Origin of the sequence: Halobacterium salinarum DSM 3754, from assembly GCF_008124605.1 — an archaeon.
In the GTDB taxonomy this organism is placed as follows: domain Archaea; phylum Halobacteriota; class Halobacteria; order Halobacteriales; family Halobacteriaceae; genus Halobacterium; species Halobacterium salinarum.
In genome coordinates this window covers 160,120-204,419 of record NZ_VRYN01000003.1, presented here as the reverse complement: position 1 = coordinate 204,419, position 44,300 = coordinate 160,120, and the positions used below count along the sequence as shown (strand labels likewise).

Sequence of the window (44,300 nt, the reverse complement as noted above, 5' to 3'; positions counted from 1 at the left end):
AGCTTAGAAAGTCGTGCACTTGGTGCACGGTATGTTGAGATGCTTAGAGAGTGCCCTTTCGTTTCCGAATTATGATCTCTCTCACTCGCTCAGCGTGGTTTGACTCAGATTGAACGAACGCTGTGAGGATGGCCTCGACGATCTCGGAGCGGCTGGCTCCGAGATCGTCACACTCAGCGACCAGTTCGTCCACTTCTCGCACAATTTCCTCGTCAACAGCGACTCCGAATTTCTCTTTTGCCATAGCTACGACAAGCTAAAAATAGCGTGCACCAAGTGTACGGCGCTTTCAATTCGTTAGAGCTGATTCAGCAAACCATGAGAACTCTTCTATGACACCCTCACGCGGACAGCAAACGCCCGAGCATGCCGATCACGCTGCTCGGGCCGCGGCTCGCCGACCCCGGCACCGAGTTCGTCTACCACGGGCCGGCCGACGACTGCGAGGGGTGCCCGTACCGCCAGCAGTGTCTCAACCTCACCGAGGGGGTGCGATACGAGGTCACGGACGTCCGCGAGGGCGGCCAAGTGCTTGACTGTGCGGTCCACGACGAGGGCGCGGTCGCGGTCGACGTCGAGCCGACGACGATCCCCGCAACCGTGCCGTCGAAGGGCGCGTACGCCGGCAGCAAGGGCAAGCTCGCGGGCCCATGCCCCCACACGGAGTGTCCCAGCCACGAGTTCTGCGAGCCCGCTGGCGCGTCGTTCGACACCGAATACCAGATCGCGGAGATCGACGGCGAGCCACCCCACGATCACTGCGCGCTGGATCGGGACCTCACGCTCGTCGAGTTCGCGCCGGCCGAGCGCTGACCACGCCGACGGGATTACGTGTCCGGCCGCAGTACGCGCCGGTATGGACGACCACACCCGTGCGCCGGGTGTCGCGCCGCCGCTCGGCGATCCCACCGGCTGGTTGACCGACCGTCGGGTTTGGGAGCACGCCACACTCCGGCGCGCTGTCGAGCACGGCGTTCGGCTGTTCAACAGCGGCGACTACCACGAGGCCCACGACTGCTTCGAAGTCGAGTGGTACAACTACGGCAGCGGCACCGACGAGTCGGCGTTCCTCCACGGGATGGTCCAGGTGGCCGCGGGCGCGTACAAACACGTGGACTTCGAGAACGACGACGGCATGCGGAGCCTGTTCCGCACCGCCGTGCAGTATCTCGGTGACATCCCCGCGGATTACTACGGCGTCGATGTCGGCGAGATCCGGCGGGTCATCCAGGCGGCGCGCGCGGACCCGTCGGCGCTCTCGGGGTGGGGGATCACCCTCGACGACGCGACCCCGACGGCGTATCCGGCCGACTACGAGTACGCCGAGGCCCTGGAGTGACGACGATGGCCGTGCTGGATTGCAGCGACCAGTAGGCGTTTGGGCGTCGCGGTGGTGGCGTGTGGTATGCGCGTCATCCGGGCGACAACCACCGAGGAGTACGAGGACGCCTTGCGCGTTCGGTTCGCGGTGTTCGTCGACGAGCAGGGCGTGCCGGCGGACATGGAGGTCGACGACCACGACGACACGGCGACGCATTTCGTGGCCTACGACACGATGACCGGCAGCCAGGACGCCACGCGGGCGGTGGCGGCCGCGCGCCTCCGGGCGTACGAGGGGTCCGTGGGGAAAGTCGAGCGGGTCGCCGTTCGGGCGTCACGGCGCGGCAATGGTGTCGGCGCGACGGTCATGGACGCCGTCGAGGACGCCGCCCGCGAGCGCTTCGCGGAACTGTATCTGCACGCGCAGTCGCGGGTCGCGGAGTTCTACGCGACGCGTGGCTACCACCGCGAGGGCGAGCCGTTCATGGAAGCCGGCATCGAGCACGTCGCGATGCGGAAACGCCTGTAGTCGGGGCCACCCGCCGGTTCCAGAACTATTTACGCGTTCGAACTGATAGCTCGGGTCAGCATGGACGTGGGTTCGCCGGAGGCATTCTCGGAGTCGGGCACGCTGGGCGTCGAAGAGGAGTTCTTCGTGGTCGACGAGCACGGCGTGCCCACTGCGGGCAGCGACGAACTAGTCTACGAGGGGGAGCCGCCGGAACCGATCGCGGGCCGCCTCGACCACGAGCTGTTCAAGTTCGTGGTGGAGACCCAGACGCCGACGCTCAACGGGGTTGCCGAGGCCCCGGCGGCGATCCGTGAGGTGCGGGCCGCGCTGGTCGCGTACGCCAGCGAGCACGGGCTCCGGATCGCCGGCGCTGGCCTCCACCCGGGCGCGCGGTGGCGCGAACACGAGCACGCCGAGAAACCACGGTATCGGTCTCAGCTCGATCGCATCCAGTACCCACAACACCGGAACACGACGGCCGGGCTGCACATCCACGTGGGCGTCGACGACCCCGATAAGGCTGTGTGGGTGTCCAACCGGATGCGGTGGCATATGCCCGTGCTGTTGGCGCTGTCGGCGAACTCGCCGTACTGGAACGGCTTCGACACGGGGCTGGCGTCGGCGCGCGCGAAGATCTTCGAGGGGCTGCCGAACACGGGGCTGCCGACTGCCTTCGAGTCGTACGCGGCGTTCCAGGCGTTCGAGCGTCGGATGGTCGAACACGGCGGCATCGAGGACCGCGGGGAGCTGTGGTACGACGTGCGCCCGCATTCGGGCCACGGCACGGTGGAGGTGCGTGCGCCGGACGCGCAGGCCGACCCGGCGGTGGTCGACGCGTTCGTGGAGTACGCCCACGCGCTGGTGACCGAGTACGCCCAGCGGTACGACGACCACCCTGATCCGTTCAGTGTCACTGGCCTGCGCCGCGAGCTGCTCGACGCGAACAAGTGGCGGGCGATGCGTGACGGCCACGACGCGTCGTTCGTGGCGCGCGAGACGCAGGGCGCTGTTGACCTGGGGACTGTCGTCGATCGCGAGTGCGACCGGCTCGGCGTCTCGGGCATCCGAGACGTGTACGATGATGTATCAGGCGCACAACAGCAGCGCCGGATACTCGACACACACGGCGAAAAACGACTGTATAACCACCTTTCCCTGTAGTCCTCGGGAGCGACCGCGCGTTCGTGAGTAGCATAAATGTATATGATGGTGTAGCCCGTACCCATCTGCATGTCTAAAAACAAACATGAACTGGGGTCGCCGTTTACTGTTCCTCTGCTACTCAACACGCTCGACGTCCCCGCGTTCGCTGTCGACGCCGACGGTGCCGTTGTCGCGTGGGACGACCAGATCGCGGCGCTGCTGGAGACCGCCCCCGAAGACGCCATCGGCGTCACCGACATCGGGGAACGACTCAACGACGACGGCTCGCGCGCGCTCGCCAACAAGGTCGCCGACACGCCCATCGACGCACACCACGAATACGACGGGGTCGGCCTCGCGGACGAATCGTACGCGCTGCTCACCGGCGACTACGTCTACGAGGACACCACCGTCGCCGGCAACACCGACCTCTGGTTCATCGCGACCCCGGTCTACCACACCGGCGAGTTCCGTGGCGTGATCGAGATCGTTCAGGACCGCTCCAGCTCCGCCCGCTACCAGAGCGAACTGCAGGCGCTGTTCGGTGAACTCGTGGACACGCTGGACGCGTACGACGCCGGCCGCTTCGACGCGACAGTCGACATCGCGGCCGAGGACACGCTCCTCGACGACGAATACATCCAGATCGGGCGGAACCTCACCGAGTTCGGGGACACCCTCGCCGCCCACATCACGGAAGTGCACAACGACGTGGAACGACTCGAAGCCGCGAGCCAGGCCGTCTCGGAGTCCTCCGCCGAGATCGACGAGCTGTCCACCGCCCAATCGACGAACGTGAGCACCGTCGCCACGGAGGTCGAGACGCTGAGCGCGACCGTCCAGGAGATCGCGTCCACCGCCGACGAGGTCGTCGACACCAGCGCCACGGCCGAACGGCTTGCCGACGACGGTAGCGCCGCGGCGAGCGACGCCGCGGACATGATGGCCGACGTTGCGACCGCCGCCGACAGCGTCACCAGCGACGTCGAAGCCCTCCAGAACCGCATCGAAGACATCGACGAGGTCGTCGACGTCATCACGGGCATCGCCGAGCAGACGAACATGCTGGCGTTGAACGCGTCCATCGAGGCCGCCCGCGCCGGCGAGGAGGGCGAGGGGTTCGCGGTGGTCGCCGAAGAAGTCAAAGCCCTCGCCGAGGACGCACAGTCGAACGCGGGCCACATCGAGTCGCTGGTGAGCGAGATCCAACGCGACACCGCAGACACGGTGACCGATCTCGTGACCACCACCGACCGGATCGAGGACGCCGTCGCGCAGGTCGAGGACGCGATGGCGAGCTTCGAGGAGATCGTCACGGCGGTCGAGGCCACCGCCGAGGGCATCGAACAGGTGTCCGACGCCACCAACGAGCAAGCCGCAAGCGCCGAGGAGATCGCCGCGATGGTCGACGAGACCGCCGACTTGGCTGACGACATCACGACGGCCGTCGCGGACATCGTCAGCCAGACCGAAGCGCAATCCGCAATGCTGCACGATCTCGACGAGTCAGTGTCCGAGCTCCACGACCAGTGAGCGGCGGCGCGGACGAAGTCCTTTTCACCAGTTCAGCCATGCGTTTGAACTGAACGCACGCATGCCTGAGGATTCACGCGACACCAACACGGCCGCCCGCGAGCACCTCGAAGACGGCACGGACCGCGCCGTCGCCGGCTTCGACGACGGCGTCGTTGACGTGCTTGCCTGGCTGCTGGACACCGACACCCGTGCCCGCATCTTCGTGTACCTCCGCCAGCACCCGTACAGCACCAGCGACGAAGTCGCTGACGGGACCGGACTGTACCCCTCGACCGTGCGGGAAGCAGTTGCCGAACTCGCCGCCGACAGCATCGTCGACCGGCGCAAGCGCCACGCAGAGGGCGCGGGCAACAACCCATACGAGTACACCGCCATCCCCCCGAGTGACCTGGTCGCTGACACCGTCGGACGCGTCCAGCGCGGTCTCAACTCGGTGTTCAATCTCGACGCGCGACTCGGCGACAGCGACGACGACACCGCCAGCCACGACACGCCGGTCCGCATCGAAGTCGAGGACGCCTCGCCGGAGGCTGACACTGCGGCCGACGACACCTGAACCCAAACGGCTAAACGCGCACAGGCCGACCGCCGGCATATGAATGTCGCCCTCGGTGGCACATTCGACCCGATTCACGACGGCCACCGAAAGCTCTTCGAGCGCGCGTTCGACCGCGGCGACGTGACCGTCGGCCTCACCAGCGACGACCTGGCCGCCGACACCCGCCACGTGGACCGTCACGTCCGCTCGTTCGACGCGCGCCATGCCGACCTCGACGACGAACTCGCCGCGCTCGCCGAGACGCACGACCGCGAGTACACGATCCGAACGCTCGACTCCCCGACGGGGATCGCGACTGAACCCCACTTCGACGTGCTCGTGGTCTCCCCGGAAACCGCCGCCGGCGGCGAACGCATCAACGAGTTACGCGCCCAGGACGGCACCGACCCCCTCGAAATCGAGGTCGTCGACCACGTCGACGCCGCCGACGGGGACATCATCTCCTCGACGCGCATCGTCCGCGGCGAGATCGACGAACACGGCGCGCTCACGCCCGGCCGCGAGGGCCGGGATCCACGCCAGTAGCCTACCACGTCGGCGGGTCGAAGCCGGCGCGCGCCAGCAGCTGCTTCCAGCGCTCTTGGATCACGAGCCGCGAGACGCCGGCGGCGTCCGCGACCGCCGTCTGGCTGCGCTGGTCGCCCGCGATGAGCGCGCCGGCGTACACGCTCGCGGCCAGCACCGCGGGCTCGGAGCGCGGTGCGGCTCCGTCGACCGTCGACAGGAAGAGGTCTTTGGCGGTCGACTCGGCTTCGGCGGTCAGTTCCAGGTCGGCGGCGATCCCGGCAAGCTCGGTGAGGCGGTCGTCGTGTGCTCGTTCGTCGCCCGCACGGTACATACCCACCAGTTGATCCGCCTGCGGTATAGGTTCATGGGCGTGGCCGGCGGATAGCGCAACGCATTTTTACGGGTGCGCAGTAGAGTGCGGGTGCGGCGCGCGGGTAGCCAAGCCAGGAAACGGCGTAGCGCTTAGGACGCTATCCCGTAGGGGTCCGCCGGTTCAAATCCGGTCCCGCGCATACCACTCGATTCGAGCGATTCGGCGGCCCGGTGTGGCGCGCAGACCGCGTGCAAGCGGCGTGTGTCTGACGCGTGGCTGCCAGGTCCCGGGAAGCTTTTTGCGCGTGCGGTGGTTCCATCCAGGAAATGACTCGGCCACCGGATCTTCTCGCCGACGTGCTCGATGGGATCGACGCCCTGCTCGTGTTCTCGCCGAGCGGGTCGTACTACGACCGCGTTGACGACGTCGAGGGGGTTGACGTCGTCGTGGTGGCCACCGAGAACGCCGTCGGCGCCGAGACGTTCGTCGAGTTACCCCTGGCGTTCGACGACGTGCGAGAGCAGATCCGGTTCGGGATCGAGGGCGCGCTCAGCGAGGGTGTCGTGGCCGACGGCGACGAGCTCGGCTGCGTCGCGCCGTTCCTGAGCGAGGAGGTCGACATGGTGACGCGGACGCGCGCCAACGCCGGCACCCAATCCAGCGTCTACGAGTTGTTCGCAAGCACGCGCGCGGAGCCCGGGGTCATCCGGGACGTCTTCGACGTGGCGATCGAGCTCGGGCGGAAAGGTCAGAAGGGCAAGCCCGTGGGGGCGCTGTTCGTCGTCGGGGACGCCGGCAAGGTCATGACGAAAAGCCGGCCGCTATCGTACAACCCCTTCGAGAAGAGCCACGTTCACGTCGGGGATCCGATCGTGAACGTGATGCTCAAGGAGTTCTCGCGCCTCGACGGCGCGTTCGTGATCTCCGACTCCGGGAAGATCGTGTCGTCGTACCGCTACCTGGAGCCCGGCGCCGAGGGCACGGACATCCCGAAGGGATTGGGGGCGCGGCATATGGCAGCGGGGGCGATAACCCGGGATACGAACGCGGTCGCGATCGTGCTCTCGGAGTCCGACGGCCTGGTGCGGGCGTTCAGGAACGGCGAGCTGGTGTTGGAGCTCGACCCCGAGGATAACTAGCATGACAGACGTGTTGCGGACGCTTGTCGGCCCGCATTTCGAGTACGGGCTTGCGACGCTCGTGTTGCTTTGCGGGGCCGTCGCGGGCTACCTCGTCGGGTGGATCCACCGGCGCGTGATGTTGGCCGCCGGGGTCGATGAAATCGTCGAGGGAACCACCGTCGAGCGGTTGGCGCGGCGATCCGGGACCACAACCGTCGATCTGACCGCGCGGTTCGTGTCGACGGTCGTCTACATCGTGGCCGTGCTGGTGGCGCTGGACGCCGCCCAGTTCTCCATCCAGAAGCCACTGTGGCGGCTGCTCGGCTCGATCCTGCCGTCGGTGCTGGCTGCCGTGGTCGTGGTGGTGGTCGGGGTGCTCGTCGGCGACAAAGTCGAGGTGTTCGTGACCGAGCGGCTGCGGTCGGTGAAGTTCCCGGAGGCGTCGGTCGTGGCCGTGGCCGCGCGCTACACGGTGGTGTTGGCTGCGGGGCTCGTGGCGTTGTCCCAGCTCGGCGTGGCTGTGGCGGCGCTGCTCGTGGTGTTCGGTGTCTACCTCGCGTCCGTGGTGGTGTTCGCGCTCGTCGCGACGCGGCAGCTGTTGGCGTCGGCGGCGGCGGGCGTCTACCTGCTGTTGCGCCAGCCCTACGGGATCGGTGATCAGGTCGCCATCGGGAGCCGCGAGGGCGTCGTCCAGGAGGTGGACGTGTTCGTGACGCGGATCGAAGCCGACAGCCGGGAGTACGTCATCCCGAACCATCTCGTGTTCCGGGACGGGATCGTCATCGTCCACCACCAATGAACGGACTCGCCACCATCCTCGGTGCCATCGCTGTGGGGGCGTTCGGGTACGGGATCGGCCGGCACGACCGCGTGCAGTCGTGGGCAGCGACCCGACCGGGCCGCCACTGGGCGCGCCGCGTGTGGATCGCCAGTGGGCTGTGCCTGTGCGTCGCAAGCGGCGTGTTTCCGGTGTCCCAGCCCGCGGGCATCGCGGTGTTCCTCCTCACCGGCGTGGTCGGCGTGGCGGCGGCGGGCATCGCCGCTGCGGGGGCCGCCGTCGACGCCCGGCAGGCGGCGCGCTCCCAGTCGCTGGGCCGCAGGCTCCGCACGTTCTGGGGCATCGCAGCCGCAGCCCATCGCGTCACGCGGTACGGGCTCGTGGTCGGTGGCGCGGGGTTCCTGTTGGCCGCGCTGACCGGCGGCATCGCGGTCACGCCGCCGCTGTCGGTTGTCGGCGGGTTCGCGTTCGGCGGCCTGTTGGCGGTGCTCGGCGGGTTGACCGCGGTCGGCGCGCTCGTGCCCGGGGCGCACGCGCACCGAGTGAGCGCCCGGGCACGGAGCGAGACGGAGGACACCGACGATTCGGCGCGTTAGTCGCCAGTGGGCGCGGCGGGGACGCCGGCGACCGTTTCGCCGGGCGGCACGTCGGCGGTGACAAGCGAGTTCGCCGCGACCTGTGCGCCGGCACCGATGGTGACCCCGGGCAGCACGACCGCGCCGGCCCCGATCATCGCGCGATCCTCGACGACGACCGCGCCCGTGCGGTATTCGTCGTGGAGGAACTCGTGGCACAGCAGCGTGGCGTCGTAGCCGATGATGGCGTCGTCGCCGACCGTGACGAGCTCCGGCCAGAAGACGTCGGGTGTCGACTCCAACCCCCACGCGACGCCGTCGCCGACCGTGACACCGATGCGCGCCAGCAGCCAGTTTTTCGCGTGGAGGCTCGGGGAGATGCGTGCAAGCACGATCACGACGTAGTTCAGCGCGACCCGGAGCGGGTGTTTGGCGTCGGTCCACCGCCACAGGGAGTTGCGCGCGTTCGGCGTGGGGTGGCGCTGGAGGCGGTCGTGGCGGCTGGACGCCCCGCTGGAGTCCGGGCGCGCGGTCATGCCGACCCGTCGGTGGCCGGCGTGTCATTGCCAACGACGGGAAACGACGCCGTGATGTCCCACGCGTGGATGCAGTGGACGCGCCCGGCGTCGTCGCCGATCCGCCAGTGGTGGGCGTCCTCGGACCAGTGCTCGTGGCGACCACAGCGCGTGCAGACGCGCTCCGATGGCGTTCGGAGGTCGGTCATCAGTACAGTGATGTCGGCCAACCGGCTTGAGGACTGCGGTCAGTCCGACTCCGAGCGGAACGTGTCCAGCTGGCTCCCGAGGAACGACGGCGTGAGCGTCGTGAACTCGGCGCGCTCACCCGGGCCGAGATACTCGAAGACGGAGTGGCGTGCGTCCTCGACGTACCGGCCGCCGGCGAACACGCGCACCCCGACCTCCTCGGGGCCGCGGATCACGCGCCCGATGGCTTGTCTGGCGCGCCGAACCGCGGGCACCGTCAGGGCGTACTCGAAGGCGTGGTCGTCGCCGAAGGCGTCGGCGTACGCGCGCCTGACCGCCCGAATCCGTGGCGACCCGACGTTCACCAGCGGCACGCCGACGACGAGACACGCCCCGAGTTTCGCGCCGTCGTAGTCGACGCCCTCCGTGAGCGTGCCCCGTGTGCTCGTCACCAGCACCTTGCCGTCGCCAGCGAAAAACGTCGCTTTGAGGTCGTCAGTCGCGGCGTTCGACGACGATTCGTCGACGAGCACGTCCTTCTCGACGACGCCGTCGCTGAGATAGGCGGCCGCCCACGCCGCCTCCCGGTAGTTCGGCATGCAGACCAGAACGTTGCCGGGCTGGCGGGCGACCGTCCGCAGCACGTAGCGGTATTCGTCGCGCGTCGGGTTGTCGGTGCCCGGCTCGGGGTCGCCGCGGTTGTGCGCCGTGAACGGCGTGGCGTCGACGAGGAAGCTCGCGCGGTTCGATTCGGGGAACCGCAGATCGTAGCGGCGCTCCACGACGGGGCGGGGGTCGCTGTCGCCCGCGCCCGCCGCCAGGCGGTCTAGGCCGGCGACCTCCCGGAACACGTCCAGTGGTTCCAGGGTGGCGCTCATCAACACGCCGCCGCCGACCTCCGACAGCGTCTCCCGGAGCGCGCGGGCGGGCATGCAGTTGAACATCACGAGCGCGGGGGTGTAGGATTCGGCCCACGCCGCGCCGGCCCGCCCCGACTCCTTGGGCACGTGCTCTAGCTCCACCTCCCGGAAGTACGTCGCGTGGTCGCGTTCCCACCACCGCTGGAGCGTGACGCCCACGGGGCCTGCCACCGCCGATCGGTCGCCGTCGTCGTCGAGGATCGCCTGCACCGCGGTGCCGGTTGCCGCCAGCGACCGCCACGCGTCCCCGGTGTGGCCGTGCTGTTCGGCCCACTGCGTGAGCGCGTCGGGCTGCTCGCTTTCGGGGTCCCGCAGCGGGATCTCGTGGTCGCGTTCGGGCAGCGACCCCGGGCGGTCGGGGTCGAACCCCTCCGCGGCGAGGTATCGCGCCACGCGGTCGTCGAGCCACTCCAGCACGTCGTCGAGGAACCCGACCATCGCCTCGACGGCGTCGAGCGAGCAGTCGTGGCTGGCGAGGTGGTCGGTGACCTGCTGGCGGTTCTCCCGGCTCTGGTTGGCCCGCGTGAGCAGCGTCCGGCAGTCGTTGCGGGCGCGAGTGAGCGTGTGCCGCCCCAGGCGGTCCGAGAGCAGGTCTCGAACGCGCTCCTCTAGACGGTGGGCTTCGTCGACCACGACGAACGTCGAGTCGTCGATGAGGTGGTCAGTGAGCCCCCGGGTCTGGGGGTCGAAGAGGTGGTTGTAGTTCCCGACGACGACCTCCGCGTGATCCAACAGCACCTGCTGGACGCGGTGGGGGCACGTTCCGTGGTCGACGCCCGCGGGCAACACGTCCGCGCTCGTGACGACGTTGTGCCGGCCGGCCTCGAAGCCGACCGGCGAGCCCTTGTCGCGGCCGTACCAGTCGGCCTCGAACGGACACATCAGCGGCGGGTCGCCGTCGGCCATGTCCTCGGGGGCGGTCGGCTGGTGGGGGACGTATGGTGCGTCCGTGCCAGCCGTCCGCAGCGGGGTCTGCGAGAGCGTCTGGCTGGCGTCGGCGCGCGCCGACCGCGCCAGCGCCCGACCCGCTGCGGGATCCCACCACGGCTCGTCGGGGGTCTCCGCCGCCGGCAGTGCGGTGAGGTCGCGTGCGTCCTGCCCGTCGAACTCGCCGCCGTCGTCGCCCTCCACGAGGCCGGCAGTCGACTCCCGGAGGTCCTCGCAGCGCTCGTGGACGCCGGCGTCGTCGGGGAACTTGTCCTCGCGCTCGTACGGGCAGAGATCCCGCTTTCCGACGAGCGCCACGCCGTCCAAGGGGTCATCGAGGCCCGCGTTCATCGTTCGGAGGTCCGCGACGAACTGCTCCAGTTGCTGTTTGACCGGCGTCACCACCAACACGCGCTCGTAGCTGTCGGTGTTGCGCACGAGGTGCGCGCCCGCGGTCAGCGCCGCCATCGTCTTGCCCGTCCCGCAAGGCCCCTCCATCGCGAGGAAGCCGTCGCTGTCACCGGCTTCGATGGCCGCCCCGATGGCGTCGGCCTGCTGGTCGTACGGTGCCTCGAACCCGAAGAACTCGCGCCACGGCTCGTCGGCGTCGCCCATTCGGTCAGTGGTGGGGCGGCCTCGGGTAAGAACCCTCGGAAGCCCGGCGGGTCAGTGGCCGTGCGCGTCGTCGTCAGTCACGTGGGTGCGCTCGCGGTCCCGGACGTACAGTGCAGCGACGCAGAACGAGAGCGCGACGATGCCGAGCCTGACAGCCGTGTTCACCGGCGGGTCCGACGGCAGCCCCCCGTCGACCGCAGCGAGCAGTCCGACGGTGACGAACACCGCGACGGCGATCCACGTGAGAACGGCGGCCACCGCGAAGTCAGTGAGCTTCGCCAGCGGCCAGTCACCCGCAACAAACGGGTACGCGCCGCCGAGAGCAACGACGAACGCCACCGATTTGACGACCCAAGTGGACAGCGGACTGCCCAGAAGGTGGTTCACGATGGAAAGCGGGAGCCCAACGACGACTGTGATGGAGAGGAACGCGGACAGCACGTCACCGGTCGCAGCGAGCACGCCACCGGAGCGACGGCGGGACATATCCAGCGCTGTGACCGCCAGCGACAAAACGGCTCGGGTGGGTCAGTCGAACTGCGGAAGCGAAAGCGGCACCGACCCCTTGGTGTACCCCTCGACGCGGCCGCTGGGCCGCAGCCGGAACACGACCGCCGGCCGGTGGCGGACCTCGGGCCGCTCGCCGCGAATCCGACGCCACTCGTCGTCCGGGAACGACGAACAGTCCACGACCAGCACCGCACCGCCGCCGTGCTCGCTGAGCTGGCCGTCGGTCTTCGTCGCCGCCGTCTCCCGGACGGCGGCGATGGGGGTGCCGGCCGCACGATCGCTGGTTGGCACCGGCCGTGTGACCTCCACGAGCACGCCCTGCTCGCCCTCCCGGTCGGCGCGGAAATCAAGGCTGTGACCCGTCGTCACCTCGATCTCCGGGGTGACCTCGTAGCCCGCCTCCCCCAGCAGCCACGCGGCGTGGAACTCGCTCATCGCCGCGCTGGCGCGGGGCACGTCGAGTGTCTCCGAGGTCCCGAGTTTGCCCGCCATCTCGTGGCGGTGGTCGTCGAAGACACCCGTCCGCAGGAACGACTCGTAGAACGCCAGCGCGTCCTGGAAGTCGGCGTCCGGAAACCCGGCGGCGTGCTCGCGGAAGAACGCCCGCGTGGTCCGGCGGCCGTCCTTCGAGCACAACACGGACAGGAAGAACCACGACACGTACGGGTACGCCGCCAGCCAGGGGGCGTGCTGGTGGAGCTCCGCAGTGAACTCGCGTTGGGCCCACCGACTCACCGCGAACGGCGCGTCGGCAAACGACCGCTTGTCGGTGCGCCACAGCGGCGACGGTGTTTCCGTGTTCCCCAGCCACCAGCCGCCGGGCGTGTCGTCGGCCGGCCACGCGAACAGTGCGGTGTCGCCCGTGTCGACATCGAAGCGCCGTGCCTCGTAGCCCGACGGCTGCGCGAACCAGGGCGTGTCCGCTGACGCACCGAGGTTGGCGTCGAGCTCTCGGTGGAGCGCGTCGGTAACACGGTCGGTACTCCAGCGCTCCCGGGACCGCCGGAACCGGAGTGGCTTCGCCACGGTCGTCGTATGCTGTCCCGTGTGTTAGCGGTTTCGACGGTTACTCGACGCGTTGCTGGAAGGCGTTGCCCTTCCAGCGGAACACGGCACCGTACTCCTCCCACTCCTCGCGCTCTTCGAGCCGGTACTGGGCGAACGACGGGTTCCGGATGAGTTCGAGCTCGGAGACGTGGAGTCGAACCGGCTTCAACAGCGCGCCGAACGGCGCCGTCGTGCGCTCGGTCTGGATGTCGTTGTCGTCGGGTTCGAACGTCGGCCCCTCGATCGGGTCGACGGTGACGCTCCCGAACTGGTAGCGCTGCCAAACGTCGTAGTCGCCGTACGGGACGGTGTCGGCCGGCGGGCTGTCGCGGACGACTTGGAGTTTGAATCGGCGACACTGTGCGGGCTCTTCGGTGACCCAGATCAAGCCCCGTGCGTGCAGCTTCAGCGCGTGATCGCCCATCACACCGCCGTTGACAACGTACTCGCCGGAGGTGTATTCGATGCCATCCAGGCGCACGTCCGAGAGCGTTCCGTCGAAGTACCGCTGCTCGCGGTACTGGAACGGCAGCCCGGTCTCAGCCGCGCGTTCGATCGTCGGCCGAGCGCGGTCCGGAAGCGTGTCGTCTTGGTCTTGCCCCCAGTTCGACCGCGTTTCGTTGGGATCGATCCAGGCTGTCACTGGACGGTCACAGTAGACCATTGTCATCGTCCATGATAAATCCTTCACCCGAACCGACCAGATTCGCAACGACTAAACAACTACCTCGCCGAAAGCTGAATGCGTGCGAGGGTAGCCAAGCTCGGCCAACGGCGACGGACTCAAGATCCGTTCTCGTAGGAGTTCGAGGGTTCGAATCCCTTCCCTCGCATCGCCGGCGCACACTGTGCGCCGCGGGATGCGGGAAGTCCACGGGACGGACTTCCCTCGCAAAACACACTGTTACACGCCACCAGCGACAGCCGGAGTCGCTGACCCAGACCGACGGCTCTTTGCACCGGGCCACCCGTGCTGGTGGCATGCACGACACCGACCGCGTTTCGGTCGCCGAGCGGGCGGCACGCACGGGCGGCGCGGTTGCGCTCGACGCGTTCCGAACCGGCATCGACGTCGAAACGAAATCCGGGAAGACGGACGTCGTCACGGAGGCCGACCGCACCGCCCAGCGCCGCGTCGTCGACGTGATCGACGCCGTCTACGACGAGGACACCATCGTCGGCGAGGAAGCCGACGCGCTGAAGACGGTGCCCGACGCCGGCGCCGCCTGGGTGATCGATCCGATCGACGGCACGAACAACTTCGTGCGTGACACCCAGCTGTGGGCGACCGCGGTCGCCGCGGTCGTGGACGGCACCCCGGTCGCGGCGTGTAATCGGTTCCCGGCGCTCGAAGACACCTACATTGCGGGCGCTGACGGGGCCACGCTGAACGGCACGCCGATCTCGGTCAGTGAGAAAACCGACCCCGAGACGTTCGTGGTCGCGCCCACGATCTGGTGGGATTTCGACCGCCGCGACGAGTACGCCGCCGCCTGCGCCGCGATCGTCGAGCGGTTCGGCGACATGCGCCGGTACGGCTGCGCGCAGGCCGTGTTGTCGATGGTCGCGAGCGGCCAACTGGAGGCCACGATCACGAACGTCGTCGCCAACCCGTGGGACAGCGTCGCCGGCGTCCATCTGGTTCGGCAGGCGGGCGGCGTCGTGACCGACATCGACGGAACGCGTTGGACGCCGGGCGCGACCGGGCTCGTCGCGTCGAACGGGACCGCACACGACGCCGTGTTGGCCGCCGCCCAGGAGATCCGCGCTGCGGCCGAGTAGTAAGGTATTGGCGTTGGCACCGTCTACCGCGGACACATGGATGTAGACGACACGGACCGCGAGATCCTGCGCGCGCTGCAGGCCGACGCCCGGAAGCCGTTCAGCGAGATCGCCCGCGAGATAGACATGTCCTCGGCGACGGTGCATGACCGCGTCAGCCGCCTGGAGGAGGCGGGCGTGATCCGCGGCTATCACGCCGACGTCGACCCGAAGGCGGTCGGGCTCGGAACCACCGCGTTCGTGGGGCTGCGCGTCGAACAGGGCCGGGAGGACGAAACCCTCGACCGGCTCACCGGCATCGAGGGTGTTCGAGAGGTCAACCTCACGACCGGCGAGTGGGACGTGATCCTGCGTCTCGTCGCCGAGGACACCGACCATTTGCGCGCACTCATGTTCGAGGAGATCGCTGACATGGACGGGTTCGCGCGCTCCCAGACGATGGTCGTGTTGGGGACCGAGTACGAATCGCCGGAACTGCCGCTGTGAACGCACGCCCGGCGGCAACCGCTTGTCGGGCGACGTACCGGCCGCGCGTTCGGACCAGCGCCTGCCCCACGGCGGGCGTCGAGCGTGCGCGATCACCCCTACGGCTGGGGTGTCGTCTACGCCGTTGACGGCGGGTTCGATTTCGCGTCGCCTAGAGCAAATTCCGATACGTATATGACATGTTGTTTCTGACCGTACAGTATGGTCGAATTGTGCGATGGGTGTATCGATCACCTCGAAGCCGCACTCCAAGCCACTGACCACACGAAGAAGAACTACCACATCCGGGAGGTGTTACAGGCCTGCGAGACCGCGGAGTTACCGCCCGATCAGACGGTGGAACTGGCACGACTGAACGACACCTAGGGCGTCCGATGGTGCGTGCCGGATCGCCCGCGGTGGCGACCCCAGCGGGCGCGGTCACGCGGTGTCGTCGCGCGCCGGCAGCCTGATCGTGACGACGGACCCCCGGGGCGTGTTGTCCTCGAAGTCAAGGTCGCCGTCGGAGTGGGTGACCGCCCAGTAGACCAGCCAGAGCCCCAGCCCCTGGCTGTGGTGCAGCGCGTCGATGGCGTCGTCGCCGTTGAGCACGCGACGTTCCATGCGTGGGATGCCCGGGCCGTGGTCGGAGACGGTGATCCGGACGTGATCCATGCCCTCGGTGGCCGTGGGCTCGGAGACGGAGACGCTGACCTGCGGGGCCGTGCAGTCGGCGTGCTGGATCGCGTTCGTGACGACTTCCTGGATCGCCGTGCCGATCTGGGGGACGGCGGCGGCGACGGCGGTCGGGGGCGTGTCGACTGTGAGGTCGGCGTTCGGGGCGTCGGCCTGCGCGCGCTCGACGACGGTCTCCGTGATGCGCGCCACGTCCAGGGGCTCGGGCGTGGTGTCCGTGTCCAACACGTCACTGATCGCACGCTCCTTGTCGGCGGTTTCAACCAGGGAGTCACACCGCGAGATGATGTGCGCGGCGTGGGCGGCCGCCTCGCCGGTGGCGTGGCTGGCGACGAGTTCCGCGCGGCCACGAACCACGTTCAGTTCGTTGCGCAGCGTGTGCCGCAGCACGCGATCGAGGACGTGCAGTTGGCGGGCGCGTTCGCGGTTCTCGGCCACCGACTGGTCGATGGTGTCGCTCATCTCGTTGAACCCGGTGCCGATGCGCTCCCATTCGTCGGCCCCGCCGACGTCGACGTGGGTGCCGTACGCGCCGTCGCGGAGCGCGCGGAACCCGTCGATCAGGGCCTCGACTTGCGCGAGGTTGCGGCGGTAGTTCCACCAGCCGAACACCGCGATGACCGCGAACACGCTGATCACGCTCCCCGTCTGGAGGAGCGTGAGCCGTTGGATCGTCGGCCCGATGACCGCGCGGGACTCGGAGACGGAGACCACCCAGTCGGCCTCCGAGAGGGGGACCGTGTGGGCGGTCACCGACCGGTTCGGCGACGGCGGACGGTGGTAGATGTCCGCGCCGCCGTCGGTGGTGACCGTGACACCCGACGAATCCGGGAGGTCCGACCGCAGCAGATCGAACGCGCCGGTCTCCGAGAGGTACACCGCGCCGTTCAGCGTGGCGACGATGTCGCCGTCGCGGCGGACCGGCGTGCTCACGACGACGACGTTGGTGCCGGTCTCCGCGGGAACCGGGTTGCTGATGTAGGTGGTGCCGGCGAGCGCGCGCTGCACGTACCTGCGGTCCCCGAAGTCGGAGCCGACGACGCTGGCGGCGTCCGACTGCGGCGCGGCGAGCGCGGTCATCGTGCCGTTCGCTGCGATCACGGATGCGCCGGCGAACGCGGAGTTGTTGACGAGCGCCCGGAGGGCGGATCGCTGTCTGGCGGTGCCGTGTGCGCGAACGCCGGGGCGCGTGGCCCACAGTTCGACGGACTGCTCGTGGGTTTTGAGTTGGGCATCCAGTTCGGTCCTGACGAGCGCCGTGTTCCGTTCGACAGTGGTCGTGTGCTTGTCGACGACGGCGTTCTGGTAGGCCTGGAACCCCGCGTAGGTCGCGCCGCCGAGGACGAGCGCCGTCACCACGAGGATGACCGCGAAGAGGGTCTGAGAGCGCACGGTTACGGCCCCGTGCGGAGCGTCACCGAGAACACCGCGCCGGTGGGGTCGTTGTCCGACACCGTGACACGGCCGCCCACGGAGTCCACGAGCGTGTCGACCAGATACAACCCCATGCCGGTGCCGTCGCTGTCCAGTCCGGTTTCGCCCTTGCCGAAGATGGCGTCCTTCTGCGCGTCGGGCACGCCGGGGCCGTTGTCCGCGACGTGGATCGTGGCCGTGTTGTCGTCGGTGCAGTCCGCCGACACAGTGACTTCGGGGCTGTCCTGGTCGTTGTGTTGAATGGCGTTTTTCAGGAGGTTGCGGAACACCGAGTCGAGCATGTTGTTGCCGTGGACCGTGACGTCCGGGATCGAGCCGTCGACGGTCACGGCCGCACTGGGGAACGACGACCGTACTTCGGCCAACTCGGCCTTCAGCGTCGCGCGCAGTGACATGACGTGGTCGGCGTCGGGGTCGGTGAGCATCACGTCCGCGATGTCGCGGGCGGTCTTCGTCAGCTCGACGGCGTGGTCGGCGCTCTCCAGGACGCGTTCGATGTAGTCGGCGTGTTCGCCGTCGAGTTCCCCGGCCAGCATGTCGGCGTACGCGAGCACGAGCTGGAGGTCGTTGCGGATGTCGTGGCGAAGCACCTGATTGAGGACGTCGAGGTTGTCGCGTTGCGTCTCCAGGCGGGCCTCGTAGTCGGCGCGCTCGGTGACATCGACCACGATCGAGAACAGCACGGTGTCGGTGTCGAGTTCGATCGGCGAGGAGTGGATCTCGACGGTTCTGCGCTCGCCGTCGGCCAGCTCGTGTTCGAAGACGAAGTGGTTGCGGTCCCCCTCCTCGGCTTGGCCGCGGTGGGTGTCGAGGGCGCCATTGGGCAGCGTGTTGAGGTCGCTCACGGTCATGCCCGTGAGTTCGCTGACCGAGTAGCCGTAGAACGCCGCGGCGGCGTCGTTGGCGTTCTGGATGCCCCCCGAGTCCGGGTCGATCAGCAGCATCGGCGCGGAGTGGTGTTTGAACATGCGGCGGAACCGCCGCGCGCGCTGGCGAAGCTCGGTTTCGAGTTGGCGGCGCTCGGTCACGTCCCGGATGGCGCCATCGACCACGGTGGTGCCGTCGTGCGTGACCGTGACCGCCGTGAGCGTCCCCCAGACGGTGTTGCCGGCCAGCGTTTCGAGTTCGAGTTCGGTCTCCGTGACGACGCCGTCGGCGCGCAGCGTGGCGACGATCTCCTCGCGCGCCGCCGGGGTTGCGTAGAACTCCGTGGCCGGGCGGCCGCGGAGCGCGGCCTTCGATGGGGCGTCGGCGAACGCCACCAGCTCGTCGTTGACGCCGAGGAGCACTCCGTCCCCGAGGCGGGTGCGAAACGAGCCCACCGGGAGGGCGTCGAGGATGCGCTCGTGGTGCGCCCATTCCATGCCGGATTCGGGCGCAGCGACCACCACGAGCGCCGTCGCGGGCGCGTCCTGGTGGGCAGCGTTGAGGCGTGTGGCGTCGACGGTGACCAGCCGGCGGTCGGTGTCCGCGCCAGCGAGCACGACCCGGGCGTGCGTCCGGGTGGCGTTGCCGGCCGCCACCGCGTCACAGAAGCGATCGAGGTCCGAGGCGGTGTCCTGTGGGGCGAACGATCTGATGGGCGCTCCGACCGGGTCGGCAACGCCGGTGAGCTCGCTGAACGCCGGGTTCGCGAACGTGACGGTTCCATGCTGGACGACAACCACGGGGTCCGTGACGGCGGCGAGCACGTCGGCGTACGAGTGTGGTGGGGTGTGTGTCATCGGTGGGCACCTCGCCGGGCAGCTGTGTCGTGTTCGACTGTGGAGGTCGGGTGTCATAAACGGCGTGCGTTCGTTTCGCGGGGCGGGAAGTGGCGCCGGCGCCGACGACCACGCGTGACCGGCGGGGGTGTACGGTCATCGATGGTGGGCCGTGGCTGTCGTGGTGGCTGCCGGAGCGAGCGCGCCGTTCAACGGCGGGAGCGGGCCGCGAGCGGGCTGGCCGATGGGTGTCGATCCGGCGGGCGAGTCCAGTGGGGCGGGGCGAGCGGTCGGGGGCCACATCGACGGGGCCGTCGGGGATGTCGTGTCCCGCTTCGTGGCCGCCGCGGCGTCGTCGTCGCCGGCTGCCGCCACGGCAGCCACCACGTCCGCGTTCGACACCGGCTGTTCGCGGTCGTTCAGCCGCCGGAGGACTGCTTGCCCGTCCGCCGTCCGGTCCGTGGCACCGCGGACACGGCGGTCGAGCGCGCCCCAGACGAGCGCGCCCTTCCGGTAGTTCGCGCCGACAGCCCACGTCTCCGGGGTGGACAGCACGGCGCTGCGCCACGGCTCGTCGGCGCCTTTCGCGATCGTTCGCCGGAACGCGTCGTTGGTCGTGGCGTTGAGCCGCAGCGACAGCAACGCGGCGTAGTACTGGGCGGTGGCCTCGATGGTCCACCTGGCGGAGGCGGTCGTGTCGTACGCCTGGCGCGTGTGGACGTATTCGTGCAGCCAGACGTTCGTGGCGGTGTTGAGCCGTTCGTCGGCTCCCACCCAGGCGTCACTGCCGCCGTACTCGACGCCCCGCGGCCCGAGGAGCGGCGCTCGTGGGGCTGCCAGGAGCCAGACGTGATCGTCGCGCCCGCCGACCTGGAGGCGGCCTGCGGCCGCGGTGACGGTGTCCAGGATCGCCGCCGGCGGTTCCACGAGGCCGGCGCGCTCGGGGGTGACGAGCGTGATGGTCTGTCCGTGAGCGGTGCGCGTGCGCTCGATGACCGGCCCGAGGTAGGCGATTTCGCCGCCAGTCGCGCCGGGGCCGTCGACGGAGACCGATTCCGACACCGAGACGGACACGTCGTCGGCGTCCGACCACCGCCAGCTGGTCCGCACCGTGGGCACCGTGACGAGCGCCCAGTCGCCGGCGTCCACGAACGAGTACTCGCCGGCCTGGTGGCGCTCGTCGCTGGGCGGCGCGGCGGCGCTCTGGTTGGCGGTGACCGTTATGCGAAGCGTTGGTGCGTCCTGCCGGCCGGTCCACTCGTAGCCGTCGGTGCTCGGGTCGAATCCACTGGCTGACACGCGTGTCGTGCGGTTCGGCGGGGACACCGAGAGTTCGGTCACGGAGTCGGGGATGTCGTAGGTGACTGTGGCGTCGATGCGGCCGGGTTCGTCCGGCGTCTTGGAGAGCACGACGGATTTGTGGATCGTCTCCGAGTGGGGTGTTGGGGCGCCGTTGGCCGTCGCGGGCGGCGTTCTGTCTGCACCCCGGTCGGCCGTGTGCTCGAACACTGCCGGCTGACTGGCGACCACTGCGGCCGTCACCACGACGGTGATGCCGGCCAGCCTGATGGCTGCCGTGCGATCCATGTCCACGTAATACGTTCCCAATACGCATAGCTTGTCCGGCCGTGACCGCCTACACGCCGTCCGACGGTGTGTCGGCAAGTGCACCGACTGCGGACACGACAGCGTCGCAGGCCACGAGCCTGTCGGCCCACTCCGGAGCACCCGCCGCGTCGCCGACGGCAAGCGTCGGGACGGCGTCGGTCAGCAGGCCCCGAACGCCGGGCCGGGCCGCGGCGGCAACCGGCACCGCGACACCGTCGGCGGCCGCGATGTCGGCGCGGGTCGCCGACGCGGCGGTCGTGTCTTCGAGGCGAGTGAACGGCGCAACGCTGGTACACGGACAGCCAACGCGGCGTGCGGTTTCGTGGTCGGTGTCCCCCTCGACGACGGGGCCGACGCTCACGGAAGCGCCGGCGGAGACGAGGCGGCGGACGACCGGTGTGGCGCTGTCGCCGCCGCCGACGACGTGCACGCTGGTGTCGGCGGCCGCGGACGTGCGGTCGGGAAGCGGGGTCACCGTCACTGCGCCCGTCGCGGGGTCCGTGCCGACGGCAACCCTGGCGTCGAAGGCCGCCCGGATGGTGTCGGGCGTGAGCACGCTGCGGGGCGCGCCGGCGTCGTGCACGCGCCCGTCAGCCACCACCACCAGCTCATCGCAGTATCGCGCCGCCAGATCGAGGTCGTGGATCGCGGCGACCACAGCGCGGTCCTCGCTGTCGGCGAGGTCACGAACCACCTCCAGCGTCCGGATCTGGTGGTTGACGTCCAGGCTTGCGGTTGGTTCGTCCAGCAGAAGGACGGGTGCCGCTTGGGCGAGCGCGCGCGCCAGCAACACGCGTTGGCGCTCGCCGCCGGACAGCGAGGTCACGTCGCGGGCGGCGAACTGCGCGACGCCCGTCCGCGCCATCGCGCGGTCGACGACCGCCGTGTCGGTGTCGGTCCCGAACCGCGTCGTGTGGGGGTGGCGTCCCATCTCGACGACCTGTCGCACGGTGAACTCGAACGAGACGCTGGCGTCCTGGGGGACGGTCGCGATGCGGCGGCTGGCGGCCGCCGAGGACAGCGCGTGGACGTCGTCGCCCGCGACCAGCACCGTCCCGGCGGTCGGCGTGATGAGGCCGTTCATGGCGCGCAGCAGCGTCGACTTGCCCGCGCCGTTGGGCCCCACGACGCCGACCAGGTGGCCGTCCCGGATGGACGCGTGGACGTCGTCGAGGATGCGGGTGCCGGCCAACTCCACGTCGAGGCCGGTGACGTCGAGGGTCACAGCGCGCGCACCTCACGGTCGCGCAGCAGGTACAGGAAGAACGGCGCGCCGATCAGGGCGGTGATGATGCCCACCGGTGGTTCGGTGGCGGTTGCGCGCGCCACGGTGTCGGCGGCAACGAGGAACGCCCCCCCGGTGAGCGCGCTCACGGGCAGCAACACGCGGTGATCGGGGCCGACAACGAGGCGGACCGCGTGGGGGACGATGAGGCCCACGAACCCGATCGCGCCGGCGAACGAGACGGCGGCCGCGGTGACCACGCTGGCGACCGCGAGCAACAGGCGTTTCGTTCGGTCCACGTCGACGCCCAGCGTGTGGGCGTCCTCCTCGCCGGCCAGCAACACGTTCATCTCCCTGGCGTACGCCAGCAGGACGGCGCTGCCCACCACCACGACGGGGAGCGCGGCCTCGACGTCGTGCCAGCGGCTGCCGTGGAGGGTGCCCATCAGCCAGTACATCGCGGGCCGGATCTCGCGGCCGGAGTTGACGACCAGAAAGGAGGTGACCGCGCCCAGGAGGGTCTGGACGGCGACGCCGGACAGCAGGAGGGTGGCGGTCGGCGTGTGGCCGTTCTTGGTGGCGATGGCGTACACGGTGAACGCCGCGATCAGCGCGCCCGCGAAGGCCGCGGGCTGCACGCCGATGACGACGACCGACGGGAGGGTGATGGCGGCGACAGCACCCACGGCGGCCCCGCTGGAGACGCCGACGATCGACGGGTCGGCCATGGGGTTCCGGAAGAACCCCTGTAGCACTGCGCCCGAGATCGCGAGCGACGCCCCGACGGTTGCCCCGAGCACGATCCGCGGCAGCCGGATCGTGCCGACGATCACCTGGGCGGTCTCCGGAACGCCGAACTGCAGCGGGGCGGCGTAGGCGATGGTGAGCGCCGGCCACGGCAGCCCACCGCTGACGACGGGCACGGCGTGCGTGTGCATCGTGACGGACGCGCCAACCGGCACCGCAAGCTCGGTGAGTGCGGCCATCGCAACGGTGCGCAGCGTGATCGGTTCCGGGCCGATCGTGGCGCTCACGAGCAGCACCGCGACGAGCAACACCCCGGCAGCCGCCGACCACGCCACCGCTCTCGCGGACGCCTCACGCATTGAGCCCAAGCGTACTTTCGGTAGTCAAATATTTATTGTGGTCGCGAGACCGGTGGTGTATGCATCGGGGCCGCTTCGCCACCCTCGTGATCGTGGCGCTCGCCGTGACGATGACCGCTCCGGCGGGCGCGCTCGCGCCACAGCCGCCAGCACAGCACGCCGACGCCGACCGGGCGTGCTCGTTTCCGGTCACCGAACCCGACGCCAGCAACACCGCGATCACACTCGACAGCGAGCCCGAGCGCGTCGTCACGCTGAACCCCAGTGCGGCACAAACCATGTGGGAGCTCGGCGACCGCGACGCCGTCGTGGGCGTCTCCCAGTTCGGCACGTATCTGCCCACGGCCAGCCAGCGCACGGTCGTCTCCGGCGGCCAACCCTCGCAGACGAACGTCGAAGCGGTCGTCGGCCTCGACCCGGATCTGGTGCTTGCGCCGAACACCGTCCGCAACACCACGGTCACGCGGCTCCGGTCGGCCGGCATCACCGTCTTCCAGTTCCGGGCCGCCACGAGCATCGACGGCGTCGTCGAAAAGACCGCCACCATCGGCCGGCTCACGGGCAACTGCGCGGCGGCGGCCGCCACCACCGCCGAGATGCGGGACCGCGTCGCCGCCATCGCGGACGCCGTGCCGGACACCGATTCCGCGCGGCCCCGCGTCTACTACCACCTCGGTGACGGCTACACCGCCGGCCCGAACACGTTCATCGGCGCGGCCATCGAGGCGGCCGGCGGCCACAACATCGCTGCCGACGTGAACACCACCTCATCGTACCCGCAGCTCTCCGAGGAGGTCATCGTCTCCCAAGACCCCGACGTCGTGGTGACCGGCGTCTCCGCGGACCGCCTTGACGCCACGGCGTCCGCGCTCGTTGCGCCGTCGTCGGTCGTCCGGAACACCACCGCGTACGCCACCGGCAACGTGGTTGCGGTGAACACCAACCACATCAACCAGCCCGCGCCGCGGATCGTGGAGCCGATGGCGCGGATGGCGAACGCGTTCCACAACACCACCATCAACACGACGCTCGACGCACAGCCGTCGGCGACCACGACGGCGACGTCGACGGCGCCGCCCACCGACGCAGCGGACGGCACGGCACCCGGATTCGGGGTCGCAGCCGCGGTGTGCGCGCTGGCGGGCGCTGCGCTCGTCGCACGCCGGTAGGCCGACACCGTTTCATTCCTCCGCCCGGTAGCGACGCGTATGGTTGAGAACGTCATCTGGCCCGCGTACTTCGACGCGGCGCTGTCCCGCCGCGACGGCCGCCGCGTCCCCATGGAGCTTGCCGTCGAGGAGCCGTCCATCGACGAGATCGCGACCGCCGTCCAGCAGGTCGGCTACGACGCCGTCGTCGAGCGCGACGTGGCGTACCCACGGCGGCACTGGGACGCTGCGGGCCGCGTCCTGGTGAAAGACGCCGACGACGCGAAGAACACGCTCGTCCAGGCCGTCGCCGCGTACGTCGGCGCGCTCCGGGACTGATGGAGCGCGCCGGCAGCGTCACGCGGACCGCGGGCACCATCGCGGTCGTGCGCACCGACGCGGACGCCCACCCGCCGATCGGCGCGATGCTTGTCGACCAACAACTGGACACCGTTGGCCGCGTCGTCGACGTGTTCGGGCCGGTTGAACGCCCCTACCTGGCGGTGTCACCGGACGACGGCGTTCACCTGCCGGGGCTCGTCGGGGACACCCTCTACAAGCGGTAGGCCGCCACCCGACAGACCGAAGCTGCAAAACGGGGGGCGCGCACACACTCGGAGCATGAACGATTCGACGCGTGTTGCCGCCGTGCTCGCCGGCGTCGTCGCGCTGTTCGTCGTCGTCCAAGTGGGCGCGCTCGCGCTGGTTGAGCCCTTCCAGAGCGCGGGCCTGCAGTCCACGGAGAACCCACAGAACCCGCTCAATAGCGTCGTCTACGTGGCGTTCCTGCTGGTTGCGACCGGCGGCATTCTGCTGGTCATCAAGTACGACAAACAATGGATCCTCCGGGGGGTCGTCCTGGTGACCAGCGGCCTGGTCGCGTCGTACGTCTTCGCCGTGGCGATCCCCGCGGTCGTGGTTGCGGGCGTGAACCTCGCGGTGTGGGGTCCGGCCCTGGCGCTCGTGGGGGCGCTGTACGCGTACCCCGAGTGGTGGGTCATCGACGCCGCGGGCGCGATCATGGGGATGGGCGCGGCCGCCCTGTTCGGGATCAGCTTCGGCGTGCTCCCCGCGATCGTGCTGTTGACCGCGCTGGCGGTGTACGACGCGATCAGCGTCTACGGCACCGAGCACATGCTCACGCTGGCCTCCGGGGTCATGGAGCTGCGGCTGCCGATCGTGTTGGTCGTTCCGACGACGCTGGCGTACTCGTTCGTCGAGGACGCCGCCGAGACGGCCGACGAAGCCGAGGCGGGCGAACGCGAGGCGGCAGCGCCCGCCGACCGGCCCGCGTACTTCATCGGCCTCGGTGACGCCGTGATGCCGTCGATCATGGTGGCCAGCGCGGCGTTCTTCCTGGACACGCCGCCGGTCGTCGCCGGGATCGAGTTGGCACCGCTGACCGCGATGGCGGGCACCCTGGTGGGGCTGCTGGTTCTGATGCGGATGGTGTTCGCGGGCCGCGCCCACGCCGGTCTGCCGCTGTTGAACGGCGGCGCGATCGCGGGCTACCTCGTCGGCGCGGTCGCCGCCGGCATTCCGATCCTCGACGCGCTCGGCGTGGCTGCCTACCTGTAGTTACTCGCCGTACAGCGCTTCGCTGGCGGGCGCGAAGTCGAGCTCCGAGCCCAGGTCCTGCTCGACGGCGCGTTCGTACAGCATGTTCGCGGCCGCCACCGTCTCGATGCCCGTGCCGCCGCTGTCGAACACGGTGATCTCGTCGGCGCTCTGGCGGCCGGGTGCCGTCCCGGCGACGACGTCACCGAGCTCGGCGTGGATGTGGTCGCTGTCCACGACGCCGGCGTCGACGGCCGCGATGAACGACCCCGCGTCCTGCGTGGTGCGCCCGCGCAGGTCCGGGACGTAGGTCGCACGCTCGATGGCAGCCGTGTCCAGTTCGCGCTTCTCGGGGTGGTATTGGCCCATCGCGGTCACGTGCGTGCCGGCGTCCAGGTTGTCGCTGTCGAACACCGGCTCGCTGGCGCTGGTGGCGGTGATGACGATGTCAGCGCCCGTGACCGCGGCCGCGCTCGATTCGACGGCCGACACCGACGCGTCGAGGTCGGCGTCGAGGTCGGCGGCGAACGACTCGCGGCTCTCGGGGGTCGGCGAGTACACGTGGATCGTGTCCAGGTCGCGGACGGTGGCCGTTGCCTGCACTTGGCCGTGGGCCTGTGCGCTGCTGCCGATGACCGCCAGCTCGCTGGCGTCCGCCCGGGCGAGTTCGTCGACGCCGACCGCGCCGGCCGCCCCGGTCTTGAGGGGGTTCATCGACGCGCCGTCGAGCAGCGCCAGCGGCGCGCCGGAGTCGGCGTCGTACAGCGGCGTCATGAACCAGGCGTCGCCGGAGCCGAACCCGGCGCTGTACGTGTACCCGCCCATGACACCGTCGTCCGGGAGGAGCGCGGAGTAATCCGTGAACATGCCCGCGGGGTCCTCGCGGAGGAGCGCGGTGCGGGGTTCGGCGGGCGCGCCTTCGCCGCGCTGTCGGTAGCCGCTGCGCACCGCGTCGACGTAGTCGGCGGGTGTGGCCAGTCCTGCGATCTCGTCAGCCGAAAGGAACATCGTCGCTGTCACGCTTGTTGATTCGTCCGAAGCCACGAAAAGGATTGAGGAGGCGGCGGGACTCCGGGCTGGCGATGCCCGGATTACGACCCCCGGAGATCAACGACGACGAGCGTGATGAACCGGGCGATCGCGAGGCCGGCCGTGACGGTGGCGAACATCACGAGGAAGAACGTCGGGTCAGCGTTCCCGGGGAACGCGGCGGTGTTGCGGATGAGCTGACCGATGAGGTCCGCGGCCAACCAGGTGCCCGCCGCGAGCACGATGGCGCGCCGGTTGGATGCTACGGTGCTGGCGCTGTACGCGCCGACGAGGGGGGCCGCGGCCAGCCACCCGATGAGGAACGGCAACAGGACGCCGGCGTATTCCTGGGGCGTGAACGTGCCGTGGCGGAGCGTGCCGGCCAGGATCACCACCAGGATCACAACCACGTCCCCCGGGAGGAACCGTGCGACGGCGCGACCGTCGACGTCAGTGAGCGTCATATCCGCGGGTTCCACCTCGTGGGGCAAGGATGTCCCGGTTTCGACGGGCAACCACGCAGTCTTTTGGCCTGCCGGCGTAACGGCCGAGCGTGCGCTATGCGGTCCTGGGGGATCACCACGACGGGCCGACGCTGCTGTTGGATTGGGAGGCGTTCAGTTACGCCGGCAAGTTCGTGATGTCGAACACGGGGAAGGCGGTCGCCTACGAGGGCGCGCCCCTCGCCAAGCGCGGCGACGACTGGCCGCCCGACGCGCGGGCGGCTGACGACCCCGTCGACGACGTTGTGGGTGCCGTCTCGTTCAACGAAGACCGCACGGACGCCCACGCGGCGTGGCTGCGGTACGTGACCGTGCGCGGCGACCGCCGCGGGGCGGGCATCGGTGCGCGGCTCTGCGCGTTCGCCGCCGCCCACCTGCTGGGCGACCACGAGTGCGTGCGCATCGCCGTCAACAACCCCTTCGCGTACGAGGCGCTGCACAAGGCCGGCTTCGGATTCACGGGCCAGGAGACGGGCATCGCCGAGCTCGTGCTGGAACGCCCCTGCGAGCACCGAGCGGCCGGCTACCAGGACGGCCTCGACCGGTACCGGGAGCGCGACCTCTCGCCCGAGGAGGCGGCGTTTCTCGACCGCACACGTGGGGCGTCGCCGCCAGCACGAGTCGAGTGGTAACGCCGCCACAGCTCAACGGTTAAACCGCGGGCACCCGAACTGGGCGTGATGGGGAACGCGGACCTCCGGCAGCTCGCGGCCATCGAGGAGACTCCCTTCGCGGACCTCGAAGGGAGTGTGGTGGCCGTCGACGCCCACAACTGGCTGTACAAGTACCTCACCACGACCGTCCAGTGGACCGGCGCGGACGTCTACACCACCAGCGACGGCACCGAAGTGGCGAACCTCGTCGGCGCGGTGCAGGGCCTGCCGAAGTTCTTCGAACACGGCCTCACGCCCGTGTTCGTCTGGGACGGCGGGGTCACCGAGCTCAAAGACGACGAGATCGCCGACCGCCGCGAGCAACGCGAGCGCTACGAGGAACAGCTCGACGACGCCCGCGAGGCGGGCGACGCCGCCGAGGCGGCGCGCCTGGACGCGCGCACGCAGCGACTCACGCCCACCATCCACGAGACCACCCGGGAGCTGTTCGACCTGTTGGACATCCCGCAAGTCGAAGCCCCCGCGGAGGGCGAAGCACAGGCCGCATACATGACGCGGACGGACGACGCCGTCGACTACGCGGGCAGCGACGACTACGACTGCCTGCTGCTTGGGTCGCCGGTGACGCTGCGCCAGCTCACGAGCTCCGGCCACCCGGAGCTGATGGACTTCGACGCGACGCTCGCCGAACACGACCTGACGTGGGAGCAACTCGTCGACGTCGGAATCCTCTGTGGGACGGATTTCAACCCCGGGATCGACGGGTTCGGACCGACAACGGCCCTGGACGCGATCGGCGAGCACGGCGACCTCTGGGACGTGCTGGCGGCCGAAGGCGAGCACGTCGCCCACGGCGACCGCATCCGGGAGCTGTTCTTGAACCCCGACGTGACCGACGACTACGTGATCGACCCCGACGTGTCGCCGGCCATCGACGCGGCCCGCGCGTTCGTCACCGACGAGTGGGAGGTCGACGCCGACGCGGTCGCCCGGGGGTTCGAGCGCATCGACGCCGCGGCCGCACAGACCGGCCTCGACCGGTGGACGTGACCGGCGCTGATCCGGGAGTGTTTACCGACCGCGCGCTCACGCACAGGCATGGATCTCGCCGACATCGAAGCGCGGATCGAAGCCGGGTTCGAGGCGGACTGCAGCGCCACCGTATCGCGGGCGCGTGGCCCCCATGACGACGACCACCTCGAAGCCGTCGTTGTCTCCCCGGCCTTCGAGGGCGTGTCGCTGGTCGACCAACACGACATGGTGTACGACGCGCTCGGCGACGCCATGACGACTGAGATCCACGCGCTGGAGCTCACGACACGCCCACGCAGCGACCGCGACGCATGAGCCACGCGGGCGCTCGGTAGCCGGCGGGCCGCGGGGTCGCGGCGACCGTCGCCAGCCCACTTGGCCGGGAACTGCAAGCCGCCGCGCATGCCGTCTGGGGCGTGCATACACGCCGCCGAGTCGGGTCGGTCCGTCAGGGCGTGTGTTCAACCACGGCGACTGGTTCCGATGGCTTTTACGCGCCGCCGGGAGACCGCCCACGTATGAGCGAGGATTACCGCACGGAGCAGGACAGCCTCGGCGAGATGCAGGTTCCCGCTGACGCCTACTGGGGGGCACAGACCCAGCGCGCGATCGAGAACTTCCCGATCTCGGGGATCGCGTTCGGGCGGCGGTTCGTGCGCGCGCTCGGCGTCGTCAAGAAGGCCGCCGCGCAGGCGAACCGCGACCTCGGCCTCGTTGACGACGAGCGCGCCGACGCCATCGTCGCGGCCGCCGACGAGGTCATCGCCGGCGAGCACGACGACCAGTTCCCGGTCGACGTCTTCCAGACCGGGTCCGGGACGTCCTCGAACATGAACGCCAACGAGGTCATCGCGAACCGCGCCGCGGAGCTCCTCGGCGAGGAGATCGGGGATCGCGTCGTGCACCCCAACGACCACGTGAACTATGGCCAGTCCAGCAACGACGTGATCCCGACCGCGATGCACGTGGCGAGCCTCGACGCGCTCGTCAACGACGTCAAACCCGGCCTGGAGACGCTGGCAGCGGAACTCGACGACAAAGCGGACGCGTTCGACGGCGTCGTGAAGACCGGGCGCACGCACTTGCAGGACGCCACGCCGGTGCGGTTGGGCCAGGAGTTCGGCGGCTACCGCACCCAAGTCGAGAAGGGCATCGACCGCATCGAGGCCGTTGCCCCGCGCCTCTCGGAGCTCGCGCTCGGCGGCACCGCCGTCGGCACCGGGCTGAACACCCACCCCGAGTTCCCGGAGACGGCGGCCGGCTACATCAGCGAGGAGACCGGCGTTACGTTCCGTGAGGCGGACAACCACTTCGAGGCGCAGGCCGCCCACGACGCCATGAACGAGGCCCACGGCGCGCTGCGCACGGTCGCGGGGTCGCTGAACAAGATCGCCAACGACCTCCGGCTGCTTGCCTCCGGCCCCCGCAACGGGCTGGGGGAGATCGAGCAGCCCGAGAACCAGCCCGGCTCCTCGATCATGCCCGGGAAGATCAACCCCGTGGTGGCGGAGGCGGTCAACCAGGTCCACAAGCAGGTCGTGGGCAACGACGCCGCCATCGCCGCGGGGGCCGCGGAGGGGCAGATCGACTTGAACCTCTACAAGCCCGTGCTGGCGCACAACTTCCTGCAGTCCGCGGACATGCTCGCCAACGCGAGCGCTGCCTTCGGCGAGAAGTTCGTCGCCAAGCTCGAAGCCAACGAGGCCGCCTGCGAGGCGCAGGTCGAGCGCTCGATGGCGCTGGCGACCGCGCTCAACCCCACGATCGGCTACGACAAGGCCAGCGAGGTCGCGAAGGCCGCGCTGAAGGAGGGGAAAACAGTCACGGAGGTCGTCGTCGAGAAGGGATACCTCTCGGAGGCGGAGGCCGCTGACGTGCTCGACCCCGAGGGGATGACCCACCGGGGCATCCTCTCCGGCGACGACACGTAGCGGGCGCCGGCCACCTTCTTGTGTCGGGAGGCCTGACACGGCGTATGGAGCGACTCGACGCGCGCGTTGTCGTCGTCTGGCTGTGGCGTGTTCTGGTGTTTGCCGTGGTGCTCGCCGGAGCCGCGGGCATCGGCAGCGGCGCCCTGGACGTGGGCGTGTCGTCGGCCGCCGCAGCGGTGGCGGTGTTCGGCGTGGTGGCCCTCTTGGGGGCGACACACGCGCTGTTGCGGTACCGGATCTGGCGGTTCGACGTGCGCGAGGACACGCTGTACATCGAGCACGGCGTGCTGGTGCGGGTCCGAACCACCGTGCCGTACGTTCGCGTGCAACACGTCGATTCGCGGCGGGGGCCACTGGAGCGCGTGCTCGGGCTGGGGCGGGTCGTCGTCTACACCGCCGGCTCCCGGGGGGCTGACGTCACGATCCCGGGGCTGTCCCGCGAGCGGGCGGCCGACGCCCAGGAGACGTTGCGCGCGCTCGCGATCGAGAGCGAGCCCGAGAGCGGCGAGGGTGACGCCGTATGAAGCTGCATCCGCTGTCGGTGCCGGTGCGGGCGCTGTCCCGGGCGCTGGGGTTCGGGTGGGCGTTTCTGATCGGCGGCGCGGCGCTCTCGGGCGGGAACGCCGCGCTCACCGGCGTGGCGGTGCTGGGGGTCATGGTGGCCGTGGTTGCGGTGGTCGCCTACGAGATCGCGTACTACAGGCGGTTCGACTACGAGCTCACCGAGGACAGCCTGGACATCGCGTCGGGCGTGTTCTCCCGGCGCGAGCGCGAAATCCCGCTGCGCCGCGTCCAGAACGTCGACGTGACGCGGTCGCTGGTCGCGCGGCTGCTCGGGCTGGCGGTGGTGGACGTGGAGACCGCCGGCGGCGGCAGCACGGAGGCGTCGCTGCGGTTCGTCAGCCGGGAGGCGGCTGCGGACCTGCAAGCCGACGTGCGAACGCGCCGCACCACACCGGGCGACGCGGCCGACGCCGCCACAGCAGCCACTCCGGACGCGGGTGACGCCGACAGCGAGTCGCGGTCGGCGGCGGATCGCGCGCGTGAGCCGACGCCCGTCGGCGAGCGCGGGGAGTTGCTGTTCGCGCTGTCGAATCGCGACCTGCTGTTGTACGGGCTGTTGTCGTTCAACCCGCGGCTGTTCTCGGGCATCATCGCGGTCGCGACGGTCGCCGCGCCGAGCCTCGGCGGACGCATGGCGGTGCCGGATGTCGGGATGGTGGTGCTGGTCGCCGGAGCGGTCGCGCTCGCGCTCGGGGTGTGGCTGGTGTCGGCGGCGGTGCGCGTCGTGCAGTTCTACGGGTTCCGGTTGCGCCGGGTGGGTGGTGATCTGCGCTACGAGCGCGGGCTGTTCGAGCGCCGCGACGGCACCATCCCGCTGTCGAAGCTCCAGACGGTGTCCGTCGAGGACAGCGTGTTGATGCGGCGGTACGGGTTCGCGTCGCTGGCGGTCGAGACGGCGGGGTACGCGCCGGGGCAGTCGCCAAGCGGCGGGTCGGAGGCGGCGGTGCCGATCGCGCCGCGGGCGGCGGTGTTCGAGCTCGCGCGGGAGATCGAACCGGTCGCGGACATCGACCTCTCGCGGCCGCCCGAGCGCGCTCAGGACCGCTACGTCCGGCGGTACGCGCTCGCGGGGCTGGGCGTGGTGGCGGCGGGCGCGCTCGTGAGCCGGCTCGTCGTGTCGTTCCCGTGGTACGCGCTGGCCGTGCTGGTGCCGCTCGCGGTGCCGGCGGCCCGGCGGGCGCACGCGACCCGGGGCGTGTACAGCGACAGCGACCACGTCGTCACGCAGGCGGGATGGTGGCGGCGCAAGACCACGGTCGTTCCGGCTCACCGCGTGCAGACGGTGCTCCGCAAGCAGACGGTGTTCCAGCGGCGCTGGGCGCTGACCAGCGTCGTCATCGACACGGCGGGGTCGCGGTCGCTCTCCGGCGGGGGCGCGGTTGCCATCGACCGTGACGGCGGTGACGCCGACGCGCTGGCCGACGACGTGGTCGACTGCACGCTGCTGTCCGTGGGCGTTCGCGGGGACGACACCGCGGCGGCCGGGTCGGCCGCGGACTGAACGGTTTTATTGCCTTCGCGGTGCCACGCATCGATAATGACCGAGTTCGACTACGACGAGCTGGGGTTGGTTGCCGGGCTGGAGATCCACCAGCAACTGGACACGGCAACCAAACTGTTCTGTGCGTGCCCGACGACCCGCCGGGAGCCCGCGGAAGCCGACCGGACGTTCACCCGGTATCTGCATCCGACGCGCTCGGAGCTGGGGGAGATCGACGAGGCCGCCCTGGAGGAGAGCCGGGTCGAGCGGGAGTTCGAGTATCTCGCGTACGACACCACGTGTCTGGTCGAGGAGGACGACGAGCCACCCCACCGCCTCGACGAGGACGCCCTGGCTGCGGCCCTGGAGATCGGCCACCTGTTGGGCATGGACGCCGTCGACCGGGCGCACGTGATGCGGAAAGTCGTCATCGACGGGTCGAACACCGGCGGGTTCCAGCGGTCGACGATGGTCGCCGAGGGCGGCGCGATCGACACCAGTGAGGGACCGGTCGGCATCGAGGACCTGATGCTCGAAGAGGAGTCCGCACAGCGCATCGAAGACCGCGAGGACGGCGTGCTGTACTCGCTGGATCGCCTGGGCATCCCGCTGGTCGAGATCGGGACGAAGCCCGACATTTCCTCGCCCGCCCAGGCCCGGGAGGCCGCCGAGCGCATCGGCATGCTGTTGCGGTCGACCGGGAAGGTCAAGCGCGGACTGGGGACGATCCGCCAGGACGTCAACGTCTCGATCGCTGACGGCGCGCGCGTGGAGATGAAAGGCGTGCAGAGCCTCGACGACATCGACGACCTCGTGCGCGAGGAGGTCCGGCGGCAGGTCGAGTTGCTGGACATCGTCGACGAGTTGGACGCCCGCGACGCCGCCGTGGGCAAGCCCCGGGACGTGACCGACGTGTTCGCGGACACCGAGTCGGGCGTCATTCGGGGGGCGTTGGACGACGGTGGTGAGGTCCACGCCGTCCCGCTGCACGGCTTCGACGGGCTGGTGGGTCGCGAGCTGCAGGCCGACCGCCGGCTGGGGACGGAGTTCTCCGACCACGCCACGCGCCACGGCGCGGGCGGCATCTTCCACACCGACGAGCTGCCGGCCTACGGCGTCACCGCGGCCGAGGTGGCGGCGCTCCGGGACGCGGTCGGCGCGGGCGAGGACGACGCGGTCGCCATCGTGGCCGACGACCCCGAGACCGCCGCCCAGTCGATACAGGCGGTCGCGGAGCGCGCGGAGACCGCGATGGCGGGCGTCCCGGAGGAAACCCGGGGCGCGAACGACGACGGCACCTCGAAGTACCTGCGGCCGCTGCCGGGCGCGGCGCGGATGTATCCGGAGACGGACGTGCCGCCGGTCGACCCCGACCCGTCGGCCGTCGAGACGCCGGAGCTGCTGACCGAGAAAGTCGAGCGCTACCAGGCCGACTTCGATCTGGACGCCGGACTCGCCGAGCAGGTGGCGTACGGCCGGCGCTGGCAGCTGTTCGAGCAGCAGGTCGAGGCGGGCGTCGACGCGACGCTGGCGGCCCAAACCCTAGAGTCGACGGTCACCGAACTCCGCCGCGACGACGTGCCGGTTGGGCGGCTGACGGACGCCCACTTCCGGGGTGTGCTGGGGCTCGTCGCGGACGGCGACCTCGCACAGGAGGGGGTGCCGGAGCTGTTGGCGGCGCTGGCCGAGCAGCCCGGCAGCGACCCGGCCGTTCTCGCCGAGGAGTTAGGCCTCGGCTCCGCGGCCGAAGACGAGGTCCGGGAGGCCGTCGTCGGAGTCGTCGAGCGCAACAGCGATCAGGTCGCGGCCGAGGGCATGGGCGCGTTCTCGGCGCTGATGGGGGAGTGCATGGGCGCGCTGCGCGGGAAGGCGGACGGCGACCTCGTCAGCGAGGTGCTCCGCGAGGAGATCCAACAGCGGTCCTAGCGGCGCGTTACTCGTCGGCCAGCGCGGTGACGAGGCTGTCCAGGCTGTAGCTTTCGAGGGCGCGCTGGGCGTCCTTGTGGCGGTCGATGACGAACGTGGAGTTCGTTCTGTCCACGGGGTCGAGGGCTTCGAAATCCGAGATCAGGCGTTCGACGTCGTCGGAGCCAGGGAGCCGAGCGACGACGACGAAGTCGGTTTCACCCATCGTGAAAAACGTCTGCGTGACGCCTTCGACGGCGCTGATCTCGTCGGCGACGTCCTCGTAGCCGCCGTCGTAGCTCGTGAGCACCTCGAGAACGACAGTGACGTCGAGGCCGATCGAGTCGGGGTTGATGTCGTAGAGGTCGTTGGTGATGACGCCGTCGTCACGGAGGTTGTTGAGCCGATAGTGGATGGTGGATACGGGGATGCCGGTTTCCTCCTGGAGGGCTTCGGGGCTGCCCGTGCCGAGGTCCGCGATAGCCTTCAGGATCGTGATGTCTCGGTCGTCCATGTGCGTGGGTTGTGCACCGGGGTGAAAAACCTGTGGCCATTCCACTCAGAGCCAATTCTCTCGCGTGAAGTGCCATGCACAACTAGTATAGATACAACTGTTAAAGAAAAGTCTAAAGTACTCCGCACAAGTTATAGTTATAATGAGTTTCAGACGCCCGACGCTGGGGGAAACCCCCACCACGGTGTTGTTCCTGCTGTTGGCGGCGATCTGGGGGTCCTCGTTCGTCGCCATCAAGATCGGTATCGCGGACGTTCCGGCGCTGTCGTTCGCGGCGATCCGGTATTCGATCGCTGGCCTGATCGTGCTCGCGTACGCCGCCCACACCACGGACCGCTGGCGACCCCGTGGCCGTCGAGAGTGGGTGCTCGCCGCCACGGTTGGCCTGTTCGTCATCGGCATCTACCACGGCGCACTCTACCTCGGTGAACACGACGTCTCCGCCCCCATCGCCGCGATCGTCATCAGCCTCGCGCCGATCCTGACCGCAGGGTTCGCGAGCAAACTCCACGAGAACGTGACCATCGACGGCACGCAGGCGGCCGGCCTGCTGGCCGGCCTCGCGGGCGTCGTCATCGTCGCCAACCCCGGCAGCGCGGGCAGTGTCGACCTGGGCGGCCTCCTGTTGGTGTTCCTCGCGGCGGCGAGCTTCGCGCTCGGCGGTGTCCTCACCGGGAAGCTCCCTGGCGGGGGCGGCCTGCCGGTCGAGACCATGGAGGCCTGGGCGATGCTCATCGGGTCGCTGGCCCTCTGGGTCGGGGCCGCAGTGCGCGGCGAGAACGTCACGGCCGTTCACTGGACGCCGACCGCGCTCGCCAGCCTCGCGTACCTCACGCTGGTCTGCGGTGCCGGCGGCTTCCTGTTGTACTTCGTGTTGCTCGAGCGCGCCGGCGCAACCGAGATCAACCTCGTCTCGTACCTCGAACCCATCGGCGCGTCGGTCGTCGCGTGGGCGCTGTTCGGTGACGTGGTCTCGCCGCGCGCGCTCGCCGGGTTCGCAGTCATCTTCGCCGGGTTCGCGCTGGTCAAACACCGGTACATCGGCGCTGCCGTCCGCAACACCACCGACGACGCCGAGCTCTAACGCCGCCTGCCGGGAACACAACGACTACCGCCGCGCCGAGCGAACGGTCTGCCGTGCCCGTCTACTTTGAGGACGTGACCGTCGGCGAGTCGCAGTCGTTCGGCAGCTACGACGTGACCGAGGCCGACGTGCTGGCGTTCGCCGAGGCCTACGACCCGCAGTGGTTCCACACCGACCCCGAGCGCGCCCGCGAGGAGTCGCTGTTCGGGTCGCTTGCGGCGTCCGGCTGGCACACCGCGTCGATGACGATGCGGCTGCTCGTGGACAACCACTTCGCGGACACCGCCAGCTACGGCGCGGTCGGCGTCGACGCGCTCCGGTGGCCCAACCCCACGTTCCCCGGGGAGACGCTGTCGGTGACCGTCGAGGTATTGGAGAAGACGCCCTCCGAGAGCAAGCCCGATCGGGGCACGGTCCGCACCCGCGTGACCACCGAAAACGAGGCCGGCGAGCCCAAGCTCACGATGGAACCCATCGTGTTGTACGCGCGCCACACACCCGGCGAGCCGACGTAGCCGTCAGTCGTCCTCGGGGAGCTGGGTCTCGGCCCGGCGCAACAGCCCGTGGACGGTGTTGATTTCGCGGCCGGTCGGATGCGTGCGGCCCAGCATCCGGCGGAGCATCCGCATCGTCTTGGCCTGCTTTTCGGCGGGGTAGTCGACGGCATCGAGGAACTCGCTGGCGTGCTCGTAGAACTGCTCGATTTCCGCCTCGTCGGCGCGGTGGCGCTCGACGTCCGGCAGCTGGGTTTCGCTCATCGCGAGGTCGCGGAGCTCGTACAGTGCGACCGTCGCGGACTGCCCCAGGTTCATCACGGGGTAGTCGTCGCTCGCGGGGATCGACCCCACTTCGTCGATACGCGCGAGTTCGTCGTTCGTCAGGCCGACGCGCTCCCGGCCGAAGACGAGCGCGGTCGGTGCCTCGACGTCACGGAGGCTGTCCCCGAGCTCCGCCGGTGTGCGGAACGGGAAGCGGGTGTGGCTGGTGGCGTCCTCGTTGGTGATGGCGGTGAACCCCACCGTGTGGAACTCCGAGACCAGCGCGTCGAAGGATAGCTCGCGGGCCTCGGGGAGGATGTCCTCGCGGGCGTGGCCGGCGAACCCGTACGCCTCGGAGTCGCGGCCGAGATACGGCGGGTCGACCAGCAACAGCTCCTCGAACCCGAAGTTCTTCATCGCTCGCGCGATGGTGCCGACGTTCCCGGCGGTTTCGGCGTCCACGATGGCGACGGCGGGCTTACTCATCGCTGGTCGGGTAGTCGGCGTCGATGTCCAGGTCATCGCTGACGCCGTCGAAGTCGGCGGCTTCGAGCAGGTCGAGTTTGGCCTGTTCGTCCTCGGGGAGGTCGACGGTCACCGGCACCGGCTCACCGGGTGCGAGCTGTGACGTATCCGGCCCCGGGTCGGGCACCGCGTCGGGGTCGGTTTCGACGTGCTCGGGGCCGCCGTACCAGTCGGGCTCGCGGTTGCCGGCGGCCACCCACTCGTGGAAGGCGTCCTGGAGCGCCGCCGTGCCCTCGTGTTCGTCGCCGCCCGCCTCCAGGAACCAGTAGTAGAACGTCGGCTCGTGGGCGTTGCACACGAGCACTTCCGCGCCCGGCTCCCCGTAGACGGCGTCCGGAGTGGCGTCGTCGTCGCCGTCGCTGAGATAGCACACGTCACAGGGCTGGCCGAGCAACAGTGGCAGGCGTTCGAGGCGCTGCCTGGTGTCGTCGTCCATCTCCGAGCGCGACCGGAACCCGTCGCCGTCGAACAGTTCATCCTCGTCGAACCGCCACCCTCGGAGGCCGATGCTCACTTTGCTCATGGCGCTGCGTTGGCGGCGCACCCACAAAAGCCGCCCGAAGCCAGCGCCGATTCCACACGACCTATGAGCGTGCCGCCATCCAGTAGGGATATGCGAACCGTCGACGCAGCCGGGCTGCCCATCGGTGACGACTACCCGCCACGAATCATGGGCGTGTTGAACGTATCGAAGGAGTCGCCGTACGACCCGAGCGTGTACGACGACCCCGAGGCGGCGGCCGCGTACGTCGACTCGGAGCTGATCGGGGAGGGCGCTGACATCGTCGATGTCGGCCTGGAGTCCGCGAACAAGGACCTCGACGTGCTGTCGGCCGACCAGGAGCGCGAGCGCCTCCAGACGGCCATCGACACCATCGAGCGCGTCGAGGGGGAGGCGGTGTTCTCCATCGAAACCCGGTACAGCGAGGTCGCCGACGAGGCGCTGGCGGCTGGCTTCGACATGGTCAACGACATCTGTGGGTTCGCGGACCCCGAGATGCCGGCGGTCTGTGAGGCCCACGACGTCGCGGTCGCGAAGATGGCGAGCCCGCCGGACCTCGAACGCCCGGGGGCCATCGAATCCGTCGACGACATCTACGACGCGCTGTCGCTGCACGGGTTCACCGACAAGACCATCGTTGATCCGGCGTTCGGCGGGTGGAGCACCGAGAAGACGCTGGCCGACGACCGCGAGACGTTCGACCGGCTGCGGGAGTTCCGCGGGTACGGCTACCCGATGTTGGTTTCGATCAACCGCAAGAACTTCCTGCGGGAGATCGCCGGCCGGGACACGGCGGGGGCGCTGCCGGTGTCGCTGGCGGCGACCGCGATGGCCGTCGAGCGCGGCGCACACGTGGTTCGGACCCACGACGTCGCCGAGACGCGTGACGCGGCGCTCATCGGCCACGAGTTCACGCCCGACCGCACGCACACCAGCCACATCGAACAGTTGGACGTGACGACGCTCCCGGCGGCGATGCGCCACGCCGACCGGCTCGGCGCTGATGGGGCGGCCGACGCCGTCGCGCGCGCCTACGAGGTCACGGGGCTGTCGGCCGACGACCGGGACGCGCTGGCGGCGACTGGGGTCGCGGTCTCCGGCACGGACCCGACGCTCGTCGCCGGCACAGCGGGGGCGCTCCGTGAGGCTGGCGCGGGGCTGGCGGCCGCCACGGACGGCGACAGCGTGCTTGCAACCCTGGCGGAGATATTCCGGACGGCCGGGGAGTAACGAGAAAACTTATACCGGCGGCGAAAAAACGTCAGCATGGAAGCCGGACGCCCGCTGGGTAGGGGTACGCTGCGGGGGATCCCGGCTCGGACCACGGAATCCTCATTATTTCAGGGCTTGTAGCGGCGCGCATGGAGTACGACGACTGGCAGCCGGTGTACGACGACGTGTGTGCTGCGTTCGGCTACGAGCAGGCCGCCGACAGGCGCGCACGCGACGTGCTGGCGGCGCACGCCGAGCCCTTCGATATGGCGCGCCTGGACTGCACGGGCCAGACGGTGGCGATCGCGGGCGGCGCACCGACGCTGGCCGACGAACGCGAGGTGGCCGCCGCCGCGGACCGCGTGTTCGCGGCCTCAACGGCCGTGGACGTGCTGGCCGACGCCGGCATCGAGGTCGATCTCATGGTCACGGATCTGGACAAGAACCCCGAGACGGCGCGCCGACTGACGGCGCAGGGGACGCCGGTGGCCGTGCACGCGCACGGCGACAACATCGCCGCGATCCGCGAGCACGTCCCGACCTACGACACCACTCACGTGCTGGCGACGACACAGGCCGCGCCCACGGGGCCAGTGGTGGACCACGGCGGGTTCACCGACGGCGACCGCGCGGCGTTTCTCGCTGACCACTGTGGCGCGGCCGCCCTCCGGTTCCCGGGGTGGGCGTTCGACGACCACACGGTGACCGAGGAGAAGCGCCGGAAGCTGGCGTGGGCGGCGCGGCTCCTGCGGTGGCTGGAAACCCGCCGTGGGGAGGCGTTTGGGGTGCTCGACGGGCGACGCGCGGCGATCGACGCCGTGACGTAGCGGCCGACGCAGTGCGTTAGGGCGTGTGCGCCGGGGCGGGCGCGACGGCCGCCAGTGTGTCGTCGATCACGGCGTTGTCGGCGGCCCGCGGGAACGACACCGCGACCGCGTCGACGCCGTCAATACCCGCGAATGCCGCCAGTCGGTCCCGCACGTCGGCCTGCGTGCCCGCCGCTGCGAACGCGTCCAAGAGGTCGTCGGTGACGAGGCCGACCGCTCGCTCGTGGTCGCCGTCCTGCCAGGCGTCGTAGACATCGGTGGCGGGAGCCTCGTAGCCCTGCCTGGCGAGGCTGTCCCGGTAGAACTCGCCCATGCCGCCGACGTAGAACGCGAGGTGTTGGCGGGTCAGGTCCCGGGCGGCGGCGGCGTCGGGCTGCGCACAGCACGGCACCACGAGCGTGGTCTGGACGGCGTCGGCGTCGCGGTCACCGAGATCCATCCCGCGCCGGAGGTCGGCCAGGCGCTCCCGGATGCCGTCCGCGGTGAACAGCAACGCGTGCCAGCCGTCGGCGAACCGGCCGGCGAGCTCGACGGCTTTCGGGCCCATGCCGGTCACGTCGATGGCGGGCGCGGGGTCGGGGGCGTCCTGGCGCAGTCGGAACCCCTGGGTTTGGATCAGGTCGCCGTCGTAGTCGACCGGGTCGCCGGTGAGGACGGCGCGCACGACATCGATGTACTCGCGGGTGCGGCGCAGCGGGCGCTCGAACGACTGGCCGTGCCACCCCTGGATGACCGCGGGGCCGCTGGGCCCCATTCCGAGCCGGAACCGGCCCCCGGAGTGCTCCTGGAGCGTGGCGGCGGTCTGTCCGACGAGCGCGGGACTCCGGGAGTAGGTGTTGATGATGCTGGTGCCGATGCCGATGTCGGTGGTGCGGTCGGCGATCGCGGTCAGCGTCGTTGCGGCGTCCCGGCCCCAGGTTTCGGGGAACCACACGCGGTCGTAGCCGAGGGTTTCGGCGCGTTCGGCGATGTCGGTGATGTCCGCGAGACTGTCCTGGGCGGCGACCGGGAGGTGGACGGTGCGGCGGGTCACGGCGACGGCACCTCCTCGCCCTGCGGGACGCCGGCGGCGGTGAGCGTCTCACCGACCACGAACGACGCCGCGGGGCTGGCGAGAAACCGGATCGCGTCGGCGATCTCGGCGCTGGTGCCGATGCGCCGGGCGACCTCCCGTCGGTCGATGTCGGCCGCACTGACGCCCATCTGTGCGTCCAGTCCGGGGGTCGCGACGAACCCGGGGGCGATGCAGTTCACGCGTACACCCGCGGGTGCCCACTCGGCGGCCAGCGTCCGCGTGAGCGTGATGATGCCGGCCTTCGCGGCGGCGTAGTGGCTCATGTGTGGCGACCCCTCCTGGCCGGCGACGCTGGCGACGTTCACCACGGCCCCGCCGCCGTCGCGTTTCAGCTGTTCGGCGGCGGCCTGCGTGCAGTTGTAGGTGCCGCCGAGGTTCACGTCGATGATGCGGTCCCAGCCGTTCCGCGAGATGTCGTCGAACGGCGCGACGAAGCTCGCGCCGGCGTTGTTCACGAGCACGTCCAGGCCGCCGAACTCGTGGACGGTGGCTTCGACGAGCGCGTCGACGGCGTCGCGGTCGGTGACGTCGCACTCGACGGGGAGGGCGGTGCCGCCGTCCGTTCGGATGGCGTCGGCAACCGCGTCGACGTCCGCGTGGTCGCGCGAGCAGAGCACGACGCGTGCGCCGTCGGCCGCCAGTCGCTCGGCGGTCGCCCGGCCGATCCCGCTGGAAGCGCCGGTGACGATCGCCGTCCCGGACACCACAGATCTGTCTGTCATGGTCGTGGCTTCCCCGCCGCCCCGGATAAATCTATGTCAACGTCTAACAACTACCGGACGGTTCCCCCGACCGAACTTTGGGGCCGCCACGTCACCACCCGGTGTGGACGTTCACTACCTCGACCGCGGCACCATCACCGCGGACAGGGCGTACATGATCGACTCCTCGACGATGGCGACCGTCGCCGACCCCGACCCCGAGCACGCGCTCGTCGAGTGTCCGGTGTACAACCTCCTCATCGACCACCCGAAGGGGACCGTGCTCTGGGATACGGGCAGCCACCCCGACGCCGGCGACGGCTACTGGCCGACACCCCTCTTCGAGGCGTTCCACCACGAGGACGCCGACGAGCACACGCTGCCGGCCGCGCTCGCTGACGCCGGCACCGCCATCAGCGACATCGACGCCGTCGTGGCGAGTCACCTCCATCTCGACCACGCCGGCGGCCTTCGGCATTTCGCGGGCACGGACACGCCGATCTACGTCCACGAGCGCGAGCTCGGCTACGCCTACCGCAGCGCGGCGACGGACACCGGGTCGATCGCGTACCACAGTCCGGACTTCGACCGTGCGCTGAACTGGCGCGTGGTCGCCGTCGACCGCGGCCGCCGCCAGCTCTACCCCGGGCTCGATCTGTTGCATCTGCCCGGCCACACGCCCGGCCTCCTGGGGCTGTACCTGGAACCCGAGGACGGCGCTGCGCCCGCGATCGTCGCGGGCGACGAGGCCTACCAGCGCGAGAACTACGAGGACGGCGTCCCGATGGCCACCAGTCTGCTGTCCTCGCTTGCCGACTGGCGGGAGAGCCGCCGTCGCGTCCGCGATCTCGCCCGGCGCACGACCGCGGACGTCTTCTGCGGGCACGACACCCGCGACGCCGCCCGACTCGCGGCCCGCTTCTGAGCGGGTCGCGCCGGGTCAGTCCTCGTCGGGGACGAGTTCGTGCTTCTTGATCTTCCCCGTGGTGGTGCGGGGCAGCTGCTCGACGAACTCGACCGTGCGTGGGTGTTTGTACTCGGCGAGGTTCGTCAGACAGAACTCCCGGATCTCGTCGGCGGACACGTCCGTGTCGGGTGCCCGCACCACGTACGCTTTGACCGTTTCGCCGCGGCGCTCGTCGGGCACGCCGACCACGGCGGCGTCCGCGATGGCGTCGTGCTCGAACAGCAACTCCTCGACCTCACGGGGGTAGACGTTGTACCCCGCGGTGTTGATCATGTGCGTCTTGCGGTCGACGATGTAGAAGTAGCCGTCCGCGTCGTGGTAGCCCAGATCACCCGTGTGGAACCAGCGCTTCCCGTCGGCCTCGGTGAACGCCTTGCGGTTGGCCTCCGGGAGGTCGAGATAGCCCGCCATCACGTTCGGCCCCGACACCACCAGCTCGCCCGTGATGTCGTCCATGTCGTGGTCGGACTCGTCGACGGGGCCCTCGTCGACGGGTGGCACCGATTCGAAGTCGTCGGTGACGATGCGGGCGTCGATCCCCGCCAGCGGCTTCCCGATCGAGCCCACGCGACGCCCCCAGTTGGGGCTGTTGAAGTGTGTCACCGGGCTGGTCTCCGTGAGCCCGTACCCCTCGTCGATCTTTGCGGTGTACAGCTCCTCGAACTTCCGCAACACCTCGGTGGGGATGCCGGAGCCGCCGACGGTGCAGCGCCGGACCGACGACAGGTCGAACTCCTCGGCGTTGGGGTGTGTGATGATGTCGTTGTACATCGTGGGGACGCCGTCGAAGAGGGTGAGTTCGGCGTCCGCGACCAGCGACATCGCGTCCTCGGTGTCCCACCTGGGCATCGGGTAGAACGTCGCGCCGGCGAACAGCGCGGCGTTCATGCCGACGGTCATGCCGTAGATGTGGAACAACGGCAACACCCCGATCTTGCGGTCCGCGGGTTGGAGGCCGTCGGGCACGATGTCCATGGACTGCTCGGCGTTCGACGCGAGGTTGTGGTGTGTGAGCTGGACGCCTTTGGGCTGGCCGGTGGTGCCGGAGGTGTACGGCTGCACGGCGAGGTCGTCGTCGTCGCGGGGCGCAACCGTGTCGTCGCTGCCGGTGTCGAGGAAAGCCTCGAACGGCGTGCCAACGTCGGCGTCGCCGCCGACCGTGACCACGGTGTCGACGGCGGTCTCCGCGCGCACGTCCTCGACGGTGGACGCACCGTCGGCCAGCGCCACCACCACTGACGCCCCGGAATCGGACAGCAAGTACTCG

General features: G+C 69.7%; 50 protein-coding genes and 2 tRNA genes (1 of these 52 running past the window's edge). 31 read left to right on the top strand and 21 right to left on the bottom strand.

Going from position 1 to position 44,300, the window contains the following annotated elements; translation table 11 throughout:
* Window positions 1-43 precede the first annotated feature (43 nt).
* Complete coding sequence (locus APQ99_RS09180) at window positions 44-244, bottom strand: ribbon-helix-helix protein, CopG family (RefSeq protein WP_136361043.1); 201 nt, start codon at window positions 242-244, stop codon at window positions 44-46.
* 122 nt (window positions 245-366) lie between these two features.
* Between APQ99_RS09180 and APQ99_RS09175 the strand changes: the two genes are divergently transcribed.
* The 7 genes from APQ99_RS09175 to APQ99_RS09145 all read left to right on the top strand — a co-directional run bounded on the left by APQ99_RS09175 (window position 367) and on the right by APQ99_RS09145 (window position 5,594).
* The gene (locus tag APQ99_RS09175; protein WP_010903018.1) at window positions 367-813 is read left to right on the top strand and encodes a UPF0179 family protein; all 447 of its coding nucleotides are present in this window, start codon (window positions 367-369) and stop codon (window positions 811-813) included.
* Between the two features lie 43 nt (window positions 814-856).
* Window positions 857-1,339 (top strand): DUF309 domain-containing protein, encoded by a 483-nt coding sequence (locus APQ99_RS09170; RefSeq protein WP_010903017.1) that lies wholly within the window; start codon window positions 857-859, stop codon window positions 1,337-1,339.
* A gap of 66 nt (window positions 1,340-1,405) precedes the next feature.
* On the top strand, window positions 1,406-1,849 hold the full coding sequence (locus tag APQ99_RS09165) for a GNAT family N-acetyltransferase (RefSeq protein ID WP_010903016.1): 444 nt from the start codon (window positions 1,406-1,408) through the stop codon (window positions 1,847-1,849).
* 60 nt (window positions 1,850-1,909) lie between these two features.
* Window positions 1,910-2,992: a glutamate--cysteine ligase gene (locus tag APQ99_RS09160; protein ID WP_010903015.1), complete on the top strand. Its 1,083-nt coding sequence runs from the start codon at window positions 1,910-1,912 to the stop codon at window positions 2,990-2,992.
* Between the two features lie 69 nt (window positions 2,993-3,061).
* Window positions 3,062-4,507 (top strand): methyl-accepting chemotaxis protein, encoded by a 1,446-nt coding sequence (locus tag APQ99_RS09155; protein WP_010903014.1) that lies wholly within the window; start codon window positions 3,062-3,064, stop codon window positions 4,505-4,507.
* A gap of 61 nt (window positions 4,508-4,568) precedes the next feature.
* Window positions 4,569-5,066, top strand: coding sequence for a winged helix-turn-helix domain-containing protein (locus tag APQ99_RS09150; protein ID WP_010903013.1), 498 nt, complete (start codon window positions 4,569-4,571; stop codon window positions 5,064-5,066).
* 39 nt (window positions 5,067-5,105) lie between these two features.
* Window positions 5,106-5,594 (top strand): phosphopantetheine adenylyltransferase, encoded by a 489-nt coding sequence (locus APQ99_RS09145; RefSeq protein ID WP_010903012.1) that lies wholly within the window; start codon window positions 5,106-5,108, stop codon window positions 5,592-5,594.
* Window position 5,595: 1 nt separating this feature from the next.
* Here APQ99_RS09145 and APQ99_RS09140 read toward each other — a convergent pair whose 3' ends face one another.
* Window positions 5,596-5,907 carry a cyclin family protein gene (locus APQ99_RS09140; RefSeq protein ID WP_010903011.1) on the bottom strand — a complete coding sequence of 104 codons (312 nt, stop codon included), beginning with the start codon at window positions 5,905-5,907 and terminating at the stop codon, window positions 5,596-5,598.
* 97 nt (window positions 5,908-6,004) lie between these two features.
* Between APQ99_RS09140 and APQ99_RS09135 the strand changes: the two genes are divergently transcribed.
* The 4 genes from APQ99_RS09135 (at window position 6,005) to APQ99_RS09120 (ending at window position 8,384) form a co-directional block, all read left to right on the top strand.
* Window positions 6,005-6,088, top strand: a tRNA-Leu gene (locus tag APQ99_RS09135).
* Window positions 6,089-6,215: 127 nt separating this feature from the next.
* Window positions 6,216-7,028: a diadenylate cyclase DacZ gene (gene dacZ, locus APQ99_RS09130; RefSeq protein WP_010903010.1), complete on the top strand. Its 813-nt coding sequence runs from the start codon at window positions 6,216-6,218 to the stop codon at window positions 7,026-7,028.
* A gap of 1 nt (window position 7,029) precedes the next feature.
* A complete protein-coding gene (locus tag APQ99_RS09125; protein ID WP_010903009.1) occupies window positions 7,030-7,809 on the top strand; it encodes a mechanosensitive ion channel domain-containing protein in 780 nt (259 codons plus the stop codon).
* Window positions 7,806-8,384 (top strand): hypothetical protein, encoded by a 579-nt coding sequence (locus tag APQ99_RS09120; protein ID WP_010903008.1) that lies wholly within the window; start codon window positions 7,806-7,808, stop codon window positions 8,382-8,384. Before APQ99_RS09125 ends, APQ99_RS09120 begins: the two co-directional genes overlap by 4 nt.
* Here the strand turns inward: APQ99_RS09120 and APQ99_RS09115 are convergent.
* The 6 genes from APQ99_RS09115 to APQ99_RS09090 are packed head-to-tail and all read right to left on the bottom strand — an operon-like array spanning window position 8,381 to window position 13,729.
* Window positions 8,381-8,899 carry an acyltransferase gene (locus APQ99_RS09115; protein WP_136361477.1) on the bottom strand — a complete coding sequence of 173 codons (519 nt, stop codon included), beginning with the start codon at window positions 8,897-8,899 and terminating at the stop codon, window positions 8,381-8,383. The genes APQ99_RS09120 and APQ99_RS09115 overlap by 4 nt on opposite strands.
* Complete coding sequence (locus tag APQ99_RS09110) at window positions 8,896-9,087, bottom strand: HEWD family protein (protein ID WP_136361476.1); 192 nt, start codon at window positions 9,085-9,087, stop codon at window positions 8,896-8,898. Before APQ99_RS09110 ends, APQ99_RS09115 begins: the two co-directional genes overlap by 4 nt.
* A 39-nt stretch (window positions 9,088-9,126) precedes the next feature.
* The gene (locus APQ99_RS09105; protein ID WP_136361475.1) at window positions 9,127-11,529 is read right to left on the bottom strand and encodes an ATP-dependent DNA helicase; all 2,403 of its coding nucleotides are present in this window, start codon (window positions 11,527-11,529) and stop codon (window positions 9,127-9,129) included.
* 51 nt (window positions 11,530-11,580) lie between these two features.
* On the bottom strand, window positions 11,581-12,015 hold the full coding sequence (locus tag APQ99_RS09100) for a hypothetical protein (RefSeq protein ID WP_136361474.1): 435 nt from the start codon (window positions 12,013-12,015) through the stop codon (window positions 11,581-11,583).
* A 42-nt stretch (window positions 12,016-12,057) separates the two neighbouring features.
* Window positions 12,058-13,065, bottom strand: coding sequence for a DUF5784 family protein (locus tag APQ99_RS09095; protein WP_012289319.1), 1,008 nt, complete (start codon window positions 13,063-13,065; stop codon window positions 12,058-12,060).
* Window positions 13,066-13,105: 40 nt separating this feature from the next.
* Complete coding sequence (locus APQ99_RS09090) at window positions 13,106-13,729, bottom strand: hypothetical protein (protein ID WP_012289318.1); 624 nt, start codon at window positions 13,727-13,729, stop codon at window positions 13,106-13,108.
* 105 nt (window positions 13,730-13,834) lie between these two features.
* On the opposite strand from APQ99_RS09090, the gene APQ99_RS09085 reads away from it, so the two are divergent.
* The 4 genes from APQ99_RS09085 to APQ99_RS12580 all read left to right on the top strand — a co-directional run bounded on the left by APQ99_RS09085 (window position 13,835) and on the right by APQ99_RS12580 (window position 15,720).
* A tRNA-Leu gene (locus APQ99_RS09085) sits at window positions 13,835-13,919 on the top strand.
* Window positions 13,920-14,067: 148 nt separating this feature from the next.
* The gene (locus tag APQ99_RS09080) at window positions 14,068-14,868 is read left to right on the top strand and encodes an inositol monophosphatase family protein (RefSeq protein ID WP_010903001.1); all 801 of its coding nucleotides are present in this window, start codon (window positions 14,068-14,070) and stop codon (window positions 14,866-14,868) included.
* Window positions 14,869-14,904: 36 nt separating this feature from the next.
* On the top strand, window positions 14,905-15,354 hold the full coding sequence (locus APQ99_RS09075; protein ID WP_010903000.1) for an Lrp/AsnC family transcriptional regulator: 450 nt from the start codon (window positions 14,905-14,907) through the stop codon (window positions 15,352-15,354).
* Between the two features lie 201 nt (window positions 15,355-15,555).
* Window positions 15,556-15,720 carry a hypothetical protein gene (locus APQ99_RS12580; RefSeq protein WP_168731189.1) on the top strand — a complete coding sequence of 55 codons (165 nt, stop codon included), beginning with the start codon at window positions 15,556-15,558 and terminating at the stop codon, window positions 15,718-15,720.
* Between the two features lie 54 nt (window positions 15,721-15,774).
* Here the strand turns inward: APQ99_RS12580 and APQ99_RS09070 are convergent, their stop codons facing one another.
* The 5 genes from APQ99_RS09070 to btuC all read right to left on the bottom strand — a co-directional run bounded on the left by APQ99_RS09070 (window position 15,775) and on the right by btuC (window position 23,105).
* On the bottom strand, window positions 15,775-17,421 hold the full coding sequence (locus APQ99_RS09070) for a sensor histidine kinase (protein ID WP_244288991.1): 1,647 nt from the start codon (window positions 17,419-17,421) through the stop codon (window positions 15,775-15,777).
* A 2-nt stretch (window positions 17,422-17,423) separates the two neighbouring features.
* Window positions 17,424-19,187, bottom strand: a complete 1,764-nt coding sequence (locus APQ99_RS09065; protein ID WP_244288990.1) for a PAS domain S-box protein — start codon at window positions 19,185-19,187, stop codon at window positions 17,424-17,426.
* A 135-nt stretch (window positions 19,188-19,322) separates the two neighbouring features.
* Window positions 19,323-20,753 carry a hypothetical protein gene (locus tag APQ99_RS09060; RefSeq protein WP_136361472.1) on the bottom strand — a complete coding sequence of 477 codons (1,431 nt, stop codon included), beginning with the start codon at window positions 20,751-20,753 and terminating at the stop codon, window positions 19,323-19,325.
* A gap of 49 nt (window positions 20,754-20,802) precedes the next feature.
* Window positions 20,803-21,999, bottom strand: a complete 1,197-nt coding sequence (locus APQ99_RS09055) for a heme ABC transporter ATP-binding protein (RefSeq protein ID WP_136361471.1) — start codon at window positions 21,997-21,999, stop codon at window positions 20,803-20,805.
* Window positions 21,996-23,105, bottom strand: coding sequence for a vitamin B12 ABC transporter permease BtuC (gene btuC / locus APQ99_RS09050; protein ID WP_010902994.1), 1,110 nt, complete (start codon window positions 23,103-23,105; stop codon window positions 21,996-21,998). The genes APQ99_RS09055 and btuC overlap by 4 nt, the downstream gene beginning before the upstream one ends.
* Before the next feature lie 59 nt (window positions 23,106-23,164).
* Between btuC and APQ99_RS09045 the strand changes: the two genes are divergently transcribed.
* Genes APQ99_RS09045 through APQ99_RS09030 form a run of 4 tightly spaced genes read left to right on the top strand, consistent with a single transcriptional unit; the run spans window position 23,165 to window position 25,831 of the window.
* The gene (locus APQ99_RS09045) at window positions 23,165-24,274 is read left to right on the top strand and encodes a PGF-CTERM-anchored ABC transporter substrate-binding protein (RefSeq protein WP_010902993.1); all 1,110 of its coding nucleotides are present in this window, start codon (window positions 23,165-23,167) and stop codon (window positions 24,272-24,274) included.
* Between the two features lie 39 nt (window positions 24,275-24,313).
* Window positions 24,314-24,592 carry a signal recognition particle subunit SRP19 gene (gene srp19 / locus APQ99_RS09040; protein ID WP_010902992.1) on the top strand — a complete coding sequence of 93 codons (279 nt, stop codon included), beginning with the start codon at window positions 24,314-24,316 and terminating at the stop codon, window positions 24,590-24,592.
* Window positions 24,592-24,819: an H/ACA ribonucleoprotein complex subunit GAR1 gene (locus tag APQ99_RS09035; RefSeq protein WP_010902991.1), complete on the top strand. Its 228-nt coding sequence runs from the start codon at window positions 24,592-24,594 to the stop codon at window positions 24,817-24,819. Before srp19 ends, APQ99_RS09035 begins: the two co-directional genes overlap by 1 nt.
* A gap of 55 nt (window positions 24,820-24,874) precedes the next feature.
* On the top strand, window positions 24,875-25,831 hold the full coding sequence (locus APQ99_RS09030; protein ID WP_010902990.1) for a presenilin family intramembrane aspartyl protease PSH: 957 nt from the start codon (window positions 24,875-24,877) through the stop codon (window positions 25,829-25,831).
* Here the strand turns inward: APQ99_RS09030 and APQ99_RS09025 are convergent, their stop codons facing one another.
* Together APQ99_RS09025 and APQ99_RS09020 are read right to left on the bottom strand one after the other, a co-directional pair.
* Complete coding sequence (locus APQ99_RS09025) at window positions 25,832-26,830, bottom strand: ornithine cyclodeaminase family protein (RefSeq protein ID WP_049892505.1); 999 nt, start codon at window positions 26,828-26,830, stop codon at window positions 25,832-25,834.
* 71 nt (window positions 26,831-26,901) lie between these two features.
* Window positions 26,902-27,303, bottom strand: a complete 402-nt coding sequence (locus tag APQ99_RS09020; RefSeq protein WP_010902988.1) for a DUF3054 domain-containing protein — start codon at window positions 27,301-27,303, stop codon at window positions 26,902-26,904.
* 89 nt (window positions 27,304-27,392) lie between these two features.
* On the opposite strand from APQ99_RS09020, the gene APQ99_RS09015 reads away from it, so the two are divergent.
* From APQ99_RS09015 to gatE, 7 genes are all read left to right on the top strand, one after another.
* Window positions 27,393-27,974 carry a GNAT family N-acetyltransferase gene (locus APQ99_RS09015; protein WP_012289316.1) on the top strand — a complete coding sequence of 194 codons (582 nt, stop codon included), beginning with the start codon at window positions 27,393-27,395 and terminating at the stop codon, window positions 27,972-27,974.
* Window positions 27,975-28,022: 48 nt separating this feature from the next.
* On the top strand, window positions 28,023-29,006 hold the full coding sequence (gene fen / locus APQ99_RS09010; protein WP_010902986.1) for a flap endonuclease-1: 984 nt from the start codon (window positions 28,023-28,025) through the stop codon (window positions 29,004-29,006).
* Window positions 29,007-29,054: 48 nt separating this feature from the next.
* Window positions 29,055-29,303 (top strand): BolA/IbaG family iron-sulfur metabolism protein, encoded by a 249-nt coding sequence (locus tag APQ99_RS09005; protein WP_010902985.1) that lies wholly within the window; start codon window positions 29,055-29,057, stop codon window positions 29,301-29,303.
* Between the two features lie 203 nt (window positions 29,304-29,506).
* The gene (locus APQ99_RS09000; protein WP_010902984.1) at window positions 29,507-30,919 is read left to right on the top strand and encodes a class II fumarate hydratase; all 1,413 of its coding nucleotides are present in this window, start codon (window positions 29,507-29,509) and stop codon (window positions 30,917-30,919) included.
* 44 nt (window positions 30,920-30,963) lie between these two features.
* The gene (locus APQ99_RS08995) at window positions 30,964-31,443 is read left to right on the top strand and encodes a PH domain-containing protein (RefSeq protein ID WP_010902983.1); all 480 of its coding nucleotides are present in this window, start codon (window positions 30,964-30,966) and stop codon (window positions 31,441-31,443) included.
* The gene (locus APQ99_RS08990) at window positions 31,440-32,984 is read left to right on the top strand and encodes a PH domain-containing protein (protein WP_136361470.1); all 1,545 of its coding nucleotides are present in this window, start codon (window positions 31,440-31,442) and stop codon (window positions 32,982-32,984) included. The genes APQ99_RS08995 and APQ99_RS08990 overlap by 4 nt, the downstream gene beginning before the upstream one ends.
* A gap of 36 nt (window positions 32,985-33,020) precedes the next feature.
* Entirely contained in the window at window positions 33,021-34,889 is a 1,869-nt protein-coding gene (gatE, locus tag APQ99_RS08985; protein ID WP_010902981.1) for a Glu-tRNA(Gln) amidotransferase subunit GatE, read from the top strand.
* Between the two features lie 7 nt (window positions 34,890-34,896).
* Here gatE and APQ99_RS08980 read toward each other — a convergent pair whose 3' ends face one another.
* Entirely contained in the window at window positions 34,897-35,382 is a 486-nt protein-coding gene (locus tag APQ99_RS08980; protein WP_010902980.1) for an Lrp/AsnC family transcriptional regulator, read from the bottom strand.
* A 142-nt stretch (window positions 35,383-35,524) separates the two neighbouring features.
* Here APQ99_RS08980 and APQ99_RS08975 point away from each other — a divergent pair, with 142 nt between their 5' ends.
* Window positions 35,525-36,466, top strand: coding sequence for a DMT family transporter (locus APQ99_RS08975; protein ID WP_010902979.1), 942 nt, complete (start codon window positions 35,525-35,527; stop codon window positions 36,464-36,466).
* A gap of 53 nt (window positions 36,467-36,519) precedes the next feature.
* Entirely contained in the window at window positions 36,520-36,981 is a 462-nt protein-coding gene (locus APQ99_RS08970; protein ID WP_010902978.1) for a MaoC family dehydratase, read from the top strand.
* A gap of 3 nt (window positions 36,982-36,984) precedes the next feature.
* Here APQ99_RS08970 and APQ99_RS08965 read toward each other — a convergent pair whose 3' ends face one another.
* On the bottom strand, window positions 36,985-37,710 hold the full coding sequence (locus APQ99_RS08965) for an RNA methyltransferase (protein ID WP_012289315.1): 726 nt from the start codon (window positions 37,708-37,710) through the stop codon (window positions 36,985-36,987).
* The gene (locus APQ99_RS08960; RefSeq protein WP_010902976.1) at window positions 37,703-38,272 is read right to left on the bottom strand and encodes a hypothetical protein; all 570 of its coding nucleotides are present in this window, start codon (window positions 38,270-38,272) and stop codon (window positions 37,703-37,705) included. The genes APQ99_RS08965 and APQ99_RS08960 overlap by 8 nt, the downstream gene beginning before the upstream one ends.
* 90 nt (window positions 38,273-38,362) lie before the next feature.
* Between APQ99_RS08960 and APQ99_RS08955 the strand changes: the two genes are divergently transcribed.
* On the top strand, window positions 38,363-39,481 hold the full coding sequence (locus tag APQ99_RS08955; protein ID WP_012289314.1) for a dihydropteroate synthase: 1,119 nt from the start codon (window positions 38,363-38,365) through the stop codon (window positions 39,479-39,481).
* Window positions 39,482-39,612: 131 nt separating this feature from the next.
* Window positions 39,613-40,290, top strand: a complete 678-nt coding sequence (locus APQ99_RS08950) for a 6-hydroxymethylpterin diphosphokinase MptE-like protein (protein WP_010902974.1) — start codon at window positions 39,613-39,615, stop codon at window positions 40,288-40,290.
* A gap of 16 nt (window positions 40,291-40,306) precedes the next feature.
* Here APQ99_RS08950 and APQ99_RS08945 read toward each other — a convergent pair whose 3' ends face one another.
* Together APQ99_RS08945 and APQ99_RS08940 are read right to left on the bottom strand one after the other, a co-directional pair.
* On the bottom strand, window positions 40,307-41,323 hold the full coding sequence (locus APQ99_RS08945) for a TIGR04024 family LLM class F420-dependent oxidoreductase (RefSeq protein ID WP_010902973.1): 1,017 nt from the start codon (window positions 41,321-41,323) through the stop codon (window positions 40,307-40,309).
* Complete coding sequence (locus tag APQ99_RS08940; RefSeq protein WP_010902972.1) at window positions 41,320-42,087, bottom strand: SDR family NAD(P)-dependent oxidoreductase; 768 nt, start codon at window positions 42,085-42,087, stop codon at window positions 41,320-41,322. Before APQ99_RS08940 ends, APQ99_RS08945 begins: the two co-directional genes overlap by 4 nt.
* A 103-nt stretch (window positions 42,088-42,190) precedes the next feature.
* Here APQ99_RS08940 and APQ99_RS08935 point away from each other — a divergent pair, with 103 nt between their 5' ends.
* Entirely contained in the window at window positions 42,191-42,991 is an 801-nt protein-coding gene (locus tag APQ99_RS08935; protein WP_012289313.1) for an N-acyl homoserine lactonase family protein, read from the top strand.
* A gap of 15 nt (window positions 42,992-43,006) precedes the next feature.
* Here APQ99_RS08935 and APQ99_RS08930 read toward each other — a convergent pair whose 3' ends face one another.
* Window positions 43,007-44,300, bottom strand: partial view of a long-chain-fatty-acid--CoA ligase gene (locus tag APQ99_RS08930; protein ID WP_010902970.1) — the 3' portion only. The gene runs 272 nt beyond the window's last position; only the last 1,294 of its 1,566 coding nucleotides appear in the window; its start codon lies beyond the right edge, outside the window; the stop codon is at window positions 43,007-43,009.

Excerpts from the sequence above, each read along its gene's own strand:
- APQ99_RS09180 (WP_136361043.1), bottom strand. The coding sequence starts at position 244 with ATGGCAAAAGAGAAATTCGGAGTCGCTGTTGACGAGGAAATTGTGCGA.
- APQ99_RS09175 (WP_010903018.1), top strand. The coding sequence starts at position 367 with ATGCCGATCACGCTGCTCGGGCCGCGGCTCGCCGACCCCGGCACCGAG.
- APQ99_RS09170 (WP_010903017.1), top strand. The coding sequence starts at position 857 with ATGGACGACCACACCCGTGCGCCGGGTGTCGCGCCGCCGCTCGGCGAT.
- APQ99_RS09165 (WP_010903016.1), top strand. The coding sequence starts at position 1,406 with ATGCGCGTCATCCGGGCGACAACCACCGAGGAGTACGAGGACGCCTTG.
- APQ99_RS09160 (WP_010903015.1), top strand. The coding sequence starts at position 1,910 with ATGGACGTGGGTTCGCCGGAGGCATTCTCGGAGTCGGGCACGCTGGGC.
- APQ99_RS09155 (WP_010903014.1), top strand. The coding sequence starts at position 3,062 with ATGTCTAAAAACAAACATGAACTGGGGTCGCCGTTTACTGTTCCTCTG.
- APQ99_RS09150 (WP_010903013.1), top strand. The coding sequence starts at position 4,569 with ATGCCTGAGGATTCACGCGACACCAACACGGCCGCCCGCGAGCACCTC.
- APQ99_RS09145 (WP_010903012.1), top strand. The coding sequence starts at position 5,106 with ATGAATGTCGCCCTCGGTGGCACATTCGACCCGATTCACGACGGCCAC.
- APQ99_RS09140 (WP_010903011.1), bottom strand. The coding sequence starts at position 5,907 with ATGTACCGTGCGGGCGACGAACGAGCACACGACGACCGCCTCACCGAG.
- dacZ (WP_010903010.1), top strand. The coding sequence starts at position 6,216 with ATGACTCGGCCACCGGATCTTCTCGCCGACGTGCTCGATGGGATCGAC.
- APQ99_RS09125 (WP_010903009.1), top strand. The coding sequence starts at position 7,030 with ATGACAGACGTGTTGCGGACGCTTGTCGGCCCGCATTTCGAGTACGGG.
- APQ99_RS09120 (WP_010903008.1), top strand. The coding sequence starts at position 7,806 with ATGAACGGACTCGCCACCATCCTCGGTGCCATCGCTGTGGGGGCGTTC.
- APQ99_RS09115 (WP_136361477.1), bottom strand. The coding sequence starts at position 8,899 with ATGACCGCGCGCCCGGACTCCAGCGGGGCGTCCAGCCGCCACGACCGC.
- APQ99_RS09110 (WP_136361476.1), bottom strand. The coding sequence starts at position 9,087 with ATGACCGACCTCCGAACGCCATCGGAGCGCGTCTGCACGCGCTGTGGT.
- APQ99_RS09105 (WP_136361475.1), bottom strand. The coding sequence starts at position 11,529 with ATGGGCGACGCCGACGAGCCGTGGCGCGAGTTCTTCGGGTTCGAGGCA.
- APQ99_RS09100 (WP_136361474.1), bottom strand. The coding sequence starts at position 12,015 with ATGTCCCGCCGTCGCTCCGGTGGCGTGCTCGCTGCGACCGGTGACGTG.
- APQ99_RS09080 (WP_010903001.1), top strand. The coding sequence starts at position 14,068 with ATGCACGACACCGACCGCGTTTCGGTCGCCGAGCGGGCGGCACGCACG.
- APQ99_RS09075 (WP_010903000.1), top strand. The coding sequence starts at position 14,905 with ATGGATGTAGACGACACGGACCGCGAGATCCTGCGCGCGCTGCAGGCC.
- APQ99_RS12580 (WP_168731189.1), top strand. The coding sequence starts at position 15,556 with ATGGTCGAATTGTGCGATGGGTGTATCGATCACCTCGAAGCCGCACTC.
- APQ99_RS09065 (WP_244288990.1), bottom strand. The coding sequence starts at position 19,187 with ATGACACACACCCCACCACACTCGTACGCCGACGTGCTCGCCGCCGTC.
- APQ99_RS09060 (WP_136361472.1), bottom strand. The coding sequence starts at position 20,753 with ATGGATCGCACGGCAGCCATCAGGCTGGCCGGCATCACCGTCGTGGTG.
- btuC (WP_010902994.1), bottom strand. The coding sequence starts at position 23,105 with ATGCGTGAGGCGTCCGCGAGAGCGGTGGCGTGGTCGGCGGCTGCCGGG.
- APQ99_RS09045 (WP_010902993.1), top strand. The coding sequence starts at position 23,165 with ATGCATCGGGGCCGCTTCGCCACCCTCGTGATCGTGGCGCTCGCCGTG.
- srp19 (WP_010902992.1), top strand. The coding sequence starts at position 24,314 with ATGGTTGAGAACGTCATCTGGCCCGCGTACTTCGACGCGGCGCTGTCC.
- APQ99_RS09035 (WP_010902991.1), top strand. The coding sequence starts at position 24,592 with ATGGAGCGCGCCGGCAGCGTCACGCGGACCGCGGGCACCATCGCGGTC.
- APQ99_RS09030 (WP_010902990.1), top strand. The coding sequence starts at position 24,875 with ATGAACGATTCGACGCGTGTTGCCGCCGTGCTCGCCGGCGTCGTCGCG.
- APQ99_RS09020 (WP_010902988.1), bottom strand. The coding sequence starts at position 27,303 with ATGACGCTCACTGACGTCGACGGTCGCGCCGTCGCACGGTTCCTCCCG.
- fen (WP_010902986.1), top strand. The coding sequence starts at position 28,023 with ATGGGGAACGCGGACCTCCGGCAGCTCGCGGCCATCGAGGAGACTCCC.
- APQ99_RS09005 (WP_010902985.1), top strand. The coding sequence starts at position 29,055 with ATGGATCTCGCCGACATCGAAGCGCGGATCGAAGCCGGGTTCGAGGCG.
- APQ99_RS09000 (WP_010902984.1), top strand. The coding sequence starts at position 29,507 with ATGAGCGAGGATTACCGCACGGAGCAGGACAGCCTCGGCGAGATGCAG.
- APQ99_RS08995 (WP_010902983.1), top strand. The coding sequence starts at position 30,964 with ATGGAGCGACTCGACGCGCGCGTTGTCGTCGTCTGGCTGTGGCGTGTT.
- APQ99_RS08990 (WP_136361470.1), top strand. The coding sequence starts at position 31,440 with ATGAAGCTGCATCCGCTGTCGGTGCCGGTGCGGGCGCTGTCCCGGGCG.
- gatE (WP_010902981.1), top strand. The coding sequence starts at position 33,021 with ATGACCGAGTTCGACTACGACGAGCTGGGGTTGGTTGCCGGGCTGGAG.
- APQ99_RS08980 (WP_010902980.1), bottom strand. The coding sequence starts at position 35,382 with ATGGACGACCGAGACATCACGATCCTGAAGGCTATCGCGGACCTCGGC.
- APQ99_RS08975 (WP_010902979.1), top strand. The coding sequence starts at position 35,525 with ATGAGTTTCAGACGCCCGACGCTGGGGGAAACCCCCACCACGGTGTTG.
- APQ99_RS08965 (WP_012289315.1), bottom strand. The coding sequence starts at position 37,710 with ATGAGTAAGCCCGCCGTCGCCATCGTGGACGCCGAAACCGCCGGGAAC.
- APQ99_RS08960 (WP_010902976.1), bottom strand. The coding sequence starts at position 38,272 with ATGAGCAAAGTGAGCATCGGCCTCCGAGGGTGGCGGTTCGACGAGGAT.
- APQ99_RS08955 (WP_012289314.1), top strand. The coding sequence starts at position 38,363 with ATGCGAACCGTCGACGCAGCCGGGCTGCCCATCGGTGACGACTACCCG.
- APQ99_RS08950 (WP_010902974.1), top strand. The coding sequence starts at position 39,613 with ATGGAGTACGACGACTGGCAGCCGGTGTACGACGACGTGTGTGCTGCG.
- APQ99_RS08940 (WP_010902972.1), bottom strand. The coding sequence starts at position 42,087 with ATGACAGACAGATCTGTGGTGTCCGGGACGGCGATCGTCACCGGCGCT.